Origin of the sequence: Streptomyces sp. DG2A-72 (genome assembly GCF_030499575.1) — a bacterium.
Lineage (GTDB): Bacteria > Actinomycetota > Actinomycetes > Streptomycetales > Streptomycetaceae > Streptomyces.
The window spans coordinates 10,089,873-10,145,496 of sequence record NZ_JASTLC010000001.1; the positions used below are offsets into that span (position 1 = coordinate 10,089,873).

51 protein-coding genes, 11 pseudogenes and 1 riboswitch (1 of these 63 running past the window's edge) are annotated in these 55,624 nt (G+C 69.4%); of the genes and pseudogenes, 32 read left to right on the forward strand and 30 right to left on the reverse strand.

The window, feature by feature from the left end:
* Positions 1-599: 599 nt before the first annotated feature.
* The 4 genes from QQY66_RS47825 to QQY66_RS47840 all read right to left on the reverse strand — a co-directional run bounded on the left by QQY66_RS47825 (position 600) and on the right by QQY66_RS47840 (position 5,844).
* Positions 600-1,340: a DUF4142 domain-containing protein gene (locus tag QQY66_RS47825; RefSeq protein ID WP_301986840.1), complete on the reverse strand. Its 741-nt coding sequence runs from the start codon at positions 1,338-1,340 to the stop codon at positions 600-602.
* Between the two features lie 153 nt (positions 1,341-1,493).
* Positions 1,494-3,434, reverse strand: coding sequence for a kelch motif-containing protein (locus QQY66_RS47830; protein ID WP_301986842.1), 1,941 nt, complete (start codon positions 3,432-3,434; stop codon positions 1,494-1,496).
* Between the two features lie 377 nt (positions 3,435-3,811).
* Entirely contained in the window at positions 3,812-4,057 is a 246-nt protein-coding gene (locus tag QQY66_RS47835; RefSeq protein ID WP_301986844.1) for a hypothetical protein, read from the reverse strand.
* A 104-nt stretch (positions 4,058-4,161) separates the two neighbouring features.
* The gene (locus QQY66_RS47840; RefSeq protein WP_301987743.1) at positions 4,162-5,844 is read right to left on the reverse strand and encodes a chloride channel protein; all 1,683 of its coding nucleotides are present in this window, start codon (positions 5,842-5,844) and stop codon (positions 4,162-4,164) included.
* 706 nt (positions 5,845-6,550) lie between these two features.
* On the opposite strand from QQY66_RS47840, the gene QQY66_RS50735 reads away from it, so the two are divergent.
* Positions 6,551-6,757, forward strand: a complete 207-nt coding sequence (locus QQY66_RS50735; RefSeq protein WP_367667055.1) for a DUF2180 family protein — start codon at positions 6,551-6,553, stop codon at positions 6,755-6,757.
* Positions 6,758-6,984: 227 nt separating this feature from the next.
* Here QQY66_RS50735 and QQY66_RS47845 read toward each other — a convergent pair.
* A pseudogene (locus tag QQY66_RS47845) lies at positions 6,985-7,157 on the reverse strand (aquaporin); the annotation flags it as partial.
* 427 nt (positions 7,158-7,584) lie between these two features.
* Between QQY66_RS47845 and QQY66_RS47850 the strand changes: the two are divergent.
* Complete coding sequence (locus tag QQY66_RS47850; RefSeq protein ID WP_301986846.1) at positions 7,585-7,908, forward strand: hypothetical protein; 324 nt, start codon at positions 7,585-7,587, stop codon at positions 7,906-7,908.
* Positions 7,909-7,917: 9 nt separating this feature from the next.
* Entirely contained in the window at positions 7,918-8,292 is a 375-nt protein-coding gene (locus QQY66_RS50740; protein ID WP_367667056.1) for a hypothetical protein, read from the forward strand.
* Between the two features lie 242 nt (positions 8,293-8,534).
* Here the strand turns inward: QQY66_RS50740 and QQY66_RS47855 are convergent, their stop codons facing one another.
* Both QQY66_RS47855 and QQY66_RS47860 read right to left on the reverse strand, forming a co-directional pair.
* On the reverse strand, positions 8,535-9,368 hold the full coding sequence (locus tag QQY66_RS47855) for an alpha/beta fold hydrolase (RefSeq protein ID WP_301986848.1): 834 nt from the start codon (positions 9,366-9,368) through the stop codon (positions 8,535-8,537).
* Positions 9,369-9,460: 92 nt separating this feature from the next.
* On the reverse strand, positions 9,461-10,261 hold the full coding sequence (locus QQY66_RS47860; RefSeq protein ID WP_301986849.1) for an alpha/beta fold hydrolase: 801 nt from the start codon (positions 10,259-10,261) through the stop codon (positions 9,461-9,463).
* Positions 10,262-10,666: 405 nt separating this feature from the next.
* On the opposite strand from QQY66_RS47860, the pseudogene QQY66_RS47865 reads away from it, so the two are divergent.
* The 5 genes and pseudogenes from QQY66_RS47865 to QQY66_RS47885 all read left to right on the forward strand — a co-directional run.
* Positions 10,667-11,662, forward strand: a pseudogene (locus tag QQY66_RS47865) (class I SAM-dependent methyltransferase).
* Positions 11,663-11,829: 167 nt separating this feature from the next.
* A pseudogene (locus QQY66_RS47870) lies at positions 11,830-12,791 on the forward strand (IS110 family transposase); the annotation flags it as partial.
* A gap of 547 nt (positions 12,792-13,338) precedes the next feature.
* Entirely contained in the window at positions 13,339-13,626 is a 288-nt protein-coding gene (locus QQY66_RS47875; protein WP_301986850.1) for a hypothetical protein, read from the forward strand.
* 232 nt (positions 13,627-13,858) lie between these two features.
* Entirely contained in the window at positions 13,859-15,328 is a 1,470-nt protein-coding gene (locus QQY66_RS47880) for an NAD(P)/FAD-dependent oxidoreductase (protein WP_301986851.1), read from the forward strand.
* Positions 15,329-15,861: 533 nt separating this feature from the next.
* Positions 15,862-16,005 (forward strand): annotated as a pseudogene (locus QQY66_RS47885) (sigma factor-like helix-turn-helix DNA-binding protein); the annotation flags it as partial.
* Between the two features lie 147 nt (positions 16,006-16,152).
* Here the strand turns inward: QQY66_RS47885 and QQY66_RS47890 are convergent.
* The gene (locus tag QQY66_RS47890; RefSeq protein ID WP_301986853.1) at positions 16,153-17,544 is read right to left on the reverse strand and encodes an amidase; all 1,392 of its coding nucleotides are present in this window, start codon (positions 17,542-17,544) and stop codon (positions 16,153-16,155) included.
* Positions 17,531-17,746, reverse strand: a pseudogene (locus tag QQY66_RS47895) (hypothetical protein). The gene QQY66_RS47890 and the pseudogene QQY66_RS47895 overlap by 14 nt, the downstream one beginning before the upstream one ends.
* A gap of 145 nt (positions 17,747-17,891) precedes the next feature.
* Here QQY66_RS47895 and QQY66_RS47900 point away from each other — a divergent pair.
* Together QQY66_RS47900 and QQY66_RS47905 are read left to right on the forward strand one after the other, a co-directional pair.
* Positions 17,892-18,848, forward strand: coding sequence for an MBL fold metallo-hydrolase (locus tag QQY66_RS47900; protein WP_301986854.1), 957 nt, complete (start codon positions 17,892-17,894; stop codon positions 18,846-18,848).
* A 104-nt stretch (positions 18,849-18,952) separates the two neighbouring features.
* The gene (locus QQY66_RS47905) at positions 18,953-19,738 is read left to right on the forward strand and encodes a hypothetical protein (protein ID WP_301986855.1); all 786 of its coding nucleotides are present in this window, start codon (positions 18,953-18,955) and stop codon (positions 19,736-19,738) included.
* A 27-nt stretch (positions 19,739-19,765) separates the two neighbouring features.
* Here the strand turns inward: QQY66_RS47905 and QQY66_RS47910 are convergent, their stop codons facing one another.
* Both QQY66_RS47910 and QQY66_RS47915 read right to left on the reverse strand, forming a co-directional pair.
* The gene (locus QQY66_RS47910) at positions 19,766-20,338 is read right to left on the reverse strand and encodes a TetR/AcrR family transcriptional regulator (protein ID WP_301986856.1); all 573 of its coding nucleotides are present in this window, start codon (positions 20,336-20,338) and stop codon (positions 19,766-19,768) included.
* The gene (locus QQY66_RS47915) at positions 20,335-20,715 is read right to left on the reverse strand and encodes a hypothetical protein (protein ID WP_301986858.1); all 381 of its coding nucleotides are present in this window, start codon (positions 20,713-20,715) and stop codon (positions 20,335-20,337) included. Before QQY66_RS47915 ends, QQY66_RS47910 begins: the two co-directional genes overlap by 4 nt.
* Here QQY66_RS47915 and QQY66_RS47920 point away from each other — a divergent pair.
* A complete protein-coding gene (locus QQY66_RS47920) occupies positions 20,699-21,511 on the forward strand; it encodes a hypothetical protein (RefSeq protein WP_301986859.1) in 813 nt (270 codons plus the stop codon). The two genes, QQY66_RS47915 and QQY66_RS47920, sit on opposite strands and share 17 nt — an antisense overlap.
* Here QQY66_RS47920 and QQY66_RS47925 read toward each other — a convergent pair.
* The 3 genes from QQY66_RS47925 to QQY66_RS47935 form a co-directional block, all read right to left on the reverse strand.
* Entirely contained in the window at positions 21,454-22,026 is a 573-nt protein-coding gene (locus QQY66_RS47925; protein ID WP_301986860.1) for a sigma-70 family RNA polymerase sigma factor, read from the reverse strand. The genes QQY66_RS47920 and QQY66_RS47925 overlap by 58 nt on opposite strands.
* Positions 22,027-22,064: 38 nt before the next feature.
* Positions 22,065-23,417: an NAD(P)/FAD-dependent oxidoreductase gene (locus tag QQY66_RS47930; RefSeq protein ID WP_301986861.1), complete on the reverse strand. Its 1,353-nt coding sequence runs from the start codon at positions 23,415-23,417 to the stop codon at positions 22,065-22,067.
* A 214-nt stretch (positions 23,418-23,631) separates the two neighbouring features.
* On the reverse strand, positions 23,632-24,948 hold the full coding sequence (locus QQY66_RS47935) for a M14 family zinc carboxypeptidase (protein WP_301986862.1): 1,317 nt from the start codon (positions 24,946-24,948) through the stop codon (positions 23,632-23,634).
* Between the two features lie 50 nt (positions 24,949-24,998).
* Between QQY66_RS47935 and QQY66_RS47940 the strand changes: the two genes are divergently transcribed.
* Positions 24,999-25,607 carry a TetR/AcrR family transcriptional regulator gene (locus tag QQY66_RS47940; RefSeq protein ID WP_301986864.1) on the forward strand — a complete coding sequence of 203 codons (609 nt, stop codon included), beginning with the start codon at positions 24,999-25,001 and terminating at the stop codon, positions 25,605-25,607.
* Between the two features lie 97 nt (positions 25,608-25,704).
* On the opposite strand, the gene QQY66_RS47945 is transcribed toward QQY66_RS47940, so the two are convergent.
* The 3 genes from QQY66_RS47945 to QQY66_RS47955 all read right to left on the reverse strand — a co-directional run bounded on the left by QQY66_RS47945 (position 25,705) and on the right by QQY66_RS47955 (position 29,365).
* On the reverse strand, positions 25,705-25,950 hold the full coding sequence (locus QQY66_RS47945) for a zf-HC2 domain-containing protein (RefSeq protein ID WP_301986866.1): 246 nt from the start codon (positions 25,948-25,950) through the stop codon (positions 25,705-25,707).
* Between the two features lie 150 nt (positions 25,951-26,100).
* Positions 26,101-26,625: a MarR family winged helix-turn-helix transcriptional regulator gene (locus QQY66_RS47950; protein ID WP_301986867.1), complete on the reverse strand. Its 525-nt coding sequence runs from the start codon at positions 26,623-26,625 to the stop codon at positions 26,101-26,103.
* Between the two features lie 577 nt (positions 26,626-27,202).
* Positions 27,203-29,365 carry an ATP-binding protein gene (locus QQY66_RS47955; RefSeq protein ID WP_301986868.1) on the reverse strand — a complete coding sequence of 721 codons (2,163 nt, stop codon included), beginning with the start codon at positions 29,363-29,365 and terminating at the stop codon, positions 27,203-27,205.
* Between the two features lie 369 nt (positions 29,366-29,734).
* Between QQY66_RS47955 and QQY66_RS47960 the strand changes: the two genes are divergently transcribed.
* From QQY66_RS47960 to QQY66_RS47975, 5 genes are all read left to right on the forward strand, one after another.
* Positions 29,735-30,856 (forward strand): catalase family protein, encoded by a 1,122-nt coding sequence (locus QQY66_RS47960; protein ID WP_301986870.1) that lies wholly within the window; start codon positions 29,735-29,737, stop codon positions 30,854-30,856.
* A 138-nt stretch (positions 30,857-30,994) separates the two neighbouring features.
* Positions 30,995-31,750, forward strand: coding sequence for a GNAT family N-acetyltransferase (locus QQY66_RS47965; RefSeq protein ID WP_301987744.1), 756 nt, complete (start codon positions 30,995-30,997; stop codon positions 31,748-31,750).
* A gap of 69 nt (positions 31,751-31,819) precedes the next feature.
* The gene (locus tag QQY66_RS50745; protein ID WP_367667057.1) at positions 31,820-32,215 is read left to right on the forward strand and encodes an FAD-dependent monooxygenase; all 396 of its coding nucleotides are present in this window, start codon (positions 31,820-31,822) and stop codon (positions 32,213-32,215) included.
* Positions 32,151-32,720 carry a hypothetical protein gene (locus QQY66_RS47970; RefSeq protein ID WP_301986871.1) on the forward strand — a complete coding sequence of 190 codons (570 nt, stop codon included), beginning with the start codon at positions 32,151-32,153 and terminating at the stop codon, positions 32,718-32,720. The genes QQY66_RS50745 and QQY66_RS47970 overlap by 65 nt, the downstream gene beginning before the upstream one ends.
* Positions 32,721-32,778: 58 nt before the next feature.
* The gene (locus QQY66_RS47975) at positions 32,779-33,783 is read left to right on the forward strand and encodes a YdcF family protein (RefSeq protein WP_301986872.1); all 1,005 of its coding nucleotides are present in this window, start codon (positions 32,779-32,781) and stop codon (positions 33,781-33,783) included.
* Between the two features lie 10 nt (positions 33,784-33,793).
* Here QQY66_RS47975 and QQY66_RS47980 read toward each other — a convergent pair whose 3' ends face one another.
* Genes QQY66_RS47980 through QQY66_RS47990 form a run of 3 tightly spaced genes read right to left on the reverse strand, consistent with a single transcriptional unit; the run spans position 33,794 to position 34,538 of the window.
* On the reverse strand, positions 33,794-34,066 hold the full coding sequence (locus QQY66_RS47980; protein WP_301986873.1) for a hypothetical protein: 273 nt from the start codon (positions 34,064-34,066) through the stop codon (positions 33,794-33,796).
* Positions 34,063-34,335, reverse strand: a complete 273-nt coding sequence (locus tag QQY66_RS47985; RefSeq protein WP_301986874.1) for a hypothetical protein — start codon at positions 34,333-34,335, stop codon at positions 34,063-34,065. The genes QQY66_RS47980 and QQY66_RS47985 overlap by 4 nt, the downstream gene beginning before the upstream one ends.
* Complete coding sequence (locus tag QQY66_RS47990; RefSeq protein ID WP_301986877.1) at positions 34,317-34,538, reverse strand: hypothetical protein; 222 nt, start codon at positions 34,536-34,538, stop codon at positions 34,317-34,319. Before QQY66_RS47990 ends, QQY66_RS47985 begins: the two co-directional genes overlap by 19 nt.
* A gap of 131 nt (positions 34,539-34,669) precedes the next feature.
* Between QQY66_RS47990 and QQY66_RS47995 the strand changes: the two genes are divergently transcribed.
* The 3 genes and pseudogenes from QQY66_RS47995 to QQY66_RS48005 form a co-directional block, all read left to right on the forward strand.
* Positions 34,670-34,828 carry a hypothetical protein gene (locus tag QQY66_RS47995; RefSeq protein WP_301986879.1) on the forward strand — a complete coding sequence of 53 codons (159 nt, stop codon included), beginning with the start codon at positions 34,670-34,672 and terminating at the stop codon, positions 34,826-34,828.
* Positions 34,829-34,906: 78 nt separating this feature from the next.
* Positions 34,907-35,665: an alpha/beta fold hydrolase gene (locus QQY66_RS48000; protein WP_301986881.1), complete on the forward strand. Its 759-nt coding sequence runs from the start codon at positions 34,907-34,909 to the stop codon at positions 35,663-35,665.
* A gap of 1,051 nt (positions 35,666-36,716) precedes the next feature.
* Positions 36,717-36,899 (forward strand): annotated as a pseudogene (locus tag QQY66_RS48005) (DDE-type integrase/transposase/recombinase); the annotation flags it as partial.
* A gap of 853 nt (positions 36,900-37,752) precedes the next feature.
* Here the strand turns inward: QQY66_RS48005 and QQY66_RS48010 are convergent.
* Positions 37,753-38,691, reverse strand: coding sequence for a DPP IV N-terminal domain-containing protein (locus QQY66_RS48010; RefSeq protein ID WP_301986883.1), 939 nt, complete (start codon positions 38,689-38,691; stop codon positions 37,753-37,755).
* Between the two features lie 267 nt (positions 38,692-38,958).
* Entirely contained in the window at positions 38,959-39,699 is a 741-nt protein-coding gene (locus tag QQY66_RS48015) for an SDR family NAD(P)-dependent oxidoreductase (RefSeq protein WP_301986884.1), read from the reverse strand.
* A 179-nt stretch (positions 39,700-39,878) separates the two neighbouring features.
* On the opposite strand from QQY66_RS48015, the pseudogene QQY66_RS48020 reads away from it, so the two are divergent.
* Positions 39,879-40,315: pseudogene (locus tag QQY66_RS48020) on the forward strand (replication initiator); the annotation flags it as partial.
* An 11-nt stretch (positions 40,316-40,326) separates the two neighbouring features.
* On the opposite strand, the pseudogene QQY66_RS48025 reads toward QQY66_RS48020, so the two are convergent.
* Positions 40,327-40,521, reverse strand: a pseudogene (locus QQY66_RS48025) (transposase); the annotation flags it as partial.
* Positions 40,522-40,985: 464 nt separating this feature from the next.
* Between QQY66_RS48025 and QQY66_RS48030 the strand changes: the two are divergent.
* Positions 40,986-41,522, forward strand: coding sequence for a hypothetical protein (locus tag QQY66_RS48030; protein WP_301986885.1), 537 nt, complete (start codon positions 40,986-40,988; stop codon positions 41,520-41,522).
* On the opposite strand, the gene QQY66_RS48035 is transcribed toward QQY66_RS48030, so the two are convergent.
* On the reverse strand, positions 41,479-42,270 hold the full coding sequence (locus QQY66_RS48035; RefSeq protein WP_301986886.1) for an IS5 family transposase: 792 nt from the start codon (positions 42,268-42,270) through the stop codon (positions 41,479-41,481). The two genes, QQY66_RS48030 and QQY66_RS48035, sit on opposite strands and share 44 nt — an antisense overlap.
* Before the next feature lie 165 nt (positions 42,271-42,435).
* Complete coding sequence (locus tag QQY66_RS48040; protein WP_301986887.1) at positions 42,436-43,512, reverse strand: tetratricopeptide repeat protein; 1,077 nt, start codon at positions 43,510-43,512, stop codon at positions 42,436-42,438.
* 169 nt (positions 43,513-43,681) lie between these two features.
* Here QQY66_RS48040 and QQY66_RS48045 point away from each other — a divergent pair, with 169 nt between their 5' ends.
* The gene (locus tag QQY66_RS48045; RefSeq protein ID WP_301986889.1) at positions 43,682-43,810 is read left to right on the forward strand and encodes a hypothetical protein; all 129 of its coding nucleotides are present in this window, start codon (positions 43,682-43,684) and stop codon (positions 43,808-43,810) included.
* A gap of 51 nt (positions 43,811-43,861) precedes the next feature.
* On the forward strand, positions 43,862-44,407 hold the full coding sequence (locus QQY66_RS48050; RefSeq protein WP_301986891.1) for a hypothetical protein: 546 nt from the start codon (positions 43,862-43,864) through the stop codon (positions 44,405-44,407).
* A gap of 125 nt (positions 44,408-44,532) precedes the next feature.
* Here the strand turns inward: QQY66_RS48050 and QQY66_RS48055 are convergent, their stop codons facing one another.
* Both QQY66_RS48055 and QQY66_RS48060 read right to left on the reverse strand, forming a co-directional pair.
* Positions 44,533-45,504 carry an ATP-binding protein gene (locus tag QQY66_RS48055; protein WP_301986892.1) on the reverse strand — a complete coding sequence of 324 codons (972 nt, stop codon included), beginning with the start codon at positions 45,502-45,504 and terminating at the stop codon, positions 44,533-44,535.
* Positions 45,505-45,530: 26 nt separating this feature from the next.
* On the reverse strand, positions 45,531-45,962 hold the full coding sequence (locus QQY66_RS48060; RefSeq protein ID WP_301986893.1) for a hypothetical protein: 432 nt from the start codon (positions 45,960-45,962) through the stop codon (positions 45,531-45,533).
* Positions 45,963-46,785: 823 nt separating this feature from the next.
* On the opposite strand from QQY66_RS48060, the gene QQY66_RS48065 reads away from it, so the two are divergent.
* From QQY66_RS48065 to QQY66_RS48075, 3 genes and pseudogenes are all read left to right on the forward strand, one after another.
* Positions 46,786-47,163: a hypothetical protein gene (locus QQY66_RS48065; protein ID WP_301986895.1), complete on the forward strand. Its 378-nt coding sequence runs from the start codon at positions 46,786-46,788 to the stop codon at positions 47,161-47,163.
* 113 nt (positions 47,164-47,276) lie between these two features.
* A pseudogene (locus QQY66_RS48070) lies at positions 47,277-47,591 on the forward strand (MFS transporter); the annotation flags it as partial.
* A gap of 82 nt (positions 47,592-47,673) precedes the next feature.
* A pseudogene (locus tag QQY66_RS48075) lies at positions 47,674-48,006 on the forward strand (phosphopyruvate hydratase); the annotation flags it as partial.
* Positions 48,007-48,088: 82 nt separating this feature from the next.
* Positions 48,089-48,165: riboswitch (Fluoride riboswitch) on the forward strand.
* 702 nt (positions 48,166-48,867) lie between these two features.
* Here QQY66_RS48075 and QQY66_RS48080 read toward each other — a convergent pair.
* Complete coding sequence (locus QQY66_RS48080) at positions 48,868-50,001, reverse strand: IS630 family transposase (protein ID WP_301986897.1); 1,134 nt, start codon at positions 49,999-50,001, stop codon at positions 48,868-48,870.
* 70 nt (positions 50,002-50,071) lie between these two features.
* Here QQY66_RS48080 and QQY66_RS48085 point away from each other — a divergent pair, with 70 nt between their 5' ends.
* Entirely contained in the window at positions 50,072-50,560 is a 489-nt protein-coding gene (locus QQY66_RS48085; RefSeq protein ID WP_301986899.1) for a hypothetical protein, read from the forward strand.
* Positions 50,561-50,669: 109 nt separating this feature from the next.
* On the opposite strand, the pseudogene QQY66_RS48090 reads toward QQY66_RS48085, so the two are convergent.
* Positions 50,670-51,674: pseudogene (locus QQY66_RS48090) on the reverse strand (IS5 family transposase).
* A 121-nt stretch (positions 51,675-51,795) separates the two neighbouring features.
* Here QQY66_RS48090 and QQY66_RS48095 point away from each other — a divergent pair.
* The 3 genes from QQY66_RS48095 to QQY66_RS48105 all read left to right on the forward strand — a co-directional run bounded on the left by QQY66_RS48095 (position 51,796) and on the right by QQY66_RS48105 (position 53,918).
* Positions 51,796-52,655, forward strand: a protein-coding gene (locus tag QQY66_RS48095; protein ID WP_301987745.1) for an IS5 family transposase whose coding sequence is annotated in 2 segments (ribosomal slippage) — positions 51,796-52,149 and positions 52,152-52,655 — 858 coding nt in all. Because the reading frame shifts where the segments join, the coding sequence is not laid out codon by codon here.
* A gap of 67 nt (positions 52,656-52,722) precedes the next feature.
* Entirely contained in the window at positions 52,723-52,941 is a 219-nt protein-coding gene (locus tag QQY66_RS48100) for a hypothetical protein (protein WP_301986902.1), read from the forward strand.
* A 167-nt stretch (positions 52,942-53,108) separates the two neighbouring features.
* The gene (locus QQY66_RS48105) at positions 53,109-53,918 is read left to right on the forward strand and encodes a DJ-1/PfpI family protein (protein WP_301986903.1); all 810 of its coding nucleotides are present in this window, start codon (positions 53,109-53,111) and stop codon (positions 53,916-53,918) included.
* A gap of 32 nt (positions 53,919-53,950) precedes the next feature.
* Here QQY66_RS48105 and QQY66_RS48110 read toward each other — a convergent pair whose 3' ends face one another.
* Positions 53,951-54,166: a hypothetical protein gene (locus QQY66_RS48110; protein WP_301986904.1), complete on the reverse strand. Its 216-nt coding sequence runs from the start codon at positions 54,164-54,166 to the stop codon at positions 53,951-53,953.
* Between the two features lie 726 nt (positions 54,167-54,892).
* On the opposite strand from QQY66_RS48110, the gene QQY66_RS48115 reads away from it, so the two are divergent.
* On the forward strand, positions 54,893-55,624 hold the 5' portion of the coding sequence (locus QQY66_RS48115; protein WP_301986905.1) for a hypothetical protein. 6 nt of this gene lie beyond the right edge of the window; 732 of the gene's 738 nt are visible here — the first part of the coding sequence; the start codon lies at positions 54,893-54,895; the stop codon falls past the right edge of the window.

Consider the following 55,624-nt stretch of genomic DNA (forward strand, 5'->3'; position numbering starts at 1 on the left):
CCGCCGAGTTCGTCGGCCTGCCGCCGTGGTGGCTGGTGGCTGAAGCGCTTCTCGCCGGATGCGCGCGAGCGGGAGCGATCGTCGGGGCCGCAGCAGCCGGTGCCTGGTACGGGATTTCCGGGCTGGCGGACGGCGAGGGCGGCCTGGCGTGTGCCGCCGCGCTCGCCCTCTACCTCTGCGTGGTACGGGGCTGTCGGCCTGGTGCTGGCGGAGCGGGGGCGCGTGGAATCCGCTGTGGTGACCTCGGTCGAGGGCGGACCAGGAGCGGTTTCCAGTCGCGGCCGCTACCTCTGCTCGGTTGCTGACCGCGACGGCGTACCGCTGCAGGTCCGCATCTGGCGCGGCTGCGGGCAGACCACCCAACCCGGTGATGCCATTGCCGTCGTGTACGACTCGAAGGGGCGCGTGCCGCCGCGCGGCGTGGAGGCCGGAGCGACCCGTTCGGGCCCTCTGCGCGACCTGGGCGGCTGTGCCGCCGCGCTCGTCGTCGTGTGCGTGATCGCGGTCGTACGCTCCTACCGGATCTCCCACACCGCCTCCGCCCCTCCTGTCGTCCGTCCTCCGCGGCTGCACCGTGACAGGGTGCGCCCCCTCGCCGTTCACCCGACGGTCGGGCTGGGTGTCGGGGAACTGGTGTTGACGTCCAGGTCCGGGCGCGGGGTGAGGGCGACCAAGGGGGCACCGGGCTGGGCCGCGGGCGGGGTCAGCTGGTCCTTGGGGAGCTTGGGCGGGGAGGTCTGCTGGAAGTTGACCTGCTCGTAGTTGACCAGGCCGGTCTTCTCCAGGACCGTGATGTGGTCCAGAACCGTGTCGTTGGCCAGGTCGGCCAGCTGGCGGACCAGGACGTTCTCGGTGCTGGCGCGGATCTTGGCGATGGCGGGGAAGATCTGGCCGTGGGTGACGCGCATGATACTGACGGCGGTGGAGTCGAACTCCTTGCCGCTCTTGGAATCCACGGTCGCCACGAACTGCTGTTGCTGAGGGCTGGCCTGGTTGGGCAGGGTGATGTTCAGCTCCGGTGCGATCTTCCGGCACATCTCATCGAGCCCGGCGTGGCCGACGATCAGGTGCTCGCCGGCCTCCTTCATCTCCTTCGTGGTGCCCCGCTCCATCGCCATCTCTCCCAAGGGGTACTCCCACAGGCCGGCCGCGCGGACCTTGACGACGAAGTCGCGGTTGGCCTCGGTCAGCGGGCCGTACTGGGTGTTGGCGATGATGCGGGACGTGTTCGTCGCCGCGTTCTCGATGCCGAGCATGGCGGGGTAGGCGAGGGCGGCGAGGGTCAGACCCATCGCGCCGACCACGAAGACGGTCCCGGCCTTGTTGCGGGAGATCGGCATGGAGCCTCCTGACGTGAGCGAGCTGTGTGTCAGGGGGTACGTGCGCGCAGGGCCCAACCATCATTGCACTAGGTAAATTTTGCACTGGGGAGCGTGATGTGCATCACAAGCCGTTGCCCTTCGGTGTCCAGCAGTCGCGGTGAGCGCCCCATCTCACCCGAACACGTGGATCCAGACGGCGCGGGACGGAACACCTCGTGTGTCGACGGCGACGGCCATGTACCAACCGGGTGGGACGAGGGAGGCGTCGTCGGGCACGCGGACGGTGAGCGTGCCGCCTGTGCGCCGGGTGATGTCCAGGGCGACCGACCGCTGGTCGAAGTCCGTGACATGTGTGGCGGATCCGGGGCGGATGAGTCGCACGCGGCTGATGCTGGTCGGGTCGGTGGTGTGCAGGACGACCTCGCTGCCGTGGTCGACGTCGGTCCGGCCGTCGAGGGCCAGGTCAGGGCGGCGGTCTCCCTGGTGCAGGTAGGGCGGGGCGAAGACTTCGACGCGCTGCTCGAAGTGGCCGGGGCGGGAGTCGGCCTTGTCGGCGAAGAGGGGGTCGGAGCCGAAGACGGCGACACGGCCGTCGGGCAGCAGCAGGGCCTCGGTGTGGTAGTCGCGGCCGACGGTGGGATCGGCGGCGGGCGTGAAGGTGTTCTTGGCCGGGTCGTAGATCTGGGCCTTGAGGATGTCGCTGGCGCCCTTGCCTCGGTAGTCCTGGCTGCCGCCGGTGGTGAACACCTTGTCGTCCGGCAGGAGCACGCTGTTCAGGTAGCGGGTGTTCTCCGGCAGGCGAGGACCGGTAGTGAAGGCGGGGTGCTCGGCGTCGAGGTCGGCGATCGCGGTGCGGGAGGTGGCCGCCCGCGACTCGCCGACGCCTCCGCCGCCGAGCACCATGACCTTCTTGTCCTGTGCGGGCGGCAGCAGGACCGAGGAGGAGGTCTCCAGGACGTCTGGATCCCTCAGGCCGGGGACGGGGGTGAAGGTGTTGGTCCTGAGGTCCCACAGGCCGGGGGTGCGGCCCTTGTCGGCGGGTCCGTATCCGGCGTTGGAGCCGGAGTAGAAGATCTTCCGCTTGCCGGTCAGGAAGAAGGACGGGTAGGTGGGGAAGTAGCGGGTCGGTGCCGGGGACCAGGTCTGTGTCCTCGGGTCGTAGATCTCGTTCTTGCCCGGCACGATCTGCCCGATGTCGTCGAGGCCGGAGACGGCGAGGACGCGGCCGTCGGACAGGGTGGTGAGGGTCGGGTACCAGCGGGCCTCGCTCATGGAGCCGACCTTGGTGTACTTCTCGGTGACCGGGTCGAACTCGTAGGCGTCCTTGATGCCTTGGAAGTCCTTCTTGTCGAGGCCGAGCTTGTTGGCGATGCCGTAAAGGTTGTCGGCGTCCTTGCCCTTCAAGCCGACGATGGCGTACTGCTCGGTGGTGTTGGTGATACCCAGTGGTCCCTCCTCGACCGCCTCGACGAACACGCGGGCCTCGCTCGCGGTGACCTTCACGGGGCTGATCCGCCCGGTGGGTGTCTTCTTCGCGGCGGGTACGCGCACGCTGAACTGGGAGCGGTACTCCACGCCGGAGGGTGAGCGGAAGAGGGTGCCCTTGGGGAAGGTGCGGGCGCGGTCCGGGTCCTCGTTCTTGACCAGCATGGCGCCGCCGGCTCGTTTCACGTCGCCCTTCAGGACCTCGTAGCGGGCGGTGCCCCCGGCGACGAGGATCTTGCCGTCGGGGAGCTGGGCGTGGCCACCGCAGAACAAGTCGGCCGGGGTGTCGATCTTCTTGAAGGTGTCCGTGGCCGGGTCCCACAGGGTGCTCTTGAAGGCTCCGCCCTCGAACAGCTTCACGCTGTTGCCGGATCCGGCGATCAGCAGCACCTTGCCGGTGTGCAGCAGGATCGCGTGGATGGAGTTGAGCTGGTACTTCTCCGGGAGGGAGGCGAGTGTCCAGTGGCCGTACTTCGCTTTGTACTCCGGCTGGCTGATCTCGTAGCGGTGGTAGGCGTGCTGGGCGAAGCCCGCCACGGCCGGGGCATTGAGGGCCGCGAGGGCGACCGCGGCTGCGACGCCGAGCAGGGTCTTGCGGGTGGTCGGACGCGAGGGACGCTGGGCCATCGGGTGCCTCCGCGGTGAGCGGGTCGGTCCTGGATGCACTGAGGACTACCCTCTGCGGCCGGGGACGCATGGCGGGCCACTCGCTTGCACTATGCAAAATGCCCCGATCCGCGCAATGTGCGGGATGGCTGCCCGCGTGAGAGGGCGTCGGCAGCCAGGAGAAGGCTGTCTTCCACCGTCAGGCCGGAGGACGGCCTCCTGGTCGCGAGCCTGGTCGCTCGTACCAGCCACGTGCCCGTGGCGGCGACGGCTGAGTGACGTAGAACCACCCATGTCCGCTGTGGTGTCCACAGTGCTCGTGCAGGGCCGCGCCAGGTTCGTCCGGCCAAGAGCGTCCAGTCGGGACGGAGGTCGGACATGCGACGCTGTCGCTGCCCTCACGTCTCATGCAAGTGTGCGGACGCGACGCGTCCCGGTCGCATGATGCGTATCTTGTGGCTCTCGCAGGCCGGACACTGTGGCGACTGCAAGGGAGACGGTACGCGCTCGCCGGCGAGGCGGTAGGCGGCGGTGATCCGGGCGTGTTCGTCCACGGTCACGTCGATGTCGTAGGTGCCTTCCCAACCGTGGCCGCAATCGAGGCAGGCGAACGAGTAGGCGCGCTGAACGTGGCGTGTGTGCATGGTTCGCCTCCGAGGGGCGGTTTTGTCCGTCGTGGTCACCCCTACCCAGGTTTGCACAGTGCAAAAGAGGCGTCTGGGTCAGGTGACCTTGGCCTGGTGCGGGGCTACGCGGCAGCCGTGTGTACCGCGCGCAGGGCACTGTGGTGACTCAGCCAGCCGACGGGCTTGCCGTGCGCGGTGTCGAGCACCGGCACTCCGGTGCCCGCGGTCGAGAGCAGGGCAGGCAGTGCATGTGCCAGTGGCTGGTCCACGGTGACGGGTGCGGGTGGCTCGGTGAGCTGCCCGACGCGGGCGGGTGCGGTGTCGGCTTGCTCTGCGAGTGCCTCGGCGACTGCTTGGGCGGTGACGACACCTACATAGTTCCCGGTGTCGTCGACCACTGGGAGCGCTCCATGGCCGGACAGGCTCAGCAGGTCGGCGGCGTCGGACAGTGCGGTGGACGACGGCAGGGGTGAGGGGAGGGGCTCCATGACGGTTCCGACGTCCTGGGCGCCGATCGGTGCGCCGCGGGCGGGGCCGTCGAGGTCAATGCCGCGTCGGCTCAGCTTGAGCGTGTAGATGGTGTCGCGCGAGAGCAGACGGCTCACGCCTGTGGCGAGCACGATCGCCAGCATCAGCGGGAGGATGATGGAGTACTCGCCGGTCAGCTCGAAGAGGATCACCACGGCGGTGATGGGCGCGCGGGCCGCACCCGCGAAGACGGCACCCATGGCCACCAGCGCGTAGGCACCCACGGCTCCGGCCGTGCCGGGCAGCAGGTCGCGTACGCCGATGCCGTACGCCGCCCCGAGCATCGCCCCGATGAACAGACTGGGCGCGAACACCCCACCCGAGCCACCGATGCCGATCGTCAGACTGGTCGCCACCATCTTTCCCACCAGCAACAGCAGCAAGAAGCCGACGGCGTACCCGCCCTCGGTCGCCTTCTCCAGCACCGGATAGCCGACACCGTACATCTGCGGCAGAACGAGGAGCACCAGGCCGAGGGCCAGCCCGCCGACCGCCGGGCGCAGCCACTCCGGCCCGCGCCAGGCCCAGTCGCAGGTGTCCTCGACCAGGTACAGGAACCGCGAGAAGCCGACTCCGACCACGGCGGCGACGACGCCCAGGAGCGCAAACAGCGCGTACTGGGCGAGATGGTCGACATGGAAGGCGGGCAGGTTCAGGAAGGCCACGTCACCGAAGGCGGCACGGCCGATCACGCTCGCGGTGACGCTGGCCAGGACCGTGGCGCCGAAGGCCTCCGCGGAGAAGGTGCCCAGGATCAGCTCCATGGCGAAGAACACCCCGGCCAGCGGTGCGTTGAAGGTGGCGGCGATGCCGCCCGCCGCACCGCACGCCACCAGCAGCTTCATTCGCCCTTCGGTCACCTGCGCCACCCGCCCCAGGGTGGAGCCGAGCGCGGAGCCGATCTGCACGATCGGCCCCTCGCGGCCGACCGAGCCGCCGGAGCCGATGGTCAGGGCTGAGGCCAGCGTCTTGACCACGGCGACCTTCGGGCTGATCCGGCCGCCGCCCTGCGCGACTGCCAGCATCACCTCGGGCACCCCGTGCCCGCGCGCCTCCTTGGCGAACCGGTTCACCAGCGGCCCGTACAGCAGGCCGCCCAGCACAGGGGCGAGCAGCACGAAGTATGGGCCCAGCCACGGTACGTGCGGATTGTGCGAGCCAGGGGATGCCGTGTAGTCCGCATGGCCGGAGAAGAGGTGAGTGAAGGCCTGGATGCACCAGCGGAAGACCACCGAGCCCAGGCCGGCCCCGGCGCCGATGGCCACCGCGAGGACCAGCAGCGCCCACGAGGAGGTGCGCAACTCCGAGCACGTCCTTTCGGGCGAGAAGCGGCTCGTTGCGCTTACGGTCCTGGGCTTCTCGTTCTCGGCGGTGCGGATGGCACTCATTGGTTCCCCTTCCTGACGTTTGCATTATGCAAAACGTGTCAAGGGTGCCTGCGTGTCGTCCGGGAAATCTTTTGCATTGTGCAAAACTTGTTGAGGCGATCATGGGTGGGATGAACACAGGGGGAGAGCATCGGCATATGACGGACGCGTCCATGACGAGGCGTACGAGAGCCGCAGGACCGGGGCTGGGCCCTTGGGATTGCCCGCGGCCGCCGGGAGGCGGGCGGGGGCGGGCGGCTCCCGTGGTAGTGCACAGCCCCTTCGGTTGTGGTGGTCGCCAAGTGTCGGTCAGGGGTGAGCTGATGGGCGTGGCGCGTAGCGTGGCGGACGTTCTGGCGGTGGTGCGCCGGCTCGGAATCGCTTTGGAGCAGGAGGAGGCCGGTGTCACGCCATTGATCGAATGGCGTGGCGGAGGAGCCGATGCCTGGCCGTAGCCGTGCCGGGCGATCGATGATCTGGCCGCGTTTGGGCGGCTTCTTCGAGGGAACTCCGCGCGGCACCGGACGACATCTGCCGCAGAGGTTGGCGACGGAGGATGACCGATGCCGGTGCCCCAGCCTCTCGTCGGCAGCGTCCTTGGGCGAAAGGTCCGTCCATGAACTGCTATGAATGCGTCCAACAGGGGCGTAGCGAGGTCGCCGTTGCCGTCTGTTACGTGTGTGGTGCGGCTGTCTGCGTCGACCACGTCCGTGCGGAAAGCAAGTTGCTTCGCGGGCCCGCGAGTCCGGGCAAGGTGATCCGCGACTGGCCCGCCCGACAGCTGACCTGCCCGGTGTGCCGAGCGGCGGAGGAGTCGCCGTGACGAGGCCACGGCGATGACAGGCGCCTGGCGACGCCGTGCCGCGCTGGTGGCGTCGGCAGGCGGCACCAGCGTCCAGCAGAGCCGAGGCCGCTGTGTGTCGCGTTCTCCGGCAAAAGGTTCGTCCCGTGGAACGCCGGGCGCAGCGAGAACGAGCCGGTGCGTCCTGAAGTGCCCTGACGGCGGCAGGCATGGGGTGCGTACGCCGGGACCCGGCGGTACGGGGCGGATTACGCATCATCCGCACCCGTCACGGGACGTGTCCGGCCGATTTCGGGTGCGGCGTCCCGTGACGGGTGCGGAGGTGCAGGACGTCGCCGATGAACAGGTCGTAGACCAGCACGCCGATCACTCCGCCGAGAAGTGGTCCGACGATGGGGATCCAGAAGTAGCCGCTGAAAGAGCGGCCAAGGCGCCCGGAGTACCGGGCGGCCGCTCCTTGCAAGCCGCACTCCGGGCTTGTCGCCGCCTCGGCCCGGCCCTCGGAACGGGGACGGAGGACAGTCTTCGTCAGCTGAGGCCCGGGTCCACGTGGATCTTGGGGCCCGGCCCCGCGTCGGCCGGGCGCTCGCCCGCGAGGCTGGCAGGCCCGCAGCCCTGTGACCAGAACTCCCATAACTCACACAGCGGATTGACATGATGAGGAGCCACATGGTGAGGCAAAGCGAGCGCTGACCGTTCTGTCGAGAGCGAGGCCCGTCCCGGCAGTGAGATCAATGCGGGACAAGCCTTGGCTCGGTTCGCGGCGGTGGTAGCCGCATAGCAATGACATGGTCCTTGGTGATCTTCTATGGACGGTGGCTTGACTCAGTTCGTACGGCTCGCACGTCATGCCCGCCATGATCGTCACCGGCCTCGGCTTCGCCGCGTCCCTGCCAGCCGTGCAGAACGCGGCCCTGCACGGCATCTCGGACCATGACGCGGGCCTCGGCTCGGGAGTGACCACCATGGTGCAGCAGGTGGGCGGCGCGCTCGGCCTCGCCACGTTCGCGGCGATCGCGCTCGGCGGGACGCACGGCTCCCACACCGTGGAGTCGGCCGGCGGCCTCGCCGTCGACGGCGTGCGCCTCGCCTTCCGCGTGGCCGCCGTGACCTTGGTGGCGGGTGCGGCTCTCAGTTTCTGGCTCATGCCCGGACGCCGCCGGGAGGAGTGAGCGCGGGGCATGCGCGTCAGGGCAACCCAACAGCGTCGGTGGATTTTGGGTCGGGTCCAAAGCGATCACTCAGCCATCGTCACCGTGGATTTTGGTGGCCGGTCCTCCCCGGGATCGGCCAAGGGCGTGATCGTCTGGTTCGTCCGGCCGATGGATCCCCTTTTTCGGCCGGTGGCGGCGGCGTGCTGGTGGGCACGGACGATGGTGGAGATGCCGGTGCGGATCTCTACTCGAGGTCGGCCCGTCGTAGCTCGCGGGATCAGGGGAGCGAGTAACTCCCACTCCAGATCGGTGAAGACGGACTCTAGAACCGGACCGGCGCGGGATCTCCAGAAGGAGCCGCCTGGTGACATCGATACCGAGGCGGCCGATCACGGACTCTGAGGGCCAGAATCCCGTGTCCATCGTGATCACTGCCGGTCGGCGCGGGGACTCACCCCAGTCCGAGGAGGCCCGCGTCTCCCTACGCAGTCGGGCGGCGAGGCCGGCGAGGTCACCCTGAAGCTCCGCGAAGCACTGCTCGACATCCAGCGGGGTGGGAGCGAGGACAAGCACGGCTGCGCCTTCGGACTCCGTGCTGTTGGGAGACACGGAGTCCGAGGGTGAGGTGCCTGGGTGCGGGGTGGTTATGCGGCGAGGAAGGCGAGGATGGCTTTGTTGACCTCTTCGGCGTGGGTCCAGAGCAGGCCGTGCGGGGCTCCTTCGACGACGACGTACTCGGCCTCGGGGAGTGCGGCGTGGAACGGTTCGGCGGTGGCTTCGATCGGCAGGATCCGGTCCGCGGTGCCATGCAGAATGAGTGCCGGGACGTCGATCTTGGGGAGGTCGGCGCGGAAGTCGGTTGTCCAGGTCGGGACGGCGGCACGTGAGGCGTAGGCGGATGCGCCGGCGGCAGTGTTCCAGTTGGCACGGACGACGTCTTCGCTGATGCGGGTGCCGAGGTTTTCGTCGAGGTTGTAGAAGGCCTGGTAGAAGTCGGTGAAGTAGGCGTAACGGTCGCGCGTGACTGCCGAGAGGATGCCTTCGAAGATTTCGCCGTCGACGCCTGTGGGGTTGTCCTCAGTCTTGAGGAGGTAGGGCTCCAGCGCAGCGAGGAACACCGCCCTGGCTATGCGTGCCGAACCGTAGGTGCCCAGGTAGCGGCCGACTTCTCCGGTTCCCATGGAGAATCCGACCAGGACGGTGTCGGTGAGGTCGAGGGTTTCCAGCACCGTGTGGAGGTCGGCGGCGAAGGTGTCGTAGTCGTAGCCGGTGGTGGGCTGGCTGGACTGGCCGAAGCCGCGGCGGTCGTAGGTGATGACGCGGTGTCCGGCATCGAGCAGTGCGGGCAGTTGCTTCTCCCACGAGTGTCCGTCCAGGGGGTAGCCGTGGATGAGGACGACCGGCTGCCCGGCCCCGTGGTCCTCGTAGTAGAGGTTGATGTCGGTGCTGTTCTCCTGGCCTACGGTGATGAAGGGCATGGCTTCTCCTCTTGAGGACGGTGTGGGGCGAGGTGGGGCGCTGTGGGCCGGCAGGAGACGCTGTGCCTCTCCTGCCGGGCCGGGGCTGTGGGTCAGCGGCCGGTTGTGTTGGCGGCCTGCTGGATGATGCGGCTGACGACGTCGGGGCGCGAGACGGGGACCGCGTGAGAGGCCTTGACTTCGACGGTGTGTGCGTCGGCGCGCTCGGACATGAAGCGCTGGGAGGCCGGCGGGATGTTGAGGTCCTGGGTGGCGATCAGCGACCAGGAAGGAATGGTCTTCCAGGCGGCCTTGGTGGCCTTCTCCTCCAGTGCCGCGGCGGCGATGGGACGCTGCGTGGCGGCCATCAGGGAGGCCTGGCTCTGGGAGACGTCAGCGGCGAACTGCTGACGAAACTTGTCAGGCTTGATGTACACGTCGTTGCCACTCGAACCGCCCGGCAGCCTGTAGGGCACCGCCTCGATGGCATCGCCGAGAGTGCTGCCGGGGAACTTGTTCGACAGCCCTAATGAGGTCTCGCCCGTATCGGGCAGGAACGCGGCGATGTAGACCAGCGCCTTGACCTTGTCCTCGTGGCCCACGGCCGCGTCACTGATCACCGTGCCGCCGTAGGAGTGGCCCACCATCACCACTGGTCCGTCGATGCGGTCCACGACGCTGCGCAGATAGCCGGCGTCACTGGCGGGTCCGCGCAGGGGGTTCGCCGCCGCCACTACCGGATACCCCGACTTCTGCAGCCGCTTGATCACGCCGTTCCAGCTGGAGGTGTCCGCGAACGCACCGTGTTCCAGCACGATCGTCGGCTTCGCCCCCGACCCCGCCCTCGCACCAGACCCGCCCGACGCACCCGCCGTACCGGACAACGACACAGCGGCGATGACACCAGCGACCACGCCAGCCGCCACCACACCCCCCACAGAACGACCGAACACCTGACGAGCCGAAGAAACACGAGACATTTGCTTACCCTTCGCTGGGAAGAAGCTGATGAGGTACGGGACGTTGGAGGCGAGCCGTGCTGCTCGCATGCGCTTGCTCCCCAACTAAAAGCAGTTGGTTAGCTTTAAGTAGCGTAGGTCCTGCCGCCTCCTAACGCAAGGACTTAGCTTTAGCGTGGCTCCGGGCCCTCCCTACCGACAACTACGTGGTGCCAACCAATCGGTTCATGCCAACCGATCGGTTCACTCGTGGGCCGGAGGCTGGACACGATGCATGGTTGCGTTCCTTTCTCGGGGCGCGGCCGTAGAGCGGAACGGACCGTCGCCGACTCGGCGGCAGGCGGTATCGAGAGGAGTCCGATGGCCGAGGCAGCCGCAATCCTGGCGCGTTTCACCGAACAGGTGCTGGGCGTGCCCCGGCCCGTGGGCATCCGCCTCTGGGACGGAAGTACGGTGGGGCCCGCGGATGGGCCGGTCTTCGTCCTGCGCGACCGCTGAGCCCGGCGGCGGTACCGCGGCGGTCCGCAGACTGCTGGGCGTGCTGACAAGCCCCGGATGCGTACGCGTGCTGAGCCCGACGCTGAGCCTCGCGGGCCGGCGCACAGCCTGCGACGTGACAGGGTGGCCATCAGCCACCACTACGACGTGGGCAACGACTTCTACTCCCTGGTGCTTGGCCCCTCGCTCGTCTACTCCTGTGCCTACTGGGAGGGGCAACCGTCGTCCGGCGACACGCTGGAGCAGGCCCGGGAGGCCAAGCTGGACCTCGTCTGCCGCAAGCTCGCCCTGCGCGAGGGGCAGCGGCTGCTCGACGTGGGATGCGGGTGGGGCACGCTGGCCATGTACGCGGCCGGACACTACGGCGTACGGGGTCGTAGGGGGTCACGATCTCCGGCGAGCAGGCCGCGTCGGCGCGAGAGCGGGCGCCGCGGCGGGGCTCGGCCACCTGGTGGAGATCAGAGTGCAGGACTACCGGGAGACCGAGAACTCCTTCGATGCGATCAGCTCGATCGGCATGGCCGAGCATGTAGGCAGGGAGTGGTACCGCTCATACGCGGATGTCCTGCACAGGTGGCTCCCGTCGGCTCCACCGTGTTGCTGGAGTCCCTGCGCGAGCACTACGCCCTCACTCTGCGCGCGTGGGTGGCCGATCTCGAAGCGCGCTGGGACGAGGCGGTCCGGCTGACCTCGCCCGGGCGGGCCCGGGTATGGCGCCTGTACATGGCAGCCTCGGCGATCGGGTTCGAGAACAACACTATGGGCGTCAACCAGGTACTGGCCGTCAGGACCTCCGGTGTCGGCCGGTCACGAAAGAGTCTGATACGCATGCTCGAAGCAACACTTCCGAGCACCTGACGAGCGGGTCCCCGGCGTCCTGCTGGTTGGCGGGCTCTGACCGCCAAGCGGTCGCGACGTCGGCCGGACAGCCGCACCCGATTTTCCCGCCCTCGGGGCGACGTCCTGTCGGCGGAGTGTTCCTCGGACCGTGGACGGACTCGGCGCGCAGGAACGGAGCGACACGGGTGACCGAACGGCACACACGCACATGGGTCGGCATCGATGCCGCCCGGGGGAAGGCCGACGAGGTGCGCTGGGCAGTGGATATCTCCGGCCGGGCCTCCGCCCTGCTGCTGGCACTGCTCATCGGCCACGGTCAGCAGGTCGTCCACGTGCCCGGCCGCACCGTCCACCGGGATGACCAGCGTTGACCGCGGCGAGGCAAGACCGATACCAAGGACGCCCTGGTCATCGCCGAACAGGCCCGGATGCGCCGGGACTTCGCCCCGATCGATACCCCGCCCGAGCAGGTCTCCACGCTGCAACTGCTGACCGGCTACCGCCGTGACCTGATGGCCGACCGCGTCCGGCTGGTGACCCGGCTGCGGGATCTGCTGGTCGGCATCTGCCCGGCATTGGAGAGGGTTTCGACTACTCCGCCGCCAAAGGTCCGGTCGTCATGCTGACCGAGTACCAGCCCTCGGCCGCACTGCGCCGCAGCGGCGCCAAACGGCTCACTACCTGGCTGGAGCGCCGCAAGGTGCACAGCGCAGGCACGGTTGCGTCCAAGGCGGTTGAGGCTGCCCAGTTCCAGACGGCCGCTCTCCTCGCCGAGGCCCGGGCCGCGAAGCTGACACGCGACCTGGCCCACCAGTTGCTTGCCCTGGACGAGCGGGTCAAGAACAGCGACCGGGAGATCCGCGAGACCTTCCGCCTTGACGAGCGTGCCGAGATCATCGAGTCCCGGCCCGGCACGGGCCCGATCCTGGGCGTCGAGTTCGTCGCCGTTGTCGGCGACCTGCCTGGTTCCCGGTGCGACGCCGGCCGCCGCACCGGGAAATACGACTACTACCTCAAGAAGCGAGCCGAGGGGCTGATTCATACCCAGGCGCTACTCGCTCTCGCTCGCCGTCGGGTCGACGTGCACTGGGCGATGCGGCGTGACAAGAGACTGTTCACCCCCCTCGCACCGGTCTCGCAGACGGCTGACACGGTCAACGACGCCGAGTACCACGACCTCGGAGCGGACTACTTCCTGCAGCCAACCGGCCGGGCCCGCCAGACGCGGCGCCTGGTCAGCCAGCTCAATCGAATCAGAGTCCACTCGACTAGACGTGAGGCAGGCCGAGTGCGGCAGGAGGGTGATGCCCGGGAGAGCTCGCGGCGCCGGGAACCAACACGCTGCAGGCCGTGCCGACACAGGGCGCCGAACCGCCGGTGCTCCTGCCCGGGGAATCGGTGAGTATGGTCGGTCGTATCGGACCCGTGAGCGTCAGCAGTGCCGTCACCAGCACCCACGCCGCCGTCCACCGCTCCGACCGTGTCGAGCCGGGCGACTTCGCCGTCCTGACCGTGCGGCCACCAAGCGGAACCTGCTCCAAGCGGTCAACGGCACTGTCAGAGCTGGGCAGTTCCTCAACTGAGGGTACGTAAGGACTCCCGACGGCCGAACTGGGCTCCACGGCCGCGTCCGGCCAGGGTTCGCCGAGCTGAACCCGGAACGATCCGCCCCGCGGAACTTCATCAACCAGCGCTTGTTCACCGTGATCGGGATTCTGGACCCGGTGACGCCGGCGGCCGGCATCGACCGTTCGGGGCTGGTCGGCTGGGAGGCCGCAGGTGACCAGCTCCGGTTCGACGGCCACCCCACGGTGACAGGGGTGGCCAACACCATGTTCCTCTCCGTCCTCGTCAGTCCCTCACCGAGTCCGTCGCCCTCTCCTTCCTGGGCGGCGTGGCAGGAGACCGTGCTGGGTGCTCTGACCGTCCTCGGCTACGTCGGCTACCAGGGCTGGTCCCGCTCATCCCCGCACTCGCGGTGACCGGCGGCTACGCCGGCGCGGTCCTGGTGGGCATGGCCGCCGGTGTCTACCCGTCGATCGGTGCCTCCCGACTGACGCCGACCGAGGCGTTGGCGGCGACGTGAGTCCTGCCTGGATGTCGGCGGCGGCCCCCGGCCCCGGCGTGTGGCGTGGCAACTGAGCAGGAAACCGGTCTGGAAGGTGAGCAGTTATCCGGCGAAAGGTGAGGGCATTCCCAGACGAAGGAGTTCCCATGGCCCACGTAGTGATCATCGGAGCCGGTCCTGTCGGCCTTGTCACCTCGATGCTGCTTGCCTCGGACGGGCATCGCGCGACCGTGCTCGACCGGGATCCCGCCGCCGCACGCACGATGGAGGCGGCCATCGGTGGCGACTGGCGACGGCCCGGCGTCAAGCAGTTCGGCCACACACACATCCTCATGCCGGGCGGCTTCCGTCTCCTCGACAAGGAGCTGCCGGGCGCCGTCGACCGTATCCGCGAGGCGGGCGGCTACACGTACAGCATGCTCTCCGGCGCCTGGACGGTGCCGAGTGCCGGCCCGCGACAGGCGGGGGACGAGCGTTTCGAGACCGTCACCGCCCGGCGCCCGGTTCTGGAGGCAGCGCTGTTCGACACCGCGGCCGAGACGCCCGGGGTACGCATCCTCGGCGGGGCCAAGGTGGTGTCCCTGCTCGTGGGCGAGGCCCGCACGTCCGGCCGCCCGCACATCGCCGGAGTGGTCACCGATTCCGGGGCCCGGATCGAGGCCGACCTCGTGGTCGATGCCTCTGGTCGGCGGACCGACGTACCCGATCTCCTCGCGCAGGTCGGCGGCGCACCCGAAGTAGTCCGCGAGGAGGCCGGGTTCCGCTACTACACGCGGTACTTCCGCGCCGACGAGCGGGGAGTGCCGGCCCCGCGGACCTGGCCGCTGACCCACCACAACAGCATCTCGATCGTCACCGCCCCCGGCGACGGCGACACCTGGTCGACCACCCTCGTCACCTCCGACCGCGACCAGGAGCTCCGCCCGCTGAGGCGCGCGGACGTGTGGAACCGCGTGCTCGCCCTCTATCCGCACGCCGCCCACTGGAACGAAGGCATCCCGCTGACCGACGTACACGTGATGGGCGGCACCCACAACACGCTGCGCTGCCTGGTCGCCGACGAACAGCCCGTCGTCACGGGGATCCTGGCGATCGGGGACGCCCGGATGACCACCAACCCGCAGTTCGGTATGGGCATGACGACCGGTCTGCGGCACGCCGTACGGCTGCGTGACGTGCTGCGCCTGCTCGGTACGGACGACGCCGTCGAGCTCGCCCTGCGCGTCGACCGTGGCATCGACGAGGAGTCCGGGCCCGGGTGGGCGGACGACACCGCCTGGACCCGGCACCGCATAGCCGAGATCGACGCCGAGATGCGTGGCGAGCGCTATGTCACGGACGACCCGGCCTGGGCGCTGCGCACCGCGGTGGAGGCCGTCTTCCTGAAGGACCCCGACATCCTGCGCGCCTGGGGCGACGTCGGTTCCATGCTCGCCACCGGCGACGCGGCCTTCGTGGAGACCGGCCTGGTGGAGCGGGTCATCCGGCTGGGGGCCGACGCACCCCGCTACGCCGAGCCGGGCCCCAACCGGGCCGAGCTGCTCGCCGCCGTGCGCGACGGGGAGCCGGGCCCGAACCGGGGGAGGCTGCTGGTCGCCGTGCGTGACGGGGAGTGAGGCGGCGCCGACCGGGCGCCGCCCGGCGCCCGGCCGACTTGCCTTCATGGGCGCTGCCGGGCGGTGGGCCGGATGCGGCAACCGGCGCGTGCCGGGGCCGGAGGACGCTCGTACCGTCCGCGTACACGGGAGGAGCACCCTGGCCGCACTTTGACAACATCGCGGCACGGGCCGACCGACACCGCGGTGTCCGGCTCATCGAGGCGCGGCAGTACCGTCCCGCAGCGGGCGACACACACGCGCGAGCGGCCCACGGGCCGGTGTCCGGCGGCGGCGTTTCCACGGCGATCCGGCGCAGGCCCCGCCGGTGTGAACCCGCCCTTGTCTCCACCCGGGGCACGCCCCGATGAACTTGGTCGATGGACGAGGACGCCACCGGATGAGGCGGACCACGGACGCGGTGCCCGGCATGAGCACCGCGGTATGACGAAGCAGTCCAACGAGTCCCTGAGCGACAGATGTGAGGAGTTCATCCGAGAGCTGTACGCCGCGCGCGGAACCCTGTTGCTGCGATACGCCGCAGGCCTCCTGAACTGAGCGAGCAGCACCGCGAGATCATCAAGCTCATGTAGTACCTGGAGTGCAGCGTGGCCCAGGTCTCGGCACACCTCGGCATCCCGCCGGGCACGGTCAAGTCCCGCTCCTACTACGCGCTGCGCGCCCTGCGGAAGGAACTGGCCGACCGGGCCTCTCGTTGCCCAGTGTGGGCTTCCCTGCTCGCTTCCCTGCTCGGGTGTCGGCGACGGCCGGCCGGTATGAGGTTCGAGCACCAGGAGAAGGGAACCGCCTGCCGGGGCCGTGCGGGCGCGCCCGGCCGTCTCCTTCTACGTCACCGGCGCAACGCCGCGGGCGGTCCCGGTCCGCTCGTACGCGTGGCCCGCGCGCAGCAGCGCGGCCTCGCCCAGGGGCCTGCCCATGAGCTGCATGCCGATCGGCAGGCCCGCCGAGTCCTGCCCGACCGGCAGGGTCAGCGACGGCACCCCGGTGATGCTCGCCGGGGCCGACAGCCGTACATACGCGTCGGAGACGCTCTCTTCCGTGCCGTCGTCCCAGGTCACGGTGGACTGGCCGGCCTTCACGGCCGTCAGGGGCACGGTCGGCGCGGCGACCATGTCGACCGTGTCCAGCATGCGCTGCCAGGCCTGCCGCATGAGCGTGCGGGCGCGCTGGGCCCGCAGGTAGTCCCCGGCGGTCATGAGTTCGCCCGCCTCCAAGAGAACGCGGACGTCCGCCGCGTACAGCTCGGGCACCGTCCGCAGCGTCCGCTCGTGGTAGGCGGTGGCCTCGGGGACCATCAGCCCCCACTGGGTCGCCTGGATGTAGCGCGTCATCGGGATCTCCACCTCGACGAGCCGCGCGCCGAGCGCCTCCAGCCGGCCGATCGCGTGCCGTACGGCGGCCTCGACCTCGGAGTCGACCCGGTCGAAGTAGTAGCTGCCCGGCACGCCGATCCGCAGCCCTGTCAGGTCCGTGCCGGGTCCGGGCCGGTAGTCCACGGGCGGTGCCGCCACGGATGCGGGGTCCCGAGGGTCGTGGCCGACCAGGGCGGCCAGGACCAGCGCGGCGTCCTCCACCGTGCGCGTGATGGGCCCGACATGGTCGAGCGACCAGGCCAGCGAGGTGATGCCGTGCCGGGAGACCAGCCCGTACGTCGGCTTCAGGCCGACCACTCCGTTCAGTGCGGCGGGCACCCGGATCGACCCTCCGGTGTCGGTGCCCAGTGCGAACGCCGCAGCCCCGGCGGCCACGGCGACGGCCGAACCGCCGCTGGAGCCGCCGGCCACCCGGCCCTGGTCCCAGGCGTTACTGGTCTGCGGCGTGGTCAGGCCGTAGGCGAACTCGTGCGTGTGGGTCTTTCCGACGAACGCCACGCCGGCTGCCGTCAGTCGTGCGGCGACCGCGCTGTCCGCCTCCGCCCGGTGGTCCGCGCGTACCCGGGAGCTCGCCGTGGTCGCCATCCCGGCCACGTCGATCAGATCCTTCAGCCCCGCGGGGATGCCGTGCAGCGGCCCCCTGACGCCGTCGGCGGCGACCTCGTGCGCAGCCTGCCGCGCCGCGCTGCGCGCGTGGTCGGCCGTCACCAAGGTGTAGGCCCGCAGGCGGGGTTCGACCCGCTCGATACGTTCCAGCACGGAGTCCACCAGCTCGACCGGGGACAGCTGCCGGGTCCGTACGGCCCCGGCCGCGTCGGCGACGGAGAGCTCATACGGCTCCATCGTGCCGCTCCTCTCCCGCACACGCGCGGTACGCGGCGGACGGCGGCGTATCGCCGAAGTCCAGCTCCCGCAGGACGGAGACGACGGACAGGATGTGGTCGGCGGTGGCCGCCACTGCCGCGTGGCGTTCGGGGGGAAGCGGGAGCCCGGATCGTGCGGCCTAGCGGGCCGCCTCCGAGGGTGTGAGGTCAGCGGCGGACATGTCTGTGCCCTTCCTGATCTTCCTGATCGGGCGGAGCGGCGACTGCCACCCCGCCTTAAAGCTAACAGCTTGCGTTAGTCGTCGGTAGGTCCTACGGTCCTCTTAAGGCAAACCAATTGCTTTTGAGGTGAAGGAAACCGCCACCATGCGCACATCACCGCTCACCGAGACCGCCGCGCCCCCCACCGCCCAGCCGTCGGCCACCGTCCCGTCCTGGACCGTCGGCGACATCACCGTCCACCGCGTCGACGAGATCCCCTTGCCCCGGCAGACCGGCCCCTGGCTGCTGCCGGGCGCCACCGCGGACGTTGTGTCCCAACAGGACTGGCTGCGGCCCGACTTCGCGGACCGCGAAGGGGTCCTACGCCTCGACAGCCACAGCTTCGCGCTGGTCACGGACGGACTGCGTGTTCTCGTCGACACCGGCATCGGCAATGGCAAGACACGGGCGAACCCGGCATGGCACAACCTCCGTACCGACTACCTCGCCCGCCTCACGGACGCCGGATTCCCCCCGGACTCCGTCGACCTGGTGGTCCTGACTCATCTGCACACCGACCACGTCGGCTGGAACACCCGGGCGGCGGACGGCGCATGGGTGCCCACGTTCCCCAACGCCCGCTACCTCACGGCGAAGGCCGAATACGACTTCTGGGCCGGCTACGACATGGACGCGGCGCGGCGAGCCATGTTCCGCGACTCCGTGTACCCGATCGAGGACGCGGGCCTGCTCGACCTCGTCGATGTGCCGGCCGAGGGCGTCGGCATCGCCGCCGGTCTGCGCCTGGTGCCCGCCCCGGGGCACACCCCCGGTCACGTCGCCGTCCAGGTGGGCGGCGGAGACGATATGGCCCTGATTACCGGGGACTGCTTCCATCATCCGGTTCAGCTGGCGCATCCGGGCATCGGCAGCTGCGTCGACATCGACCCCGTACAGGCGGAGGCGACCCGCCGCCGGCTGCTCGCCTCGCTCGCCGACACCGGCACGCTCGTTCTCGGCACCCACTTCCCCGCCCCGACCGCCGGCCATGTGGTCACCCGGGGGCACACCTACCGACTGGAGCCGGTACGCGCCGACGGCCCGGCCATCGCCACGGTCTGACCCGTGCGTGACCCGGGCCCCCGGTTTCTCGGCGGCGGGACGACCACGGGGAGTGCCTCGCCCGACGCCCCGCTCACCAGGCAGTCCTGGTTCTGCCGGCACCGATGTCGCCCCCGGTTGTCGACGCCGCCTGGGCGCATGCGCGTTCCGCGGCCCCGCTGAGGCCCGGCGAGCACTTGGCGCTGGCCCGTTTCTCCGTGCATCCGCCGCTCTATCAGCGCACCTCGGCGCCGATGGACCTGATGCACTGGCGTGCGCTGGGTGAGATCTTCCGGGCCGACCGGTTGCCCTGGACGTTCGTCGTCATGCGCGACAACGGGTACTGGGACGACTACCTGAGCTACTTCGCCATGCCGCCCGCTGCCCGACGGCCCCACGTCGGGCAGCACGCCTATGCGCTCTTCAGCCACGACTGGCGGGCTCAACCGGTCGGCTCGTGGCTGGAGGCCAGGTCGAACGCCACCCTGACCGACGACCCCGCGTCGAGGACACCGTCCCGCACACCGGAGCATGACGAGGAACTGGTCGTGCTGTCCAGACCGGAGTTCGACACCGCGGTCCGCGACGCCCTGCGCGCCCTCCGGCGTCCGGACGCGCTCGCCGCCAACCCCCTCAACCGCAGCCGCCTGGTCACCGATAGCGGTACGAATCTCGCCGGACTGCTCGCCTCCGCCGTCGACGCCGTCCGGGAAGGACGCTCGGGCGACAAGCATCACGGGGCCCTCGGCATCACGTACCTCGAAGGAACCCCGAGCCAGGAGGCCGCCGCCGAACGCATCGGACTGCCGTTCAGCACCTACCGCAGACACCTCTCGAGCGGGATCGATCGCCTCACCGACCTCCTGTGGCGCAGCGAGCTGAACGGAACGAGGATCGCCGAGGCGAACTAGCCGACGCCCCGTCGGCGTAACGGCCGGTCAGCCGGCCGTTACGCGTCGCTCCAGCGCTTCCCCGACCAGACGGTGTGCGTAGGCGGCGGTCAGACCGTCGGGACGGAAGAGGATGCGGTACATGATCGGTGCCACGACCCGGTCGATGACGGTCTCGGCGTCCGGAGTGTCCTCGTCGCGCTCCGTGGCCCGGCCGAGAATGATGCCGACCTGCTCGGCCGCGTACGCCGAGCACCGGCCCGCGTTGTCACCGTCGGGGTCGCCGAGCAGGGCGTCGCGGATGTAGGCGCGGCCCGCGGGCGAGGCCATCTCGTCGAGGAACTGCTCGGCCCAGTTCCGCAGGTCCGCCGACAGGGATCCGTGGTCCTCCGGCGGAGCCTCCGGACGCAGACGCTCCACGGCGACGTCCGACAGCAGTTCCTGGAGGTCGCCCCAACGGCGATAGATCGTCGAGGGAGTGACGCCGGCACGGGCGGCGATCAGGGGAACGGTCAACGCCGGCCGGCCCACTTCCGCTTCCAGCTCGCGCACCGCGGAGTGGACCGACGCCTGGACGCGGGCGCTGCGGCCGCCGGGACGCACCATCGATTTGCGACTCATGCATCTATCTTAAAGCAAAGATATTGCTTCATGGCGGGAGGAGTCCTGGCCTCCTGACCTTGGCGCACCGCACCCCCCTCGCGCCGCGCCTGCCGTTCGTCCTGGACGGTGTTCTTCAGCGCGTACACCGTGGCGCTGCTGGTCTCCCTGCTCACCACCGGCGCGCTGTCCGGCGCCCCGTTCTTGTGGGCGCGTTGGCCCTGGAAGAGGCCTCGATGGCCGCCTTCGCCGTCGCCGACGGCACGGATGCGCTCATCGCCGCCCGTGTCCTGCAGGGACTTGCCACCGGCGCGGCCACCAGCGCGGCGGGCGCCGGGCTCGTCGATCTCGACGCGCCGACGCGTCCCGGCCGGGGTCCTCGTGGCCACGCTGCTCATCCGCTACGCACCCGGCCCGACCTCCACCGTGTATGTCGTGCTGATGCTCGTCTCACCGCGCAGGCCGTCGCCGCCGCGCTCTCCAGAGACAGCCCGCCCGCACGCCGGGGCCTGGCGCTCCCTGCGCCCGCGCGTCACCGTCTCACCCGTGTCCCGCCGCGCCCTTCTGCTCAGCGGCGGGGGCGTCGTCGCCGTATGGGCGCTGGGCGGTTTCTACTCGTCCCTCGGCCCGGCCTTCGTCCGCCTGCTGGCTCCCGACGCCCCGCGCGCGGCGGGCGGCATGGTCTTCTTCGCCCTGGCTCTGTCCGCGGCCCTCACGGTGTGGGCCACGCGCGGACTGCGACCCGTGACCGCCACGCTCCTCGGCCGCGCCGCGGTCCTGCCCGCCGTCGCCCTGACTCTGGCCGCCCTGCGGCTGATGTATCTGCCCGCCGTATTCACCGCGGCCGTGCTGGCCGGCGTCGCCTTCGGCGCGGTGTCGCAGGGCTCGCTGCGCATGGTTCTCGCCCCGGTCCCGCGGCCGGACCGGAGCACCACCCTGGCCGCGTACTACGTCCTCAGCCATGTGGCGATGAGCCTGCCAGCGGTGGGCGCGGGCCTCCTCACGGAGCGGTACGGGCTGCGGATCGCGGCCCATGTGTACGCCGCCCTCGTCGCCGTGCTCGCCACGGCCGCGGCGGTCGTCCTCGCCGTGGCGCCGCGCCGCGCGTCCGCGTTCGGCGCGCGGCTGCTCCTGGGTCAGGACCGGACGACACCGCGTGCACGGAGGGTGTCGCGCAGTGCCCGCAGAGCGTAGTAGCTGCGTGATTTGACGGTGCCCGGTGGGATGCCGAGGTGTTCGGCGGCCTGTACGACGCTGTAGCCGCGGTAGTACGTCAGGGTGAGCACCTTGCGCTGGGCGGGGGTGAGCAGGCTGAGCGCGTCCAGCACGATCTGCGTGGTGAGCATGCGATCGATGGCATCGTCGACCGGCAGATCGAGATCCTCGATGGCCTGGGTCTCCGAGGGCCGGATGAGCTGGGCGCGGTGGTGGTCGATGGCGAGGTTCCGCACGACGGTGAACAGCCAGGGACGGATGGACACCGGATCTGTGCCGGCGGAGGCGAAGTGCCGCCACGCGCGAGCGGTGGCTTCCTGCAGCAGGTCCTCCGCCTTGTGCCAGTCGCCGCCCAGCAGGCGGGCCGCGTAGCGCAGCAGCGGGGTGGCGTGGTGGTGGTAGAGGGCACGTACGAATTCCTCGCAGTCGTCGGACCGCGGAGGGCCGGGACTTGCACCGGGTATCGGTGTTCCGGCTTCCGGAGTCCGACTCATGTTCTGAGACCCTTTGCTCATCAGTGGACCAGTCCTCCTCATACGCCGGTGCCGCTTCGCGCGAGCGTCTCCACGAGCTGGGCGCGGGACGGGCCTGTCCGAGTGGAGGAGGCGGCGTCGGCCGCCACCGCGGAGAACCGGGCCAGCAGATCGCGGGCGAGACCCGCGGGTTTCGTGTCCGGTCCGGGCGGCGCCCCGGATACGGCAGCCGCCCCGGGAAGGCCCCGCCGGCTCCCCGGGCGGTCCGAAAACCAGCCGTCTCCTGCCTGTAGTCCCTCCTCCCACTCGGTGATCCGGTGGTGGAGCGGCGCCAGCAGATCCTCGGTGAGGCGGTCGAACCGTACGGCGACCTCCTCCGGGCCGCCCTGCCGCACGGCGTCCCTCAGCAGGACGGCGTGCAGCAGTCCCATCGACGGCCCCAGACCGAGCAGGGGATTGGTCGCGGCCCATGCGTCGCCGACGCTCGCCGTTCCGGTCGCCACCGGGCGGCCACGCAGGACGAAACGCCGGTAGCAGCTCTCCAGGCGGGAGGTGACCCACACACCGGGAAGAGGGCTTCCGCCGAGGCGCGGCAGCAGCGGCGCGTACAGCCCGGCCGCCCGGTTCCACGCGGACGGTCCAGCGAGCAGGTACAGCTCCAGGTCTTCGTCGCCGATGCACAGCGTCATCGACCACTGCCCGTGGCCTGCGGACAGCACACCGACGGAAACGCCGTCGAAGTGGTGAAGAGACCACCTCGCCCGTCCGGCAGAGGTCTCGGCCGAACCGAAATGGCGGGTGTAGAACCGAAAGCCGGTGTCCTGGCGTTCCTCGTGCGGTCGGGGCGCGCCCACCTCGCTCAGCAGCCTGACCATCCGAGACTCGCGGCCGGCCGCGTCGACGACCAGATCGGCGAGCACGGCCTTGCCCGTGTCCGTCAGGACCCCTTGGATGTGCGGCCTGCCGGGGATACGTTCCGTGCCGGTCGTCAGCAGGGCGGCGACACCGACTCCGCGTTCGGTCCTGACGCCCCGCGTACGCGACAACTCCTCGCTCAGCATCGACGAGACGACCGTGCGGTGCGCGACCAAGTCCGTTCCCCCCTCGATGACGGTGCTCGCCGATGCGAGTTTCCGGGCGATGCCGGGCAGCTCGCGGGACACCATGCGCATGGCTCCGGGAAGCATCAGAAGAGGGGGTTCTCTGGTCGCGCGCAGCCGGTCGGACACGGTCGGGAGCTGCCCTCGGGTGCCCGGATCCGCCGACGGGGGAGGGACAGGCCGCTGGTCCAGAACCGTTACCTGATGGCCCCCCGCCGCCAGCAACAGGGCGACCACCGCGCCCACCGGACCCGCACCGCACACCACGACATGCATCACACAGCCCTCCGTCGATCTGGACGGTGTGAGCATGTCGGCTTCCGCTGCTCACTTCCCAGACCGGTTTCCTGCTCAAACGCGGCCCGCCGGTGAGCGCGTCGTTCGTCGTGCGCGGTTCATCGACGGCCCGGGCGTGCCGACCGGTCCCCTCGTGGCGAGTGCCGCCGCGACTTCCGGGGGCGCGAACAGCAGGATGGGTGGTCCCGCTCCGATCCGCAGACATGGCAGTCCGTGCATGTTTGCACCGTCATGGTGCGACCTGCCGGGTGGCGGTACCGCCCGCCGTTCGGGAGGCGGCGAGCAGGACGGCGCCCAGTTGCACCGCGACCAGCCTGCGGATCTCGATCGCGGGCCCCGGGGACTCGGCCTCGGCTTCCCGGAACCAGCGGTCGAACCGCTCTGTGAGCAGGCGGTGTTGTGCTCGGATGGCCGGTGTCGGGTTGCCCGCGGCGATCTCGGCGTCGAGCATGCGCAGGAACACCCCGAGCAGGCGGAGCCGCAGCAGATGCACCGCCTGACGGCTGTCGAACTCCTCGGCGAGCGTGGCCGGCCGGTCGAGGCCGGCCGGCACTTCTGCCCGTTCGGCGAGCCTGCGCAAGGTCTCCAGCGTGCTCTCGGTGGAGCGGCGGAACGGCGACCGCACGGTGAGGTCGTCCGAGACGGCTCGCAGGGCCGCCTGGAGCGTCTCGATCAGCTCGCGCCGGGCGGTCGCCCCGGCGGTGGCGATCTCCTGGTGGGTGCGGCCGGATCCGGTCCGGTCGGACACACGCGCGTCGGCCCAGTAGGGCACCTCGGTCACCAGGTGGAGCGCACCGAACCGGGCCGCGTAGTCGGCGCTGCTGCCGCCCGCCCCGAACGCGGCGGCCACCTGCGCTCCATTCGGAGTGGTGTGGACGGCCGGGGCGATCGGTTTCGAGCCGGGCAGTTCCGGCTCGCCGTGATGCAGTGGGAGGCCTTGCAGGCCGGGCAGTTCGGCCAGTTGCTCGGCGAGCGGAGCATCGTCGCGGTTCAGGTAGAAGTACGCCCCCTGGTACTCCCCGTTGTGCAGGGAGCAGACCAGGGACGGTTCAACCTCGTCCATGAGCCGCATCAGGGCCGCCGTCTCCGGCAGGGTGCGGTCGAAGTGGTAGTCCTCGTCGATCAGCGGGAAGGTCCACTCGACCTGGTCGGGCAGATCGGGACGGTAGAAGTGCTCGACGTAGGCGCGGCGGTCGCCGGGACGGCCGTACCAGCCCTCGTTGAGCCTGGCGCCGTCCGGGTCGGCGCACGGCAGGAAGTGCCAGCGATGGCCCAGTTCGGCCCGCAGCGCGGCGTCCTCGCACAGCAGCTCGATCAGGGCGCTGACGGTGAGGGTCCCGACCGGCTCGTTGGGATGCGGTCCACCGATGACGACCGCGTCCGCGGGCCCGTCGCCGACGGTCAGCACGCGCAGCGGCTCGCCGAGGCGCGAGGTCCCGACGCGCCGCAGTCGCACCAGGCCGGGGTGGGCGGCGGCCACCGCGTCGAGTTCGGCGTGCATGACGTCGACGGACGGGAACACCGCATAGCCGGGCACCCGCCTCATGTACTCTCCAACATTCATAATCAGATTACTGTAATAATGAGATTATGAGAATGACAAGGGTCGAGACCAAGGAACGCAATCGCCGCGCCCTGCTCGACGCAGCGCGCCAGGCCGTGGCCAGGGACGGCCACCGCGCCCGGCTCGACGAGATCGCCGAACAGGCCGGCCTGACCACCGGCGCCGTCTACTCGCTGTTCGGCAGCAAGAACGGCCTGATGACCGCACTGGTCACCGACTACCTCGGTCCGCACTACGAAGGCATGGAGCAGGCCGCCCCCGTCGCACTCGACCTGGTGGCGGCGGTCGATGCCTTCGCCCGCTACTACCGGCGCGTGTGCGACGATCCCGACGCTTTGCGGCACCTGTCGTTCGAGATCAGCCTGCAGGACATGGCGTTGCGCGACCCCGAACTGCAGGCCAGGCTCGCCGCGTCCATCCAGGCCCACGAGGAACGCCTGGCGGCGCTGTTCGCCGGCAGATCGCACCATGGAGCCACGGTGACGCCACAGCAGGCGCGGCGCCTGGCCACCGCGCTCAGAGCACTCCTCGTCGGCCTCAGCCAGGGAGTCGTCCTCGGCCCGGAAGAAGCGGCTCCGGAGTCGTACTTCGCCGATACCGCCCGCGCCCTGACCGCACCGGAGGTACTCGGGCCGCCCTGATCCCCACGGGGCATGACGTGGTCTGACGGGGCATCCGCCTGGAGGTGAGACCCCGGCCGCGCGGCTTTCGGGAAACCGGCTGCCCGGCGCGTACGCGTCAGTCCCGGTCCGCCGCCGCACGGCGCGCGGCCTCGATGGCCCGCGCGGGGTCGGGTGTCGGCACGCCGTCCAGTTCGTACGGCATCACGGTGTCGAGCAGCGGGAGCACGCCGAGAAGTTCCTCCCGCTCGCAACGGCACGACGAGCACTGGTCGAGGTGCGCCCGCAGGCCGTCGCGCTCCGCCCGTTCGAGGATGCCGAGCACCTGCGCGGTGAGGGCGATACGGGCGTGCTCGCAATCCACAGGACCCTCCGAGACCGATCGGACCGACCATCGGCGTCACGGCCGGTACGGCGGCATTCCGCCGACCGGTGACGCCGGAGTCCTTCCTACCCCATGGGCCGCCGGCACGGCAGACCCCGTCACGGGGCGGACCGCGCCCCGCGACTCCCCTCAAGAAGCCGTAGTCCTCCAGGGCGACACCGATGGTCCGGCCGGCCGGGATCCCGCCCGCACGCCCGGGCGCCCGGCCAGGTCGTGCAGGGAACGGACGAGGGCGTCGTACTGCTCCGGCGAGTAATGGAGTTCCCGCCGGGCCGACTCCGCGACGCGACGCGCTCGCTCCCGCAGGGCGTCCCCCGTCTCCGTGATGGACACCTCGAGCTGGCGTCCATCGCTCTGGTTGCGCCGTCTGTCGACGATTCCCGCGTCTTCCAGGCGCTTCAGGAGAGGGGACAGGGTGCCGGAGTCCAGACTGAGCACCTTGCCCAGGTCCTTGACGGTGACCGGGCCCCGCTCCCACAGCACGAGCATGACCAGGTACTGCGGATACGTGAGTCCGAGCTCGGCCAGGAGCGGACGATAGTGGCCGACCGACGCCCGCGCCGCGACGTACAGGGCGAAGCAGAGCTCGTCCTGGAGCGGCGCGCTCGCGGAGAGGCGGCCCTCATGGGCCGCCGGTGTCCGGGGCAGTGCCATGAGCGTGGTGCCTCCCTCTGCCGTTGCCGGGCCCCACGGTCGCGGGGCCGCACGGTTCTACGACACGGGTCACGGATCGGTTCAACTCGGTCCGGCACCGGCCCTCGCGGTCGTAGGGCCTTGCGTTGGCCTGCTGCTTGATGAGCAGCGCGCGGCATTCCTCGATCGGGTCGTCGAACTGCGGTGATCCGAGCTGCCACCGCCGGAGGTCGACGACCACCGTCGAGCCCACGGTGCAGTTGACCTTGCCCTGGGTGTTCCGAGGACCGCGTTCACCTCGCGTGCGGCCTTCGTCAGCGACAGGTCCAGGGAATCCTCGACCTGTACCCGGTACCGGCGGGGCGTGCCGTCCCCGACGGGCCCGAGGCTGTCACGCACGGTGGCGCTCTCCTCCGCCACGGCAGGACCCTTCAGGTCCACGCCGTCCTTCTGCCGTTGCGGCAGACAGCCGTAGGCCGGCGCGGCGGCGCTCGTCCTGACTTCTGGTTACGCGGCGTTGCAACGCAGAGAATGGGTGCCTGGTTCACCCACCGGTCGAAAACGTGGCTGCGCGGGGCCACGGCTGCGCGGTGAACTGTCATCGGCCGCGGACCGTGAATCTCACCGAGTACGAGCTTGACGGCGTACGCGTTTGCGATCGGGGGAGAGCCGTCGCGCACGTACGCCGGAACCGGCTGTCAGGCCGGCTCCCGCTCCCGTCCCCGGCCGGCCCGGACGGCAGCGCGGTGCCCCGGAGCTCGTGGTGCCACAGCAGGTCACTCATCCGCTCCAGCGCGGAGGTGAGATGCCGCCGGTACGTGCTGAAGGGCAGCCCGAGCAGTTCCGCCGCTGCCTCCTGGGTGGGCGCGCCCCGGAAGTAGGTGGCGGTCACCGCACGATGGCGCTTCTCGCCGCTCCGTTCGCCGAGCAGGCCCTCGGCGGCGGACGCCAGAACCTCGGACAGGCCGCGCCCGCTCTCGATGACCAGGCGGCTGTGGTTGAGCGGATTGCCGGCGAGCGCCGCCGGTTTGCGCAGCGTACGCAGTGCTTCCCGGACCGCCGCGTCGAACTCGGGCCGTGACAGTACGACCAGCCCGCCGTCCGCCGACGACGGCGAAGGGGGCATGGCTGCGCCCGACAGCATCGCGGTGCTTTTCTCCTGCAGCCAGGCGTCTGCCGGCTGCGCGCGCCAGTCGTGCGCGAACAGTGCGTAGCGGTGGTCGCCGACCGCGGGCCGTTCGTCGGCGGGCAGCATGTTGAGGTCCCGCAGATAGTCGTTCCAGGATCCGTTGTCCTGGAACACGGCGTACGACCAGGTGAGCCGGTCGGCCCGGACATATTCCGCGGTGGCACGCCACTGCATGAACGTCATCGGCGCCGACGGGCGCTGGTACTCCTCGGGATACACCGAGAAGCGGGCCAGTGCCAGGTGCTCGCCCGGTCTGAGCGGCCCGTTCGCCCGCGCGTGCCGCCAGGCCGCGGCGACCACCGGATCGACGTCCAGGCCTTCCGGCTCCTCGATGCGCAGCCAGGCCGAGAACGCGAGGACCTCACCGGTCCGGTTCGACCGGTACACGCGGAACGCCTCGGGCCGCCGGTCCAGCCAGAAGGCGGCGACTGCCGCGGACTGTTCGCCCTCGGCCTTGCGCGCCAGCTCCAGCACGCGCTCGCGATGGGCCGGAGTGTACGGCTGGTCCTCGACCAGGCCCACCTCGCGCCAGCCGTTGAACTCCGACATGTGGCCGTCACTGCGGTAGAGGTAGGTCAGCGCGCCGGTGGCCTGAAGTATCCGGGACTCGGGCGCGGAGCTGAGCCGATCGAGGAAGTACCGGCGCATCTGCCCGTGCATCGCGGCGAACCCGTCCGGGTCCCGCCACCGCAGGTCCGCCTCCAGCGACTCCCGTACGACGTCGTGCGGAAAAAGCCCGGCGGCCGACGTCTCGACGTACGGCTGGACGCGCAGCCAGGAGAACAACTCCGGCGCGTCGTCGCCCATGAGAGCCCGCAACAGGGACTCGGAGGTGACGTACGCATGGGCGCAGATCTCGAGCGCCCGGCGGTGCAGGGGGCTCGGCGTGTCCCCGATGAGCAGGGGCAGGAGGAAGGCGACGGCGTCCTGATCGGGCCGCCAACTGGGCGCGGAGGCCCCGTCCTTCACCGCGAGGGCGGCGGCCAGGGCGAGCGCGAGCGGGTTGCCGCCGGTGAACGACAGCAGCGTGGTGTGGACTTGGGACGGTACCCCCCGCGCGGTGAGGAACGCGGCGGCGTCCTCGGGCGCCAGGTTCCGCAGGGACGTCACCTGCAACAGGCCGTCCCAGCCGGGATCGGCGGCCCAGCGCGGATCGGGGGCGGCGCGCCCCGCCACGACCACGATCGCGCCGGCGGGCAGCTGCGGCAGGAAGCGTTCCCACAGCCAGCCCTCGAGTCCCTGGCACTTCTCGAAGGTGTCCACGAGCAGCACCACTCCCGGAGCCCGCACTTCCGGCCCGGCCGCCTCCGCGAAGCCCTCCGGCGTCGGGGCGGCGGTCCTGCCGTCCACGTCGACGACCGTACGGCCCGCCAGGCGGGCCTCTCTGGCGAGCCGGCGCAACAGCGTCGACTTGCCGATACCGCCCGGGCCGTGCAGGTAGTGGATGGGGCAGGCGCCCGCGTGGCCCGCCAACGCGGCCTTGAACAGCGAGAGTTCCGCGTGGCGCCCGACGAAGGCACGGTCCCGGCCGGCGGTCAGGCTGTCGTCGATGACACCTTCGCCCCTGCTCATCGATTCCATGATCTCCCCCCCGGCGAGCACTCCGCCCCAGGTTACGGCGTGCCTGTCCATGCCATGGACAGGCACGGCGTGAGCGCGACCCCTGACCGTGATCCCGGGCGAGAGCGGCGGAGCACCGTTCGGCCGCGCCGCGGCAGCCCACTCCAGGGCGTGCGGCCCGCATCGCCGGGTTCGTTGAACCCGTACTCCGGACCGGCCGTTGTGCTTACGCGGCCACCTTCTGGCCGTGCGCGCGTGCCCCGCGTGTCGGCGCCCCATCCCGGCCGGCACCGATGCGCCGCATTGCCCCACGCCCTCGCCCATCCGACGCGGGGGCACGCCCTACCCGGCGATACAGCCGGAGAGATCGGAAAGAGAGCCATGTCATTCGTACCCTTCTCCGCCTATCGGCAGAGCCTGCCCCCCGACTACCACGCCGACGAGAAGCGCCTCGTCGACGACATGGAGATCTTCATGCGCGGCCGAGTCCGGGACGATGGCGCCGGCCGGGCCCTGCGCGGCGCGCACGCCGAATCGTTTGGTCTGGTGGCGGGCGAGTTCGAAGTGCTCGACGGCCTGCCGAAGCAGTACGCCCAGGGACTCTTCGCCCACCCCCGCACGTACGACGCCGTGGTCCGGTACTCGAACGGTGTCGCGCACATCCGGGCTGACCGGTATCTCGGTCCCATCCTGGGCATGGGCATCAAGCTCTTCGGTGTACCGGGACGGTCGCTGCTGGACGGCGAGAACAGCGGAACGCTCGACATCCCGCTGGTCAACTCCCCGGTGTTCTTCTCGAACACGGCGCACGACTACCTCACGACCCAGCGGCTGCTGGAGGACCTCCCGGACTCGCTGGCCACCGCGGCATCGCGCAACAACGTCCTGCGGAACCTGCTCACCAGCGGTGGAACGGCCGAGCCGGACGACTGGCGATGGGACGAACTGCTCGCCTTCGTATCCCTCCTGGGCATCGAGAGGCAGCACCTCTTCCTCTACCGCTACTACAACATCGGCGCCGTCCGCTTCGGGCGCTACATCGCCCGGCTCCGTATCGCCCCCACGGTGGGCACGACCGGCTCCGTGGCGCACCGCCGCGTCGACACGGACGCCGAGGACGAGCCGTTCCGCAGGACGCTCGTGGCCGAGACCGCCGAGCGTGCCCACACCTTCACGCTGGAGGCCCAGCTGTGCGCCGACCTCTCGACGACGCCGGTGGACAACAGCTCCGTGGCCTGGCCGGAGGAGCTCTCCCCCTTCCGCGCGGTCGCGCGGCTACGCGTTCCGGTCCAGAACATCTCGGACGAGCGCAACATCGAGGCCGCTGACGCGACCGCGATCAATCCCTGGCGTACGCGGCCGGAGCACGAGCCGCTCGGCGAACTGAACCGCCTCCGCAGGGAGGTCTACCGTCGCTCGGCCGAACTGCGGCGCCGTATCAACAAGCAGTCGCGGCGCGAGCCCTTCTCACCGGCCGACGCACTGAACGCCGCAAGGCACTGAAGGCACTGAACCGTGCGGTGTCCGCCACCGTAGGACGAGCGGAAGAGGCCGCGCCCTCCCCGTCGAAGGGCCGGTCGCCCGGGGCCGGCCAGGAGCTACCGCTGAAGTAGGGACAAGGGAGCGAACGACGTGACGGACATGTTGACGGACATGGCGCCCCAGCTGGCCAACTGCCGTGCCTACGGGCTTGGCTGGGGAGCAGAGGAGCGCCAGGACGAGGATCTCACCTACTACCGCAGCGGGTTGGCGCATCCCCATCTCAACGGGGTGCTACGCCTGCGGAGTACGAAGCAGGCGGGACTCGCCGTCGAACGCGTCACCGAGCGCCTGGCCGGGGTCCCGTGGATGTGGTGGGTGGGGCCCGACAGCGCGCCGGGCGTCGTGGACGTACTCGCCGAGCACGGGGCGGCGAAGGTGGGCGAGATACCGGTCATGGCCATCCGGCTGGACCGGCTCGCCGACCTGGACAGCCCTGCGGGGCTGAAGATCGAGACGGTCGACGACGCCGAGGCCCTCGCCGAATGGGTGCACGCCTACAGCCCGTCCTTCGGCGTCGACCCGCACCTTTGGGACGACTCGCTGCGCATCGAGGCCGGACGGCCGGACACCGCCCGCATCGTCCGGCTGGCCGGACGGCTCGACGGGGAGGTGGTGGGGACCGCCCTCATGCTCGAAGCGTACGGAGTGGCAGGCATCTACGTGGTCACGACCGCCGAGGCCCACCGCCGCCAGGGCATCGGCGCGGCTCTGACCTCGGCGGCCCTGCGCGTCGGCCAGGAACGCGGACTGCGGGTCGGCACGCTCCAGGGGAGCGAGATGGGGGAGCCGGTCTACCTGCGGATGGGATTCGAAACGGTGGCGAAGTACCAGCTGTTCCAGCTGCCGACGCCCTGACGACGTCCTGCTCCGTGATCCGTCACCGAGCCCTGCGGGCCGGACAGCCAACACTCTTAAGGACACGGCATGTTCAGTCCATTGAACGTTCTGGTGGTCGGCACGGGTATCGCCGGCTTGTCCGTCGCCCGGGCGCCGGCGCGACGAGGCATGTCGGGGGCGATCATCGAGCGCAGATTCCGGCCCGTCTCGGGGATGGGCCTGTTCCTGCCGGCCAACGCGGTGCGCGCGCTCGCAGGACTGGGGCTCGAGGACCGTGTGGCCCACCTCGGCGCGCCGATCCGCTCGCAGCAGTTGCGCGACAGCCGCGCGGGTGCCCGTACGTACCTGAGGCAGAGCCGCGGTACGTGGGTCAGGTCTGCCGACGTTTCCGGACGGACAATCACCATGCCATCGACCGGTGGACCGTCTGTACTGCTACGCGGACCTGTCGACCTCCTCGCCGCAGGACGGGGAGGCGAGTGACGTGGCCGAGCGATGCGCCGAGCGGTTCGCGGGGTTCCACGCCGTCGTCGCGTACCTGCTGGAGACTCCCGAGACCCAGGACGCGTACGTCTCACCGGTCAAGGAGGTGTCCCGCCGACGGTGGACGACCGCGCACCTCCTCGTGGGCGACGCGGCGCACGCCACGTCACGTCGCCGATACATGGCGCAGGGGGTGGGCGTGGTCGTCGAGGACGCGCTCGGCCTCGACGAGTGCCTCGACCCGCCCGGCGAGACGCGGGACCTTCTCGAGGAGTACCGCAGACGCCGCCTCCCGCGAACCCCCTGCGTGCAGGCACAGGCCCGTAGGCGGGACCGCACCCGGGGCATGCCGCCCGGCGTACGCAATCTCCTCCGCACGCGCATGCGCGGCGCACAATCGCCGGCGCCACCGAACCGGCACCGCCACCCGCACGTAGAACGGGAACACGAACCCTCGCCCCTGGGCAGCGGCTCCGTGCCCGTCCGCTCGCCGGGCTCCTCGTGAGGCCGGCGGCCTTCGCACGACCGCAACGCCCAGCCGAACCAACAGGGATGTCCACGCCGTGCTGATCTACGCCCTCGCAGCAGTGTCCACGCTGCTCTTCGCACTCGGAGTCCTGAATGATCCGCGCCGCTTCAGCAACGCGGTCTTCCTCGGCCTCGCTGTCGCCCTGCTGACCATCGGGCTGATAGGCGAGGCCGTCAAAGCCGCCCCCGGGCCGGTGCCCGAACTGATCAGGGTGACCCTCATCGTGGTCCTGGTGGCCGCGGTCACGCTGCTCGCCTGCTACCTCATCGGGAACGGTGTGAGGATGGTGCGCAAGGAGGGCAGGCGCCTCGGCAACCTTCTCTCCCTCCTGGCGGGGACGGGCATACTCGCCGTCGGCGCCCTGTTGCTCGTCGCCATCAGCACAGGTCTGCGTCCGCTGTCGATCGCGGCCGGGATCACCTTCGTCCTGGTGAGCTACTTCGCCTTCCTCTTTGTGTGCTTCATCGGGTACGGGTTCCTGTACGGGCGCGTCAAGGTGCGCAGACCCCTGGATTACGTCATCGTCCTCGGTTCCGGACTCATCGGAGGCAAGCGTGTCCCGCCCCTGCTGGCGAGCCGGCTCGAACGCGGCCGTGCCGTTTGGGAAGGCCAGGCCACGCTGCACGGCCGCACCCCGATACTGATCACTTCCGGCGGCCAGGGTCCGGACGAGGATCTGCCGGAGTCGCATGCGATGGCGCAGTACCTGGTCGAGCGGGGCTTCCCCGAGGACTTCATCGTGCGAGAGGACAAGTCCCGTACGACAGAGGAGAACCTGCGCTACAGCAAGGCGATCATGGAGCTGTCCCATCCCGACTACCACTGTGCCGTCGTCACCAACAACTTCCACGTCTTCCGCTCGGCCCTCGTCGCACGCGCCACCGGAGTGCGGGGGCAGGTGCTCGGTTCGCCGACGGCCCGGTACTTCCTGCCCAGCGCGACCCTGCGGGAGTTCACCGCTGTCGTCATGTCCCGCAAGTTGCTGAACGCCGCCGCGTGCGTCCTGCTCGCCCAGCAGTGCTGGGCGACCATTTGGTGACCTGGCTCGGTCACAGCTGAGTGACGGCGACGCGCCGCCCGGTGTCGCCGAGGGCGAGCAGCCCGCCGTCGACCACGAGCACGTCCCCGCCCTCGCGCATCCGGCGGAGGGCGCGGTCCGTGTCGGAGCGGTGCAGGAACGAGTCGTCGACCACCGCGGTCGACCACCGTTGTGCCGGGCCCCCGCCGGTCACGTCGAGGAGCATGCCGCCGCCGCTGACCGCGGTGACGACCAGATCGGCCTCGTACACGGCGGCGGGAAGGCCCGCGTCAGACTCCGTCACGTCGACGACATGGACCCGGTCGCGCAGGCTCTGCGTGAGTACGAGCCGAGGAGAAGCAGTGTTGTTGCTTCGTCCGGAGCCACCGCGAACCAAGTTCCCCCAGCGCCTTGGCCCTTGGTGTCTGCGGGCGCCTTGTCACCCGTGAACCAGTACAGCGGCCGGCAGTCGATGGTCTTCTGCTTCGTACCGTCCGGGCGATTGAAGGGAATGACGAGCTGCGGGTCGATACCCGAGACGTCGGTCTTGTCGATCACTTCGCGGGCTTCCACTTCTCAAGGCACTCATCCGTGCACGCCGTCGTCATCGGCCAGTCCGTGTCCTTGACGCAGCGGTAGAGCGTGCAGCCCTGCTTGTCGACGAGGATTTCCCCAGCTTCGGGTCCTCGACGCTGGACATACGACATACCTGGACGCGCGGTCTCGTCCGCGCCCGGGTCTGTGCCGCCCCCGTCGGATCGGACGAGAGATCCCATGTGAGCCTCATCGATGCCCTGGGGAAGCGTCACTCCCTCTGCGGGAACGGAGGCCAGAGCTTCGCACATTCGGCCTCGCAGGCGGACTTCGGCGGCGTCGCCGGCTTGCCGAGCTGGGGTCGTTGGCGACCGTGAGCGCCCCTGCGGGCCCCGCCGCGTTTCCGGCCGGTGCGGCCGGACTCTCCGCGGCCGAAGACGACTTGGGTTCGGCACCGCAGTCGCTCTTCGTCCCCGAACCGCACGCCGCGTTCAACATGATCGCGGCCGAGCTCAATGAACCGGCCCGGTGAGGCTGCCGTAGGAATTTCTGAATCGCTCGCACACCGCCATTCACCCGGGCACTCACCGCACTCTGAGAGAGAAATTCCATGACAGCTGTCTTCGTCCACGGAGTACCCGAGACCAGCGATCTGTGGGACCGATTGCGAGCCTGCCTGAGTACCGACTCGGTCGCCTTGCGCCTTCCGGGCTTCGGCGGCGCACCCCGCCCTGATGGGCTCGAGTCGACGATGGACGAGTATGCGCACTGGCTGGAGGCAGAACTGCGCAAGCTCGACGGACCGGTCGACCTGGTGGGACACGACTGGGGAGCTCTTCTCGTGGCGCGTGTCGCCACCAGGTCCACCATCGCTCTGCGCAGCTGGGTCATGGACGTGGCCGGCATCCTCCACCCCGACTACACCTGGCATGACATTGCCCGGCTCTGGCAGACACCGGGCTCGGGGGAGGCATGGGCGTCGGCCACGCTGGACGTTTCCGATCCCGGCAGCCCTCTCAGCGCCGCCGGTCAGCTCACTTCGGCGGGCTGTCCGGAGGCTGATGCCCGGGTGATGGGCGAGAACTTTGATTCGGCGATGGCCTCGTCCATTCTCGCCCTGTACCGGTCCGCGCTCCCCAATCCGTTCGCACACTGGGGGGACCGGCTGACGTCTCCGACAACAGCCCCAGGTCTGGCCATCCACCCGACGCTCGACCCGTACGACGACGTTGTCGCCGCAACCGCGACGGCCGCCACCCTCGGAGCGCGTTTCGAACCTCTCGAAGATCTCGGCCACTGGTGGATGCTTCAGGACCCCGGCACAGCAGCCGTTGTTCTGGAGAAGTTCTGGGCAGACCTGGACGCGTGATCCACCCAGGAACGCCACCGCGCCTGAAAGTTACCGGCCCCGAGGCACCCCAGCCCGACTGGGGTGCGGAACGTGCGGGGCGAACGGCCGTACCAGCCCTGATCAACCGTTACGTACGCAGCGTGGTCCTCTCCGCCCATACGGCGCCCCGCGTCGCGCGGATGCTGACTTCACGCTTTCGCCGATCCGGAGTACGAAGCGCCGGTCGAGCCGGCCGCGATGGTGCGCTGTCCCCGCGACCTGGGGACCGGCGGCCCTCGTGGGAGACCGCGGGCCTCGCGGCGATTGAGCTGGGCCATTGGCCCTGCTCTACCGGCATCGAACAGTTGCCCGGCGAGCGCGGTTACGACCACCTCGGGTTTCGCAGGTCAATGCCTACCCGGCACGTGCGCACCGGATCGACAAGCATCCCGCCATGTGGCAACGGCTCGCCGCCACCGGCAAGGGCGCACTTGCCAGGAAGTTCACGGACCCGGCGACGGGGCGGCGCGGCAGGTGGACGTGGACGCCGCTCCTCCCGCCACCCGTGCTGCGCCGGCTTCCTGACACCTCCCCAGCACGGGACGGCCCCTCAAATCGACCCAGAGCCTGCCGCCGGTGAGCAGTAGCGGACATTGGCCGTCAGTGACCAGTGAACCGACCTCCTCTGTGAGCCGTTGACAGGACGTAGTCGGTCATCCGCTCTTTGACGGCTGCCCATGCGACCGGCGGCAGTGTCTCGGCCAGGAGAGCGAAGCCACGAACGAGACACACACGGTGAGCCCCGGTTGTTGCTCACCACCCGCTCATACGTCCGGCCCATCCACGACGCCAACGCGAGGACTTCATGCGCATTCTCTTTTCGGGTACCCCTGCCTTCGGCCACTTGCTGCCCATGCTGCCTCTGGAGAGGGCGGCGCGGCGCGCCGGTCATGCGACGGCCATGCTGACGCACGCCTCCATGGCGGAAGCTGTGGCCCCGGTCCCGGTACTGCACGCGGGCCCCACCGTTGAGGCTGTCCTCACCGAGGTCACCCGCCTTACCGGTCAGGCCACCCACCCGGCCAAGGTGAAGCCGGAGCTGGTCGCCGACGGCCCCTCGCAGGTGTGGTCGTGGGACATCACCAAGCTGCGCGGGCCCGGTAAGGGCGACTGGTACCACCTGTATGTCCTGATCGACATCTACAGCCGCTACGTCGTCGGCTGGACCGTCGCGGCCCGTGAAGACAGCCTGACAGCCGAGGAGTTGATCCGCACCGCCATACCGTGCCTCGTCCGAGCGACTGCGTCGACCCGAAGCAACTTGGGCGTCCGCTCGACTTTGGGCCGGTGTGCCCCTCACCTGCTGCGATGGTCCCCAGGTGTGCGTGGTTGTTCGCCGCTGTGCGTCGGGGTTGTCACGCGGTTAGACACTAACCTCTGTCGCGAGGGCAAGGGCGGTGTACGTCTCGGGTTACGGCGTCAGTCTGAGGTCTTGCAGATGACCGCTGTGACAACGAAATCGGGCTCCGCTTCGGCCGACGGTGTCGGCGTTGGCGCCGAACATCCCGAAGAAGAACTCGATGACGACGGCTCCGGCCGGGGACCCGACGTTGGCTCAATCCCGTCGTTGATCGACTCTGTGAATGACCAGCTGACGACAACCAGCACGAGCCAACCGCCGATCAGCCATCCTTTCGTGCGCCTGCTCATACGCCCCCTGTCCGAAGTCCCCATGGCAAGCGGCCAGTCTGCCAGCCGAATGACAGCACCCCTCGCAGACGACCGCATTAGGAGTTCGATCGGGGCCTGCTTCGGCTGCCGCCGCTCGCTGACACGACGGCCGGACAGGGATGCTGGGGGTACGCCTCCGTCCGGCGTCGTTGATGTCAGCCGTGGATATCAGAGACCTTCTGATCCGTAGCTCTGTGTGGATCGGTCACTGGCGGTCATACCGGTCGCGCTTTGGGCCTAGGAGGACGCTACCGGACGTGATCGGTTGCTGAGGTTGCTGTACTTCACTGCTGTACCGCAGCCGCACTCCGTCGCGCCCACTGCGCGCCCCTTGGGCCGCTGGCTACGGGACGGTCGGCCGCGGGCACCACCTGGGCCCGCGGCCGACGCCCTGATCACTTGTCCAGCCAGTCGGTGGGGGTCACGACCTGGGCCGTGAGGACTTGGAGGTTCTTCCCGTCGGCGGCGTCGACGACGTAGGTGCTGTGGGTGTATTCGAAGTCGTCCATGGCAGAGAAGGCGATCCGGGTGCCGTCGGGCGAGAAGACGGGGCCGTGGAGGCTGCTGAGCGGGCTCGTCCAGCTGCTCTGCAGCTCGGTGACAGCGCCGGTCGCCACATCGACGACACTCAGACCATTCTCGGTAACGTAGACGATGCGCTGCCCGTCGGGGGACCAGTCGACGGGCGCGGACAGTGCGTTGCGAGCGGTGCTGATCTGGTGCACCTGCCGGGTGGCGGTGTCCATGACCCAGACGTCCCTGCCGTACTCCCAGCCGTCGGCCGTCTCGTACGTGGTGGTCCTCACGAAGGCGATGCTCCGGCCGTCGGGCGAGAAGGTGCCTGCGCCGCCGGTCGTCGTGAGTACCTCCTGTCCGGTGCCGTCGCTGTTGATCCACTCCATGCCGCGAGGGCTGTCGTAGACGATCCGCTTGCCGTCCGGGGACCAGTCGGGATGCCCAACGGACGGGGCCTCGTTGGTCTCGGGCGCGATACCCGGGACCAGAACGTGCTGGTCGCTGCCGTCGGTGTCGGCGACCACCAGGTTCCGGGCGTACATGCAGCCCTCGGTCTGGGGAATGCAGGTGTCATCGCGCTGGATGTACGCCACGGTGGAGCCCTTTGGAGAGAGGACGCCGTCCTCGGCGTTCTGCGCGAAGGTCCCGATGACGTCGCCGCTCACGGGGTCGAGCGAGACCAGAGCGGGAGGGCCGGAGGAGTAGGCAGTGGCGGTGATCCGGCCGGCCGCCGTCCCCTGCTCCGCCGCGGCGGTCCCTGCCATCGGCAAACCGGCGACGACGATCCCTACGGCCAGCACGGCGCGTCTAAAAAGCACTTGAGCCCTCCTAGGCAGCCGGGAACCGGTCGTTCCCGGCTCCCAGTCCAAGAGCGTAAGAGGATCAAGAAACGTTACAGGGCGGGGTCAGGCCTCGTCGGATCCTGGACCAGCGCCTTAGCTTAGAAGATCGCGTAACCGGATGCGGCCTGAGCTGGCGGAACGTTGACCTGCGCGTTCTTGGGACATTTGCCCGGAGTCCCCGCTGTTCCCCGACGCCGCTCTCTCGTCGGGCACACGAGGGGCACGGTGTTAGCGGATGGCGTCTCAGGTCAGATTCAGCCCGCCGTCGAGCACGATGACCTCGCCGGTGAGATAGGTGCTGGCGATCAGCGACGCCACCAGATCGGCCACGTCGGCGGGCTGGGCCGGACGACGCATGGGCGCGCGGTCCCGCCACAGCTCGTGCGCCTGCGCCCAGTCTTTCGTCATCGGCGTGTCCACCAGCCCCGGCGCCACCGCGTTGACCCGCACCTCGGGCCCGAGCGCGGCCGCGAGCAGCCGGGTCACGTGATTGAGTGCGGCTTTGCTCGCCGCGTACGGCACCGACGAGCCCTTGGGGCGTACCCCGGCGTGGCTGGTGATGTTCACGATGCTGCCGCCCCCGGGGGATTTGCGCAGCGCCGGAAGTGCCGCCGTGCACAGCACCCATGGCGCGATCAGGTTGACCTCCAGCAGTTGCCGCCAGTCCGCGGGTGTCGCCGCGGCCAGGTCGTCGTGTGGGATCGGCCAGCTGATGCCCGCGTTGTTCACCAGCACGTCCAGCCGCCCGTACCGGCCGAGCGCTGTCTCGACCAGCCCCCGGGCATCCTCCTCCACCGCCAGGTCCGCCCGTACGTACGCCCCGCCGAGCTCCGACGCCAGCGCCTCCCCGGCCTCCGCGCTGCGCCGTGAGTGCACGACGACTCGCATCCCGTCCGCCGCCAGCCTCCGCGCGACGGCCTCCCCGATCCCCGACGTGGACCCGCTGACCAGGGCGACGGGCCGATCCGCTTGTTCAATCCTCATGCCGCGGATCCTGCCAGGCTCTGCTGTGACACGTCGGCCACGCGGTCGGCGGAACGACTTTGGTCGGGAGCTGCTTTGGCGCGAGTGATCATGGCCCCGTAAGCTTCCGGCGCGTCGGGCAGTCTGTGGAGCAGCGGGCGTCCTGGACGGCATGGCCGCTGACGTGTCGGAGGGCGCCCGTGCCTGACGCGCTGCTCGACCCGACCACCCTCGGCGACCTGCTGGCGGTGGCTTCGGCCCCCGACTTCCACCGCGGCAAGACCAGATCCGCCGCACCGGAGGCTGCGCCGACCCCATCCACCTGCGCGGCTGGACGCTCGCCAAGGACAAGACGAACGGCGAGACCCTGCACCACTACAGCACCGACGGCGAGCCAGGCGGACGCCTGCGCATCGCCTGCGGCAACCGCCGCGCCCCCTGCTGCCCCGCCTGCGCCTGGACCTACGCCGGAGACACCTACCACCTCATCTGCGCAGGGCTCGCCGGAGACGACCGCCGCGACATCCCCGCCACCGTCCGCGACCACCCTCGGGTGTTCGCCACCCTCACCGCCCCGTCCTTCGGCCCGGTCCACAACCGGCCCGACCGCGGTACCTGCCGCTGCGGAGCCCGGCACACTGCCGCATCGCCATACCCGCCGTCGGCAACGACGAGCGGCACATCGATGCCCCACGACCTCATCTCGTCGATCATGTCCAGGGCCGGCTGCCACTTCTCCACATGTCCGACCTCGGCGGGGATGCCGCACCGGGTGCGGCGGGCCACCTTGGCCGCATCGGCCTTCGGCGAGGCGGGATCCCAGCTCTCGGGCACGAACAAACGCCAGGTTGTGGACGAGCTGCACCAATGGCGCCCCCGCCGGGACTATTTCGAGTCGTACCTGATTGACGAGTACAACGATGGGATCACTGATCCCGAACCGGCCCATGCCCGCCTGGTCAGCTGTTTCGGCGAGGGCGGCCGACAGGGAGCAAAGACGGTAGAGGCGAGCCCGTAGCCAGGGAAGGCGCGAGCGCGTAGATGGCCCGTCAGCGTTCGCGCAGACGCGTCCGGACCAGTTCGCGTATCTTCCGGGCGACAGCAAGGCGGGAGACGATCTCGTTCGAGTCGTGCTCTGGCAGCAGCGCTTCGCAGACCTCGACGGCCTCCTGAATCGCGGTGAGTGCGGCGTTAAGTGGCTGTTGTCGTTCCGAATCTGAGGTCGGTGTTTTCGCTGGTCAGGCATAGGGCCGGTGATTCGGTGGGAGTGGTGGCGTGTTGTGTCGTCGCTCCCCGGGAGGTTGTGGATGCCGTCGGTCGTCGGACTGCTGGAAGAGCACGAGCTCGCTGCTCGCCGTCGGGTCGACGGGTTGCGTGAGGAAGCCGATCGCATCCAGGCCGAACTGGCCGCGGCCGAGCAGGAATGGCAGGAGTGGGTGATCGCCCGCAGGCGAGTGGGCACGGTCCTGGATCCGGACGGCGGCAGCATCGCCAATGAGGAAGCCGCCTCCGGCCCACGGGACGCGGACGCGCGCTCGGTGCCCGGCCAGGCGGCGAAGGCGAAGTCGCAGGTGCCGGTGTGGCGTGAGGCACTGGCCTGGTCGGTGCTGTCGGTGGACTATCAGCGCATCCTTCAGGCCCTCGCGGACCGGCATCGGCTCCATCAAGGGCCGCTGACCTGCCAGGAGATGGCCGTGGCGTTCGGCCTGGACGCGGTGCCGGCGAAGGTGGAGGCGCTGCGGTCGAAGGCGAAACGCCTGGTCGCGCGGGGCTGGCTGGCCGAGCGGCAGCCGGGCCGGTTCACCCTCGCCCAGGGCCCGGCCGGGCAAGGCGGCGCGTCATGAGCAGGGTCATCGACCAGCAGACCATCGCCTCGGCGCTGGTGGTGCGGCGTTCGAAGTCGCGTGCCAGGCGGCGGGTGCGCATCAGGTGGGCGAAGAACCGCTCGACGATCCACCGCTTGGGCAGCACCACGAAGCCGCGCATGTCGTCGCTGCGCTTGACGATCGCCAGGACCAGCGCGAACGTGGCCAGGCAGTACTCGACGAGGGGGCCGGTGTAGCCGCCGTCGGCCCAGACCAGCTCCAACTGGTGGTGTGTGTCGGCGACTTGCCGCAGCAGGACCTGCGCGGCGGCGCGATCACCGGTGTCCGCGGCGGTGACCATCACACCCAGCAGCAGGCCGAGCGTGTCGACCACGACATGCCGCTTGCGCCCGTTGACCAGCTTCCCGCCGTCGAAGCCACGGCTGTCCGCACCGACGACGGCGTCCGCCTTGACCGACTGCGAGTCGATCACACCCGCACTCGGCTCCGCGTCGCGGCCCAGCTTCTCGCGGACCTTCGACCGGAGCCGGTCGTGGAACTCCCTGACCAGGGCGCGATCGCGCCAGCGGCGGAAAAACGCGTAGACCCGGTCCCATGGCGGGAAGTCCACCGGCATAGCCCGCCACTTGATGCCATTGTCGACGAGGTAGCGGATCGCATCGAGTATCGCCCGGTGGCAGTACACCTCCGGCTGCCCTCCCCGGCCCCGCATCCAGCCCGGCACCGGCAGCAGCGGCCGGACCACGGCCCACTCCGCGTCCGTCATGTCCGAGGGATACCGCCGAACACGTTCCGGGTGATCGGCCGCGTTTCCGAACCGGTGAGCGGCACAATCACACGTCGGTGCAGCCGAGTTGAACTCCACCGGCGCGAGCGCGTACAACTGCGGCAACAGGGTCTCCTGGATCTCGGTTGGCTTCGCAACCCCGAGCTACCAAGAGGCCCTGTTCTCATGCACGCGACCGACTGCGGTCACCCGATCGAGACTCCCGTTCGACGCACACCCCTCAAGATCGGAACGACAACAGCCACTAAGCTCCTTCAGCTCGCTGCGTAGAACGCACAGCATGGTGAGGGACTGGGCCAGTTCAAGGGAGTGGGACGGGGAATCGGCCGTCGACAGTCGGCGCTGAACAGTGACCGCTTCCTCTAAGGCGCTTACGCCGCTCAGGGTCACGACCGTCGACTTACTACTGCTCCCCACCGTGCCCAAGCAGAACCCGAGACGGTACAGCGCGTCGGCCAGTCCGGCCTCGTGCGTCACGGAGTTCATGGCCACCAGCCGCCGTCTGATGCCGATCTCCTCCTCCAGGACGGCCAAGTACTCCGTGTACGGGCGCATTTTCGATACGAACACGGCAAAATTGGACAGGAGGAGCGCGAGCCGCGGCCCATGGGATTCCGGAGCGACCTTGGCCACCTCGCGCTGGATGTTCACCGCATCCTGGACGGTGGCCAGTGCCTCGTCTCGCTGCCCGACATCCCGCAGGTGCTTGCCGTGGTTGGCCAGGGACTCGGCGAGCTCGTGCGCGTGGGCAGTGTGGTTTTCCAGGGCCAGTCGACGACGGAGCCGCAGTGGGAACTCTCCGATGGTCAGTGCCTGCGCATGCCGACCGGAATGGGCCAGAGCTGCGCACAGACTGTTGAGCGACCGCGCATACTCGGGCTCGTGCACGGCTGGTTGCTCCAGAGACAACCGATGATTGACCGTCACGGCTTCTTCGGCCGCCCGCACTGCCTCGTCCTCGTGACCCAGCTGGTCTAGACAGATGGCGAGATTGCTGAGTGCCTTGGCGAGTTCAGCTCGGCGAGCGGGGTTCAGCTCACTCAGTCGGCGCAGCAGGGCCACCGCCTGCTGCAGGGGCTCTCGTGCCTCTTTCCAGAGACCGAGATCGCTGAGGTTGCCGGCGACATTGGTCAGCGAGATCGCGAGGTCGGGTTCGTGGGCGTGTGGGTTCTCCTTGCTGAGCCGCTGCCGGATCGCCAGGGCCTGCCGCTGTGCGTCCAAGCCCTCCTTCAAGCGGCCCGTCTGCACCAAATTCTATTCCGAGATTCGCCAGCGCCGCGGCGTACCGCGGCTCGCACTTGGTGGGTTCCAATTCGGCCAGCCAGCGCCAGAGCACGACCGCCCGCCCGGGTGCGGCGAGCGCTTCCTCGCCCCTACCCCGGGAGGATAGATGAGCACCGAGATTGACCAGTGCAAGAGCGTGGGAATCCGTTATGACTCCCGGATTCCCTTCGGCCAGTCGTTGATGGGTATCCAGGGCCGCCCGCTGCTCTGCCAGTGCCTCTTCGCGCTCGCCTAGGGCGGCCAGGCACGCCGCCAGCTCCGTCAGCGCTGTGGCGAGGTCGTGCTCATGGGATCCGGGATTTCGCTCGGTCAGCCGCCGCCAGAGGGCCGCCGCCTCCCTGGCGGATCCCAGTGCCTGCTGGTGGAGTCCCGCCCGGGACCGGCGCTGGGAGAGAACACCGTGCAGACGGGCCTGTTCCGCCCCATCATCGGTGACCCGCAAACGATGGGCCAGCACCCGGTCGCTCACCGTCGCGATTCCTGGATCGAGATCGGCGTGCCGTTCGCTGGGGAAGTGTTCCTCGATCGCCTCCAGGACGGAGAGATCCAGGTGCTCGATGTCCGCAAGGGTGTTGAGGGCGGCACCGCCCGCGGCGAGGGCCAGTTCCGGCTTCTCGGTGAGGAGCGGAGCCAGCTGGGCGGCGGCCACATGAGGCCAACGGGCAGCCACCGCAATCAGCCGGGTCAGGGCGGCACGAGTCCACCCCGCGGCCGGATCGGGCAGCAGACGCCGAGGGGCGGAGAGGGACCAGGCGTCGGGAACGTAGGCGTCGAGGTCGTGGCCCGGAACGCTCAGGGCGACGAGGTCCTCCGCCAACTGGTCAGGGTATAGAGGCTCCAGGACGGTGAGGGGCGAGACCGGCGGATAGGAGATGGCGTGATCCTTCAACGTCCGGTCTGCGACGTCGTCGGCGGACGCGCCGACACGCACGAGGGCGGTCCGGCCCTCGTCGTACGTCAACGGCCCGGTGAGCGCAGCCGTGTATGCCGCGTGGGAGAGCGCGTCCGGGTGGGTCGACACTGTGCTGTTCTCGTACAGCATCTGCCAGTGAAGACGTTCGCGCCGCAGCAAGTACGCAGAGACGTGGGCCAGGGTGTCCAGCGAGACATCCGGTTCCTCTGGAGCCACCGGTCCACGGTGGCGAGCGCGGCCATGTGGACTGCGAGCACCCGGCCGAAGCCGCGGTCCGCCCAGCGGCCGCCTGCGGGCATCGGCGGCGCCAAGTCGACTGCGCCGGGAACAGCGAGTGCGGCGGCGAACGTCCGCACCGCGCCGACGAAGAGGGTGCCGATGTCGAGACCGGGCTCATCGGCCAGCGGCCCCAGTGCCAGTTTCTCGGCAGGAAGGCCGAGGTTATCCAAGCGGTGCGCCAGGGACTGCCACCACATGCCTGCTGCACGGCAAATCAGCAGGACGCGGGCGCTGCGCCCGCGCTGCCGTACCGCATCCGTCAGCATCTCCAGCAGATCGGCTGTCGGCCATCGCTCCGCATAGTCGGCGATCAGCAGCGCGCCCTCCTCGTCGGCGACGGGGGCCGGTGAGGAGGCGGCGGACGCAACCTGGGTGGAGTGGCGCGCTTCGAGGACCCGCCAGCCACGGACGTGGCTCTCGTGTGCGAATTGGGTCGCCATCCGGGTCTTGCCCTGACCGCCGGGGCCGTGCAGCAGCAGTACAGAGGCCGTGTCCGGCCCATCGCGCCAGCGTGCTAGCCGTGCCAGTTCGGCAGCACGGCCGGTGAATTCCACTGACTGGTAACGGGCTTGCAGGAGACGGACCGGCTGGGCGCGGGCCTGATCCGATGTCAGCCGGGGCCGGTCGAAGGGGAAGTTGTCCACGCGGTACACCGGGCGTTCCGGGCTCAGCGCGACCGATACGTCGCCCTCGGCCCCGCTGACCTGGACCACCGGCCCGTAGATGGTTCCAGACACCCACTGCCGGGAGCGTGTACGTCCGATCACGGACCCTGCTCGATCTCGACGCTTCCGGCGGCGTTCTCGACCTGGTCGACGGGGCCGGCAACGTTGCTGCCGGTCACCGACTGACGTCCAAGCTCGGCGGGGGCGCTGGCGGACGAGGGTACAGAGGGCGGCGGCCCGGCCGGCCCGCGGTGGACGATCCGCACTTTCCCGTTCGTGCCGGAGACCTGGATTACCCCGCCTCCGACTGCGCTGCCACGTATCGACTGCCCACCACCGGTCTCAGCGCTTCGCTCACGTCGGGCGCTCACAACGGATACGCCTACTCCGGCGATGGAGGCGAACAGGCCGAGCACGCCGGACACCTGACTGGCTGTTTCCAGGTCGATCGCGGCCAGATACACTGCCAGGCTAAGGCATCCGACTCCGGCGACCATTCCACCGGCCCACGCCGGTATGCGTCCTGCCATGGTCCGATTCTGGCATCACATGCGTGCTCGCCGCGACGGTTCTGGGCGCACGGCAAGACAACTGAAGCGCGAACCGTGTGCCGCAAGTTTCCTCGTACCGGATCCACGCCGTAGGTACCGAGCGGAGACCGGAAATTTTCCCAGAGGTTGCGATATCCATTGCTCGCCGAACCCGCGGATTTGCTCGGACAGTGCTTATGATCACGCGGAATTGCTCACGGAATCGCGGATCCTGCAGCCGTGCCTCTGGGAACGAGGCGTCAGCCCACGGCCGCCAGGATGTCCGCCATCGGGGCGTAGCTCGCGCGTACCCCCTCCTGGTTGCCGAGGCGGTGCCGCTCAAGGCGGATGGCGCCGAGGTGCCGGGCCTCGTGGAATGGGTTCTACGTCCCCGGCGGGGTAGTTGTACGGTGCGCAGATGCCCTTGCCACGGTCCGTCTCGCGCCCGCTGCCTCGATACGGTCCTCCGCGCCCGGGCGGCCTGCGGCGTCGGCCATGGTGGCATCGTGCATGGGGGCTGTGCGCGGTGCTTTCGGGCGCTGTCGCAATGCTGTGGGCGGTCGGTGGTTTCACTGCCCTACCTGCGGCAATGGCGGAAGAGCGGGGATTTCTCTCCGCGGTCCCGTGCGCCGAGGCCGGAACTGGTGTCAGCCGGGCGGACTGCCTGCACACCGTACGAGCCACCGTGACGGGAACGGTGATCCAGCACTCCGGGAGAGAGGATACGTACCGGCTCGGGCTGTCCGGTCCCGCTCCGGCATCCAGATCGCTCGACATGGGCTCTGCGGGCCCTCTTCTGAAGCGGTTGCACCCGGGGGACCAGGTGAGCGTCACTGTGTGGCGACACTATGCAACTGCCGTCAGCCTGGGCGGTCTCACCCAGGAGACCAACGACAACCCCGTGGGTGACCCGGACACCGACACTGCTCTGGCGCTGGGGGCGCTGGCCTGTGGAACGTACCTGCTGTGGGCTGGTGGCTTCGCGCTGCTGGGAGCGCGCGGTGCCGCCGAGCGCGGCTTGCCCGCTTCCCTGGTCCCGTTGGGCAAGGCCGCAGTCGGTGCGGCGCTGGTGGCGTGGCTGGCCTGTCTTGTCGGCGTCGGTTGGGGAGGGCCCGTGGCGGTGGTGGTGGCCTGGCTGGTGATGCTGCCGGTGGTCGGGTGGAGCGTAGCGGTTCGAGATCGCCACGCCAGGTGCCGCTGAGTAACTTGGGCCGGGCCGTGAAGGCCGCCACGACCGTCGCCTCGCAGCAATGCGCGGTCCACGTGTGGGGGAGTCGTCCTGGCATTGAGCAGCGGAGTCGCAGGAGGGGACTGCCCGTGCCCGACGAGGGGCTCGGACGCCGGCTGCTCGTCGCCGTCCCGCCGACGCTGGCCGCGCTGCTGCTGGCACTGGGCACGATGATCGCGTACCCCTTCGAGATGGACACGATCGTCCGGCTCTCCGGTGACCGTCTCGTCGCCACGCATGAGGGCTCTATAACACCATCTGCGGCGTCGGTATCACACTGGGCAACCTCGCTCACCGGAGCGGCCCTCGATGCCGCCCAGGCGGTCGGCATGTCCGCGCTGCCGTGGCTGGCGCTGCTCGTCCTCGGCCTGGCCTGTGCCGGGTACCGACGTCCTGTGTAATCGGTGGCCCGGATGCCGGGCTCGTCCTGGTAGCAGACCTGCGGCGATGCGTCTGCCGGAGGCGGTTCGTGACGGGGCTGAGGGCGACGACATCTTCGTCACCGACCCGGCCGTCATCAGCGAGGCGATCGCCCAGCAGATCGGCAACTCCGCCCTGATCAAGGGCAACCAGATCGGTACGGTCGCCGAGACCCTCGACGCCATGCGGATCTGCCGGGAGGCCGACTACACGCAGATGGTCTCCCACCGCTCCGGTGAGACCGAGGACGCCTTCATGGCCGATCTCGTCGTCGGCACCGGAAGCGGCCGGCTCAAGTCCGGTGCCCCGGCGCGCGGCGAGCGCGTCGCCAAGTACAACCGGCTTCTCGAGATCACCGCGGTCGACCCCTCCCTGCCGTACGGGCTGAGCCGCTGACGAGCGCCTCGGGTAAAGACGTGGCATAGAGCGGCGATTCAGAAAGCCGGCCACCTTGACCGCCGATCCGCGGAGTTGTTCACTCGCTTCTGGCGATGGATCCCGCCGGGACCGTTCTGGTCCGAACCGCCTGCCCGGGCTGATGGTTCCTGGTAGGTCAGAGCCGCGCCGATCAGCACCGTCCTCGCGGCCCGTGCATGGTCCGGATGCTGGCCTAGCCATGGGCATGCCGGACGGTCCTCAACGGCGACGCCTGCCTGATGCGCTTCCGGCGCGACTCCTGCCGCCGCCACCGGCGCCTGCACCGATCCGCGCTGCGCCCGTTGCCGCAGGAGTTCAGCCCTCACTGGTTATCCACAGGGGGTTGCTGGAATCTGTGGATAACCGGCTCGCCCCGCTGTGCAACGCCACTTACCTTTGTCCGCCATGACGACGTACACCGCAGCTGTCGTGGGCTTCATCCTGCTGCCAGTCCTGATCGCTGCACTCGTGGCGTGCTTGAGTTCGGACGCCGACCGTTGCCGGGACGCCTATCGAGTGCTGTCGCGGATATGCAGTGCCGCAGAGAAGATCCTTCGACGCCGAGCGTAGGGACGATCGCAACCGGGTCGTGCCATCTGCCGACGTCGACTTACGAAAGGCACCGGCGTGATGATGGCCGCGTTGGTGTTCCTTCTCGACGGCTGCGCCGACGGGTGGCCGGGCAGGGGCGGTGGCGTGACGTTCTGGCTCACGGTCCCCCACGAATGGTGTTGTTGACGAGCAGATCATCCCTCACGTGGATGGATCATGGAGAGCATGAGTCTGAACTGTGCCCTTCATGGGTGAAGTTGGCGCCCTGATCGCCCGCCTAGTGCCGCATCAGGCAACGTTGGCCTTGTTCACGACCTCGCGGAGGCGTTCGTCGGTGGCGTGCTTGTTCCGCCAGATGATGTAGCGGCGGATCATGCTTCCCTGCTCCTTGTGGCTGGTGTGGTCGGTGCCGTTGAGTGCGAAGTAGCGCAGGGCGGTGAACTGAGCCTCGATCCGGTTGAGCCAGGAGCTGTTGGTCGGGGTGTAGGCCATCTCCACGTTGTTCGCCGCAGCCCACGTCGCGACCCGCTGGCACCGCTTCGTTGTCAGGTGTGGGGAGTAGTTGTCGCAGACGATCGCAATGCGTATGTCCATCGGGTGCAGGGAGCGCAGGTAGCGGCAGAACTCGAGGAACTTCGAGCGGTTCTTGGTCTTCTTGACGTGCCCGTAGAGCTGGTCCTTGGCGAGGTCGTAGGCGGCGAACAGGTGGCGGACACCGTGCGGCCGGGTGTAGGTCGCCCGGCGGCGGGGCCGGGGCTCACGATCGGGATCCTTGTGCCGGCCGCCACGTTCGGCCCATTGCCGGCCGGGGTGGGGCTGGAGGTTGAGCGGCCCGAACTCGCCCAGGCACAAGATGACTTCGGGCTCGCCTTCCTCGGGTATGACCTCGCCGTCGGCGATCGCGTAGAGATGCTCGACCCGGGCCTTCTTGGTCGCGTAGTCCGGGTCGCGTGAGGTCTTCCAGGTCTTCACACATTGAAACGAGACGCCCTCCTCGCGGAGCAGGACCCGAAGGCCCTCGTGGCTGATGTCGTCGACCACCCCCTCGGCGACCAGGAAGTCGGCCAGCTTGGCCAGGCTCCAGGTCGAGAACGGCAGGCCGTGCTCGGCCGGCTTGGACTTGGCGATCTTCTTGATCTCCCGGCGTTCCGGGAGGGTGAAGGTCTTCGGGCGGCCGCCCTTGTACTTCGGGTAGAGCGAGTCGAAGCCGTCGGTGTTGAAGTTGTGGAGCACGTCCCGGACCCGGTCCGGGCTGGTGAACGTCACCTCGGCGATCTTGACCACGGGCATGGCTTGCGCGGATAACAGCACCATCTGGGCCCGCCGCCAGGTCACCACCGACCCGGTGCCTCTGCGGATGATCCGCAGCAACCGCCTGCCCTCGTCGTCATCAATCTCCCGGACCTGCACACGTTCAGCCACGTGATCATTCTGGCCGTCCTTTACCGGACTACGGCTCAAGGCTCTCGACCATGCGCCACAGTGGGTGGTCATGGGCATCTGGGTGAACATCATCACGGCCGCCAGCGGACTACTCGGTGCCGGAATCGGCATCACCGGCACCCTTCTCAGTGAGCGGTGGCGCGCACGATCATCAGAACAGCAAGATCAGCACGCGGCCGTTCTCCGTCTTCGAGACGAACGCAAAGACGTCCTGATCCGGTTCTTCGCACTCGTACGAGAACTCGAACGAGCTGCGGAGCGGCGTTCCGCTGGCGAGGAGGTGACCGCGCAGGAGGCCGCAGACCTGACCAGCCGTCTCTGGCTGCTTCACGTCGAGGTGCACATCCTTTGCACTCAACCGGTGGCCGACGCCGTCTATGCCCTCACCGAGCGACTTACCGAGGCTGTGCGGCAGCCCGTTGGCGAGGCCATTCACCTGTACCTTTCCGCAGCCCGACTCGCCGCCATCTCAGCCGCACGCACCGAACTCGGTGTTCCGACTATGCACGTCGTAGCCAGCTCTACCGCAGGTGCGTGACTTCCATCGACGCAACACATCGGTGCCGCCAGGCACAGCAACCAAGCGATGCGTCGCGAACAGGGCGAACGCTGCCTGATGCGGCACTAGGTCGCATATTTGGTTGCGATCAAGGAGTGGCTGGCGTGAGGTCCTTGATCCACATCATCGAAGCGCGGAGGTGGAGGCCAGCGAGGTAGCTTCCCGGGGTTTTGTCGTAGCGGGTGGCGATGCCTCGCCATGCCTTCATCCTGTTGATGGCGCGTTCGACAGTGTTCCGTTCCCTGTAGAGCTCGGCGTCGTGACTGATGGGCCTGCCGCCCCTGCTGCCCTTCTTCCTCCGATTGGCGGCCTGGTCATTCTTCTCCGGGATGACCGCCTTGATGCAGCGTTTGCGCAGGTAGGCGCGGTTGCCGCGGGACGAGTACGCCTTGTCCCCGGCGACCGCGTCCCCCCGGGTGCGGGGACGGCCGACAGGTCCGCGCACCCGAACCTTCTTCAGGACGGGGATGAATTGCGGGCTGTCCGCCGCCTGGCCCGTAGTCAGGACGAACGCCAGCGGGCGGCACTTCCGGTCGGCGGCGAGGTGGACCTTGCTGGTCTGCCCACCTCTGGAGCGCCCGAGGAGGGCAGCCTTCAGCCGGAGTTTGTGCCGACGCCGGACACGCCGTCGCTCTTCCCGCCCGGGATCCGCTTCGGCGTCCTGCCCGTTTCGTTCTTCGGCACTGCCCCCTTTGACCTCGCTTTCTCCTCCTCGGCGGCAGCCTTCTCCAGCGCGGTGATGACGTCCTCGCCCAGGTGCATCCCGGCAGCGTCGTGGTGGGCCCGCGCGGTGGTGGAGTCCACGCTGACCAGGGACAAGTTCACCTCACCTCGCTTCGCGGCCTCAGCGATCAGTCCCTCCAGCAGGGGCTTCGAAGACACCGGCGTCCCACCACTGCCGGAATCGGTTGTGGACGGTCGACCAGGCGCCGAACTCCTGCGGCATCTCCCGCCACTGCCCGCCCGTCTTGAACCGCCAGAGTACTCCTTCGAACTGCTGCCGCAGCCGCTCGGGATACGGGCCGTACTCGCCGATCGGCAGGTACGGCTCGATCAACTTCCACTCTTCGTCCGTCAGTTGCACTCGCGTCACGCAAGAACGTCTACCGGTCCCGGCCCCGCCACGAGAGCAAATCCCCCAGACTGATCACGACTCGATACGCGACCTAGGGTCCGTCTTCAAAGATCATCGGGTGGTGGATCATGGTGGGGTGATACGTCGTCATGAACTCACCGATCAGGAGTGGGAGTTACTCGCTCCGCTGATACCGCGGGCTGTGACGGGCCGGCCGCGGGTGTCGGACCGGCAGGTCATCAACGGGATGGTCTACAAGATCCGGACCGGGATATCCTGGCGTGACCTGCCGGAACGCTACGGTCCATGGCAGACCGTCTGCACCCGCTTCCGCCGCTACGCCCTGGACGGCGTGTTCACCCGGGCTCTTCAGCAGATCCAAGCTGGTGCGGACGCGGCCGGCGACATCGACTGGCTCGTCCAGATCGACTCCACCATCGTCCGCGTCCACCAGCACGCGGCCGCCACCGGCCGAAAAGGGGGCACCATCGGCCGGACGAACCGGACGATCACGCCCTCGGTCGATCCCGAGGCGGACTGACCACCAAAATCCATCTCGCCTGCGACGGCAAGGGGCGCCCGCTCGCAGTCCTGGTGACGCCAGGGCAACGTCACGACAGCATCTGCGCGCGCCCTCTTCTGGAGCGCATCCGTGTCCCTCGCACCGGACCGGGCCGACCCCGTTGCAGGCCTGATCAGGTCATCGCAGACAAGGCCTACAGCTCCCGCGGCTTCCGCGCCTACCTGCGTAAACGCGGCATCGGGCACACTATCCCGGAGAAGACCGACCAGCAGCGACACCGGCACAACCGTGGCGGTCGCGGCGGGCGGCCACCGGTGTTCGACCGGCAGGTCTACCGTCAACGCAACGTCGTCGAACGCTGCTTCAACCGGCTCAAAGGCTTCCGTGGAATCGCCACCCGATACGAGAAGACCGCCGCCTCCTACGAAGCAGCGGTCACACTCGCGTCATTCCTGCTCTGGGCAAGATCCGTTTGAAGACGGACCCTAGGACGCTGACGGCGTGTCGGTTGCGGTGCGGGACCGAAGCGTTGACGGTGCCGATGTGGCACACGCGACGACGACGGGCCGCCAGGCAGCCGTTGGGCTGGGGCTGAGCCCGCTGATGCTGGACAAGTTGGCGGAGCTGGCCGACGAGCGGGTGCGCGACGGCGGGCTGCGGCTGATGGGCGACGGCGGGCTGCTGCCGGAGATCACCCGCCATCTGATGCAGGCCGCGCTGGAGGCGGAGATGGACCTGCACCTGGCCTCTCCCGCCCAGTGAGAACAGGCCCGGTCAAGTTTCCGCAGGCCCCTCTCCTGACCGCCCTGGCGTCGTCCGCGCGACGGGGAGACGCACAGCAGGTGCCGTCGGGAACTCGACGGCGAAATGGGACGACTACTTGATCACGAGCGCTCCGCCAGGGCGCCTTTCGGGACAGGGAGTCGGACATGACAGAGATCGGCCGTGACCGCCGTCAGTTACTCCAGGCAGCCGTGGCAGGCGGGTTGGGTGCGGGACTGGTGATGGCCAGCGGGGCCACACCGGCGCACTCCGCCCCGGCGGGGCAGGAAGTCGGGGAGGCCGGCGCGGCGACGCGGGAGCCCGACGCGGGCGCGATGCTGGTCGCGGTGCTGTTGTACGACGGGTTCACCGGGCTCGATGCGGTCGGGCCGTACGAAGTGCTGTGCCGGGTGCCCGGGGTAACGGTGACGACTGTGGCCGAGAGGGCCGGGCGGATCCGTACCGACACCGGCGAGCTCGGGCTGGTGGCGGAGCGTTCCCTCGACAGCGTGCCCAAGGCGGACGTGCTGCTGGTGCCCGGCGGGGGCGAGCGCGGGACCACGACGACGATGGCCAACCGCGTGGTTCTCGACTGGATACGCCACATCCACCGGCGGTCGGTGTGGACCACCTCGGTGTGCACGGGGTCGCTGATCCTGGGCGCGGCCGGACTGCTGCGGGGTCTGCCTGCCACAACGTACTGGGCATCGCGCTCGTATCTGGCGGAGGTCGGTGCCGTCTACACCCCGGGGCGGTTCGTGGAAGCCGGGAAGATCATGACGGCTGCCGGCGTGTCGGCGGGGATCGACATGGGGTTGAGTCTCGCCGCGCGGTTGGCCGGCGAGCGGGTGGGCCAGGCTATGCAACTCGCTGTCGAGTACGACCCCGATCCGCCGTTCGACACCGGCAGCCCCGAGAAGGCAAGCCCGGAACTTCGGCGACTGGCACTACAACTGCTCGCCGACGCCGCCGTGTGACGGCTGTAGCCGTATGACAGCGCGTCGCCGGTTCAGGGCAGGGCGATGCCGTCCAGCTTGCCGTTCTTGGCGCCGTCCATCAGTGAGGAAAACTGGTTGGCGCTCCTCTGGATACGCTGGCCGAAGTCGTCGGTCAGGACGAGCCGCTGCTCGGCGGGAGCGTTGGGGTCGACGAAGAGCTGGGGGCAGCCGCAGTCGCAGTTCCCGCAGAACGTCGCGACGGGCTCCAGTTCGTTGATGTTGGTCATGTTGTGCCGCCTTCGGTGGGGTGCGGCGCGCCCGTGTGTGGGTCGGCGGCGAGTGTGCGCCCGTGCTCCTGCCGCGCATCCGCTGCTTCGGTTGTACGAGGGCAGCTGGGAACCAGACGCGTCCTCCCGCCGACCGGTGGAGGGCGGACAGGTGTGACCGGGCGGTTCTCCGGCGCTGGTGTGGATGCGTAGGTGCGGACCCAACCCTCTGTACCGGGCGCGACCCGACTAGCCCCGTCCGGTCGTGGTCCACCGGCCGGTGCCGGGGTCCGCGAACAGCGTGAAGCGGTCGCCGATGTCGGTTCGGGTGGCGGCCACTTGGCCGAGGACGGACTCCAGCGTGGGGCAGGCCCAGTGGGGATGCCCGGGGTTGTATCGATGCGGCCTTCGGACGCACGCGCTGCACTCATCGCGGTACGCCCGATCGCCGCTCGCGCACCGCCCACACCGGGCCACCACGCATGCCCACACGACCAGCGGCCAGCCTGTCTTGTACTGCCCGGCTGCGGCGGTAGTTCGAACAGCGGCGGGCCGATCGCGAAGCCGGTGAAGAAGCCGACCGAGAGCAGAGCCGAGTTCTGCCCGGCCAAGAGTCGGCCGGAACGACCAGTGAATTCCCCTCGGTTGCTATGGCATGTATCACAACTACTGGATTGAGTGGGGCACCAGGGAAATTTACGTACCCGTCAGTGACATGTGAGGCCTGGATGCGAAGATGAGGCCGCCATGACTGCTGGGTGGTGTTCTCGCACAGTACGGGCCGCGGTGTTCGCGGCCGTCAGTGTGCTGCTCGCCTCCCTGGGCCACGTCATGATGTCGGGGACCACGGTGCCCTGGTGGGCCATGGCCGCGGGTGCGGCGGCGACGGGCGGCACGGCCTGGCTGCTGACCGGCGGGGAGCGCGGGCCGGTCCTCGTCGGCTCCTTCGCGGTGGCCGCCCAAGCCGTACTCCACTCGTCGTTTTCGCTCGCCCAGGCGGTCGTACACCCCGAACCGTCCGGCAACAGGTCGCTCGTCCAGCAGTGGCTGGGCTACCTGCTGTGCGGTTCGCCATCGGGACCCGGCGCGGAGCATGACGCCATGGCGACGTCCATGGCCTCCATGGACCACGGAGTGGGCGCCATGCACTCCATGGGGTCGATGGGCCACAACATGGGGGCCCCGACTTCCCTGGACTCCGGCATGGCCAGTATGTCCTCGACCGGCATGCTCGCCGCCCACCTGCTGGCCGCGCTGATGTGCGGCATGTGGCTCGCACACGGCGAACGCGCCGCGTTCCGCATCCTGCGGGCCCTCGCCGGCTGGCTCGTCGCACCACTGCGCTTGCTCCTCCGGTTGCCTGCGCCGCCGCACCGACCACGTGTCCGAGCCCGCCGAGCGGGCTCCGAACGGGCGCTGCGCCAGCTCCTCCTCACCCATGCGATCACTTCTCGGGGTCCGCCCGCCGGGGTCGCTGTC

Coding starts and splice junctions, on each gene's coding strand:
- QQY66_RS47825 (WP_301986840.1), bottom strand. CDS start 1,340: ATGCCGATCTCCCGCAACAAGGCCGGGACCGTCTTCGTGGTCGGCGCG.
- QQY66_RS47830 (WP_301986842.1), bottom strand. CDS start 3,434: ATGGCCCAGCGTCCCTCGCGTCCGACCACCCGCAAGACCCTGCTCGGC.
- QQY66_RS47835 (WP_301986844.1), bottom strand. CDS start 4,057: ATGCACACACGCCACGTTCAGCGCGCCTACTCGTTCGCCTGCCTCGAT.
- QQY66_RS50735 (WP_367667055.1), top strand. CDS start 6,551: ATGAACTGCTATGAATGCGTCCAACAGGGGCGTAGCGAGGTCGCCGTT.
- QQY66_RS47850 (WP_301986846.1), top strand. CDS start 7,585: ATGCCCGCCATGATCGTCACCGGCCTCGGCTTCGCCGCGTCCCTGCCA.
- QQY66_RS50740 (WP_367667056.1), top strand. CDS start 7,918: ATGCGCGTCAGGGCAACCCAACAGCGTCGGTGGATTTTGGGTCGGGTC.
- QQY66_RS47855 (WP_301986848.1), bottom strand. CDS start 9,368: ATGCCCTTCATCACCGTAGGCCAGGAGAACAGCACCGACATCAACCTC.
- QQY66_RS47880 (WP_301986851.1), top strand. CDS start 13,859: ATGGCCCACGTAGTGATCATCGGAGCCGGTCCTGTCGGCCTTGTCACC.
- QQY66_RS47890 (WP_301986853.1), bottom strand. CDS start 17,544: ATGGAGCCGTATGAGCTCTCCGTCGCCGACGCGGCCGGGGCCGTACGG.
- QQY66_RS47900 (WP_301986854.1), top strand. CDS start 17,892: ATGCGCACATCACCGCTCACCGAGACCGCCGCGCCCCCCACCGCCCAG.
- QQY66_RS47905 (WP_301986855.1), top strand. CDS start 18,953: ATGTCGCCCCCGGTTGTCGACGCCGCCTGGGCGCATGCGCGTTCCGCG.
- QQY66_RS47910 (WP_301986856.1), bottom strand. CDS start 20,338: ATGAGTCGCAAATCGATGGTGCGTCCCGGCGGCCGCAGCGCCCGCGTC.
- QQY66_RS47915 (WP_301986858.1), bottom strand. CDS start 20,715: ATGAGCAGCGTGGCCACGAGGACCCCGGCCGGGACGCGTCGGCGCGTC.
- QQY66_RS47925 (WP_301986860.1), bottom strand. CDS start 22,026: ATGAGTCGGACTCCGGAAGCCGGAACACCGATACCCGGTGCAAGTCCC.
- QQY66_RS47930 (WP_301986861.1), bottom strand. CDS start 23,417: ATGCTCACACCGTCCAGATCGACGGAGGGCTGTGTGATGCATGTCGTG.
- QQY66_RS47935 (WP_301986862.1), bottom strand. CDS start 24,948: ATGAGGCGGGTGCCCGGCTATGCGGTGTTCCCGTCCGTCGACGTCATG.
- QQY66_RS47940 (WP_301986864.1), top strand. CDS start 24,999: ATGACAAGGGTCGAGACCAAGGAACGCAATCGCCGCGCCCTGCTCGAC.
- QQY66_RS47950 (WP_301986867.1), bottom strand. CDS start 26,625: ATGGCACTGCCCCGGACACCGGCGGCCCATGAGGGCCGCCTCTCCGCG.
- QQY66_RS47955 (WP_301986868.1), bottom strand. CDS start 29,365: ATGAGCAGGGGCGAAGGTGTCATCGACGACAGCCTGACCGCCGGCCGG.
- QQY66_RS47960 (WP_301986870.1), top strand. CDS start 29,735: ATGTCATTCGTACCCTTCTCCGCCTATCGGCAGAGCCTGCCCCCCGAC.
- QQY66_RS47965 (WP_301987744.1), top strand. CDS start 30,995: ATGTTGACGGACATGGCGCCCCAGCTGGCCAACTGCCGTGCCTACGGG.
- QQY66_RS50745 (WP_367667057.1), top strand. CDS start 31,820: ATGTTCAGTCCATTGAACGTTCTGGTGGTCGGCACGGGTATCGCCGGC.
- QQY66_RS47990 (WP_301986877.1), bottom strand. CDS start 34,538: ATGGGATCTCTCGTCCGATCCGACGGGGGCGGCACAGACCCGGGCGCG.
- QQY66_RS48000 (WP_301986881.1), top strand. CDS start 34,907: ATGACAGCTGTCTTCGTCCACGGAGTACCCGAGACCAGCGATCTGTGG.
- QQY66_RS48015 (WP_301986884.1), bottom strand. CDS start 39,699: ATGAGGATTGAACAAGCGGATCGGCCCGTCGCCCTGGTCAGCGGGTCC.
- QQY66_RS48030 (WP_301986885.1), top strand. CDS start 40,986: ATGCCGTCGGTCGTCGGACTGCTGGAAGAGCACGAGCTCGCTGCTCGC.
- QQY66_RS48035 (WP_301986886.1), bottom strand. CDS start 42,270: ATGACGGACGCGGAGTGGGCCGTGGTCCGGCCGCTGCTGCCGGTGCCG.
- QQY66_RS48045 (WP_301986889.1), top strand. CDS start 43,682: ATGAGCACCGAGATTGACCAGTGCAAGAGCGTGGGAATCCGTTATGAC.
- QQY66_RS48050 (WP_301986891.1), top strand. CDS start 43,862: ATGGGATCCGGGATTTCGCTCGGTCAGCCGCCGCCAGAGGGCCGCCGC.
- QQY66_RS48060 (WP_301986893.1), bottom strand. CDS start 45,962: ATGGCAGGACGCATACCGGCGTGGGCCGGTGGAATGGTCGCCGGAGTC.
- QQY66_RS48085 (WP_301986899.1), top strand. CDS start 50,072: ATGGGCATCTGGGTGAACATCATCACGGCCGCCAGCGGACTACTCGGT.
- QQY66_RS48105 (WP_301986903.1), top strand. CDS start 53,109: ATGACAGAGATCGGCCGTGACCGCCGTCAGTTACTCCAGGCAGCCGTG.
- QQY66_RS48110 (WP_301986904.1), bottom strand. CDS start 54,166: ATGACCAACATCAACGAACTGGAGCCCGTCGCGACGTTCTGCGGGAAC.